Source organism: Bacteriovorax sp. Seq25_V, from assembly GCF_000447795.1.
In the GTDB taxonomy this organism is placed as follows: Bacteria; Bdellovibrionota; Bacteriovoracia; order Bacteriovoracales; family Bacteriovoracaceae; genus Halobacteriovorax_A.
Genome location: NZ_AUNI01000008.1, coordinates 57,672 through 104,154, shown reverse-complemented (window position 1 = coordinate 104,154; position 46,483 = coordinate 57,672). Strand labels below are relative to the sequence as shown.

At 36.1% G+C, this 46,483-nt stretch carries 40 protein-coding genes (1 of these 40 running past the window's edge); 19 read left to right on the top strand and 21 right to left on the bottom strand.

Features of this window, described 5'->3' with window-relative positions:
• Nucleotides 1-19 precede the first annotated feature (19 nt).
• Nucleotides 20-400 (bottom strand): response regulator, encoded by a 381-nt coding sequence (locus M900_RS01280; RefSeq protein WP_021272998.1) that lies wholly within the window; start codon nt 398-400, stop codon nt 20-22.
• Between the two features lie 436 nt (nt 401-836).
• Here M900_RS01280 and M900_RS01275 point away from each other — a divergent pair, with 436 nt between their 5' ends.
• From M900_RS01275 to M900_RS01265, 3 genes are all read left to right on the top strand, one after another.
• Nucleotides 837-1,805, top strand: a complete 969-nt coding sequence (locus tag M900_RS01275; RefSeq protein ID WP_021273013.1) for a ribonucleotide-diphosphate reductase subunit beta — start codon at nt 837-839, stop codon at nt 1,803-1,805.
• A 4-nt stretch (nt 1,806-1,809) separates the two neighbouring features.
• Complete coding sequence (locus M900_RS01270; protein ID WP_021272991.1) at nt 1,810-4,173, top strand: ribonucleoside-diphosphate reductase subunit alpha; 2,364 nt, start codon at nt 1,810-1,812, stop codon at nt 4,171-4,173.
• A 63-nt stretch (nt 4,174-4,236) separates the two neighbouring features.
• Entirely contained in the window at nt 4,237-4,887 is a 651-nt protein-coding gene (locus tag M900_RS01265; RefSeq protein ID WP_021272995.1) for a thiopurine S-methyltransferase Se/Te detoxification family, read from the top strand.
• On the opposite strand, the gene M900_RS01260 is transcribed toward M900_RS01265, so the two are convergent.
• Both M900_RS01260 and M900_RS01255 read right to left on the bottom strand, forming a co-directional pair.
• Nucleotides 4,856-5,392: a hypothetical protein gene (locus M900_RS01260; protein WP_021273009.1), complete on the bottom strand. Its 537-nt coding sequence runs from the start codon at nt 5,390-5,392 to the stop codon at nt 4,856-4,858. The genes M900_RS01265 and M900_RS01260 overlap by 32 nt on opposite strands.
• Nucleotides 5,393-5,594: 202 nt before the next feature.
• On the bottom strand, nt 5,595-6,323 hold the full coding sequence (locus tag M900_RS01255) for an ABC transporter substrate-binding protein (protein WP_021272973.1): 729 nt from the start codon (nt 6,321-6,323) through the stop codon (nt 5,595-5,597).
• 252 nt (nt 6,324-6,575) lie between these two features.
• Between M900_RS01255 and M900_RS01250 the strand changes: the two genes are divergently transcribed.
• Entirely contained in the window at nt 6,576-7,313 is a 738-nt protein-coding gene (locus M900_RS01250; RefSeq protein WP_034730710.1) for a hypothetical protein, read from the top strand.
• Nucleotides 7,314-7,349: 36 nt separating this feature from the next.
• On the opposite strand, the gene M900_RS01245 is transcribed toward M900_RS01250, so the two are convergent.
• Nucleotides 7,350-8,708: a S8 family serine peptidase gene (locus M900_RS01245; RefSeq protein ID WP_021272946.1), complete on the bottom strand. Its 1,359-nt coding sequence runs from the start codon at nt 8,706-8,708 to the stop codon at nt 7,350-7,352.
• Nucleotides 8,709-8,809: 101 nt separating this feature from the next.
• Between M900_RS01245 and M900_RS01240 the strand changes: the two genes are divergently transcribed.
• The 3 genes from M900_RS01240 to M900_RS01230 all read left to right on the top strand — a co-directional run bounded on the left by M900_RS01240 (nt 8,810) and on the right by M900_RS01230 (nt 11,284).
• Nucleotides 8,810-9,736 carry a D-glycerate dehydrogenase gene (locus M900_RS01240; RefSeq protein WP_021272958.1) on the top strand — a complete coding sequence of 309 codons (927 nt, stop codon included), beginning with the start codon at nt 8,810-8,812 and terminating at the stop codon, nt 9,734-9,736.
• Between the two features lie 121 nt (nt 9,737-9,857).
• Nucleotides 9,858-10,544 (top strand): response regulator transcription factor, encoded by a 687-nt coding sequence (locus M900_RS01235; protein ID WP_021272961.1) that lies wholly within the window; start codon nt 9,858-9,860, stop codon nt 10,542-10,544.
• Nucleotides 10,545-10,663: 119 nt separating this feature from the next.
• Complete coding sequence (locus tag M900_RS01230) at nt 10,664-11,284, top strand: response regulator (RefSeq protein ID WP_084703362.1); 621 nt, start codon at nt 10,664-10,666, stop codon at nt 11,282-11,284.
• Here the strand turns inward: M900_RS01230 and M900_RS01225 are convergent.
• The 5 genes from M900_RS01225 to M900_RS01205 form a co-directional block, all read right to left on the bottom strand.
• Nucleotides 11,249-12,688: a S8 family peptidase gene (locus tag M900_RS01225; RefSeq protein WP_021273035.1), complete on the bottom strand. Its 1,440-nt coding sequence runs from the start codon at nt 12,686-12,688 to the stop codon at nt 11,249-11,251. The two genes, M900_RS01230 and M900_RS01225, sit on opposite strands and share 36 nt — an antisense overlap.
• A gap of 178 nt (nt 12,689-12,866) precedes the next feature.
• Nucleotides 12,867-17,033, bottom strand: coding sequence for a hypothetical protein (locus M900_RS17870; protein ID WP_021273014.1), 4,167 nt, complete (start codon nt 17,031-17,033; stop codon nt 12,867-12,869).
• A 154-nt stretch (nt 17,034-17,187) separates the two neighbouring features.
• Entirely contained in the window at nt 17,188-18,531 is a 1,344-nt protein-coding gene (locus tag M900_RS01215; protein ID WP_021273015.1) for a KamA family radical SAM protein, read from the bottom strand.
• 33 nt (nt 18,532-18,564) lie between these two features.
• Nucleotides 18,565-20,136 (bottom strand): YiiX/YebB-like N1pC/P60 family cysteine hydrolase, encoded by a 1,572-nt coding sequence (locus tag M900_RS01210; RefSeq protein ID WP_021272970.1) that lies wholly within the window; start codon nt 20,134-20,136, stop codon nt 18,565-18,567.
• A gap of 12 nt (nt 20,137-20,148) precedes the next feature.
• Entirely contained in the window at nt 20,149-20,496 is a 348-nt protein-coding gene (locus M900_RS01205) for a hypothetical protein (RefSeq protein WP_198295923.1), read from the bottom strand.
• Between the two features lie 211 nt (nt 20,497-20,707).
• On the opposite strand from M900_RS01205, the gene M900_RS01200 reads away from it, so the two are divergent.
• Genes M900_RS01200 through M900_RS01180 form a run of 5 tightly spaced genes read left to right on the top strand, consistent with a single transcriptional unit; the run spans nt 20,708 to nt 26,067 of the window.
• Entirely contained in the window at nt 20,708-21,763 is a 1,056-nt protein-coding gene (locus M900_RS01200; protein ID WP_021272948.1) for a hypothetical protein, read from the top strand.
• An 18-nt stretch (nt 21,764-21,781) separates the two neighbouring features.
• The gene (locus tag M900_RS01195; RefSeq protein WP_021272992.1) at nt 21,782-22,498 is read left to right on the top strand and encodes a 1-acyl-sn-glycerol-3-phosphate acyltransferase; all 717 of its coding nucleotides are present in this window, start codon (nt 21,782-21,784) and stop codon (nt 22,496-22,498) included.
• A 7-nt stretch (nt 22,499-22,505) separates the two neighbouring features.
• Nucleotides 22,506-24,641, top strand: a complete 2,136-nt coding sequence (locus M900_RS01190; RefSeq protein ID WP_021272965.1) for a penicillin acylase family protein — start codon at nt 22,506-22,508, stop codon at nt 24,639-24,641.
• A 45-nt stretch (nt 24,642-24,686) separates the two neighbouring features.
• A complete protein-coding gene (locus M900_RS01185; protein ID WP_021272947.1) occupies nt 24,687-25,349 on the top strand; it encodes a FecR domain-containing protein in 663 nt (220 codons plus the stop codon).
• Nucleotides 25,318-26,067, top strand: coding sequence for a hypothetical protein (locus M900_RS01180; protein WP_034730703.1), 750 nt, complete (start codon nt 25,318-25,320; stop codon nt 26,065-26,067). Before M900_RS01185 ends, M900_RS01180 begins: the two co-directional genes overlap by 32 nt.
• 10 nt (nt 26,068-26,077) lie before the next feature.
• On the opposite strand, the gene M900_RS01175 is transcribed toward M900_RS01180, so the two are convergent.
• The 7 genes from M900_RS01175 to M900_RS01145 form a co-directional block, all read right to left on the bottom strand.
• Nucleotides 26,078-26,341 (bottom strand): hypothetical protein, encoded by a 264-nt coding sequence (locus tag M900_RS01175; RefSeq protein WP_021272955.1) that lies wholly within the window; start codon nt 26,339-26,341, stop codon nt 26,078-26,080.
• Between the two features lie 22 nt (nt 26,342-26,363).
• Nucleotides 26,364-26,972: a hypothetical protein gene (locus M900_RS01170; protein ID WP_198295921.1), complete on the bottom strand. Its 609-nt coding sequence runs from the start codon at nt 26,970-26,972 to the stop codon at nt 26,364-26,366.
• A gap of 154 nt (nt 26,973-27,126) precedes the next feature.
• Entirely contained in the window at nt 27,127-27,840 is a 714-nt protein-coding gene (locus tag M900_RS01165) for a hypothetical protein (RefSeq protein WP_021272949.1), read from the bottom strand.
• A gap of 13 nt (nt 27,841-27,853) precedes the next feature.
• Entirely contained in the window at nt 27,854-30,826 is a 2,973-nt protein-coding gene (locus tag M900_RS01160; protein ID WP_021272978.1) for a hypothetical protein, read from the bottom strand.
• A gap of 99 nt (nt 30,827-30,925) precedes the next feature.
• Complete coding sequence (locus tag M900_RS01155) at nt 30,926-32,407, bottom strand: YiiX/YebB-like N1pC/P60 family cysteine hydrolase (RefSeq protein ID WP_021272952.1); 1,482 nt, start codon at nt 32,405-32,407, stop codon at nt 30,926-30,928.
• Between the two features lie 98 nt (nt 32,408-32,505).
• A complete protein-coding gene (locus M900_RS01150; RefSeq protein ID WP_021272982.1) occupies nt 32,506-33,489 on the bottom strand; it encodes a hypothetical protein in 984 nt (327 codons plus the stop codon).
• A 44-nt stretch (nt 33,490-33,533) separates the two neighbouring features.
• On the bottom strand, nt 33,534-34,355 hold the full coding sequence (locus M900_RS01145) for a class I SAM-dependent methyltransferase (RefSeq protein WP_021272993.1): 822 nt from the start codon (nt 34,353-34,355) through the stop codon (nt 33,534-33,536).
• A gap of 63 nt (nt 34,356-34,418) precedes the next feature.
• Here M900_RS01145 and M900_RS01140 point away from each other — a divergent pair, with 63 nt between their 5' ends.
• Nucleotides 34,419-34,994, top strand: a complete 576-nt coding sequence (locus M900_RS01140) for a nucleoside triphosphate pyrophosphatase (RefSeq protein WP_021272956.1) — start codon at nt 34,419-34,421, stop codon at nt 34,992-34,994.
• On the opposite strand, the gene M900_RS01135 is transcribed toward M900_RS01140, so the two are convergent.
• Both M900_RS01135 and M900_RS01130 read right to left on the bottom strand, forming a co-directional pair.
• Complete coding sequence (locus tag M900_RS01135; protein WP_021272963.1) at nt 34,991-35,485, bottom strand: dihydrofolate reductase; 495 nt, start codon at nt 35,483-35,485, stop codon at nt 34,991-34,993. The two genes, M900_RS01140 and M900_RS01135, sit on opposite strands and share 4 nt — an antisense overlap.
• Complete coding sequence (locus M900_RS01130; protein WP_021273000.1) at nt 35,485-36,282, bottom strand: thymidylate synthase; 798 nt, start codon at nt 36,280-36,282, stop codon at nt 35,485-35,487. The genes M900_RS01135 and M900_RS01130 overlap by 1 nt, the downstream gene beginning before the upstream one ends.
• Before the next feature lie 131 nt (nt 36,283-36,413).
• Between M900_RS01130 and M900_RS01125 the strand changes: the two genes are divergently transcribed.
• Nucleotides 36,414-37,595 carry an exo-beta-N-acetylmuramidase NamZ domain-containing protein gene (locus M900_RS01125; RefSeq protein ID WP_021273005.1) on the top strand — a complete coding sequence of 394 codons (1,182 nt, stop codon included), beginning with the start codon at nt 36,414-36,416 and terminating at the stop codon, nt 37,593-37,595.
• 2 nt (nt 37,596-37,597) lie between these two features.
• Here the strand turns inward: M900_RS01125 and M900_RS01120 are convergent, their stop codons facing one another.
• On the bottom strand, nt 37,598-37,906 hold the full coding sequence (locus M900_RS01120) for a hypothetical protein (protein WP_021272966.1): 309 nt from the start codon (nt 37,904-37,906) through the stop codon (nt 37,598-37,600).
• 287 nt (nt 37,907-38,193) lie between these two features.
• Here M900_RS01120 and M900_RS01115 point away from each other — a divergent pair, with 287 nt between their 5' ends.
• Together M900_RS01115 and M900_RS01110 are read left to right on the top strand one after the other, a co-directional pair.
• On the top strand, nt 38,194-39,345 hold the full coding sequence (locus M900_RS01115) for a phosphatase PAP2 family protein (protein ID WP_021273016.1): 1,152 nt from the start codon (nt 38,194-38,196) through the stop codon (nt 39,343-39,345).
• The gene (locus tag M900_RS01110) at nt 39,342-40,856 is read left to right on the top strand and encodes a GH3 auxin-responsive promoter family protein (protein WP_021273029.1); all 1,515 of its coding nucleotides are present in this window, start codon (nt 39,342-39,344) and stop codon (nt 40,854-40,856) included. Before M900_RS01115 ends, M900_RS01110 begins: the two co-directional genes overlap by 4 nt.
• On the opposite strand, the gene M900_RS01105 is transcribed toward M900_RS01110, so the two are convergent.
• Together M900_RS01105 and M900_RS01100 are read right to left on the bottom strand one after the other, a co-directional pair.
• Nucleotides 40,825-41,436, bottom strand: coding sequence for a TIGR01621 family pseudouridine synthase (locus M900_RS01105; RefSeq protein WP_034730697.1), 612 nt, complete (start codon nt 41,434-41,436; stop codon nt 40,825-40,827). The genes M900_RS01110 and M900_RS01105 overlap by 32 nt on opposite strands.
• Nucleotides 41,437-41,469: 33 nt before the next feature.
• Nucleotides 41,470-42,957, bottom strand: a complete 1,488-nt coding sequence (locus tag M900_RS01100) for a sodium:alanine symporter family protein (protein ID WP_021272971.1) — start codon at nt 42,955-42,957, stop codon at nt 41,470-41,472.
• 200 nt (nt 42,958-43,157) lie between these two features.
• Here M900_RS01100 and M900_RS01095 point away from each other — a divergent pair, with 200 nt between their 5' ends.
• The 3 genes from M900_RS01095 to M900_RS01085 form a co-directional block, all read left to right on the top strand.
• Complete coding sequence (locus M900_RS01095; protein ID WP_021272994.1) at nt 43,158-43,370, top strand: hypothetical protein; 213 nt, start codon at nt 43,158-43,160, stop codon at nt 43,368-43,370.
• Nucleotides 43,371-43,502: 132 nt separating this feature from the next.
• Complete coding sequence (locus tag M900_RS01090) at nt 43,503-44,705, top strand: MFS transporter (protein WP_021272967.1); 1,203 nt, start codon at nt 43,503-43,505, stop codon at nt 44,703-44,705.
• Nucleotides 44,698-46,483, top strand: the 5' portion of a protein-coding gene (locus tag M900_RS01085; protein WP_021273019.1) for an RND family transporter. The gene runs 491 nt beyond the window's last position; 1,786 of the gene's 2,277 nt are visible here — the first part of the coding sequence; its start codon is at nt 44,698-44,700; the stop codon falls past the right edge of the window. Before M900_RS01090 ends, M900_RS01085 begins: the two co-directional genes overlap by 8 nt.

The window sequence follows — 46,483 nt, the reverse complement described above, 5'->3', positions numbered from 1 at the left end:
CCCATTTAACTGGAGCAGTTTACGCAGCTTTCTTATCTGCAATAAGCTCTTTTATTGTCTCTAAGAATATCGGCGACTTGATATCACTCTTAGCAAAGACGTATTGAAACCCAAGAGTCATAAACTTCATCCTTGCCATCTCATCAACTGCTTCGCCAGTAATCATGATAAAGTTTGATTTCTTAAATAGAAGCTTTTGGCTCGCTTTAATTATGAGCTCATCCCCTCGCAAATCAGGCATGATATAATCAACAACAACACAGCATGGTGAATCGTTCTCTACAGCAACAATACCCTCATGAGGATTGGTGTATACACAATAGTTAAGCCCTTGATCTTTTAAAATCATGTCAAAAACTTTCTTCATAAACTTGTCGTCATCAATTACTATTAAATCCATCAAAACTCCGATGTTCACTTTTCGGCTTATTTTTAAAAAATTTAATAATATTTTATTGTTACACGCTGCACGAATCACCTATATCTTGTATCGTCAAAAAACTGTCCCCCACTATATATTGTGTAACCATGGTGCGTCATGGCCTTTTAAAACTGATAAAAAATTAGATGTAAGAATTTTTGAGATGATAATTTTTATACTTGTTTTGAAGTAGAGCTGAGCAAACGCCCCTATTTATCGTACGTTGCAAATGGCCGACCTTTTCACCTATGGTTTTTCGCGGCCTGTAAAGCTTGGAATAATAACCGTTTTGACTGGTTGTATATTGCATTTGGGACATCCTAAGAATAACATTAAATTAACACAACACACACGCTAAATAATTAAATTTAAGTATACGTTTAGAGACGTTTTGCACAAGTTAAGGAGGATTCTCGTGGACCCAATTCTAGCTCCAAATGAAGATAGATTTGTTCTTTTTCCGATTAAGTACCACTCAGTATGGGAGATGTACAAAAATCACATGGCGGTTTTTTGGACTGCTGAAGAAATTGACCTAGTACCTGACCTTTCTGATTGGGAAAAGTTAAACAACGATGAAAGACATTTCATTAAGCATGTTCTTGCATTTTTTGCAGCAAGTGATGGAATCGTTAACGAGAACTTAGCTCAAAGATTTTACAACGATGTACAAATCCCAGAAGCAAGATGTTTCTATGGGTTTCAAATTGCGATGGAAAATATCCACAGTGAAACTTACTCTCTTTTAATTGATACATATGTAAAAGACGCTGCTGAAAAAGATAAGCTTTTTCATGCAGTAGAAAACTTTGAATGTGTTTCTAAAAAAGCGAAATGGGCACTGAACTGGATTTCTTCTAAAAACTCATTCGCAGAAAGACTTGTTGCTTTTGCAGCTATCGAAGGTATTTTCTTCTCTGGTTCATTTTGTTCAATCTTCTGGCTTAAGAAGCGTGGATTAATGTCTGGTCTTTGTACTTCGAACGAGTTTATCTCTCGCGACGAAGGTCTACATTGTGAATTCGCAGTACTTATGCACTCACTGCTTTCTGATGAAGAAAAAGCATCTAAAGAAGCTATTACAAGAATTATGACTGAGGCCGTTGAGATCGAAAAAGAGTTTATTACAGAAGCGCTTCCAGTGTCACTGATTGGAATGAATGCTGACCTGATGACTCAATATATCGAATACGTGTGTGACTTCTGGCTTGATAGACTAGGATGTGACAAAGTTTTCAACTCGACAAACCCATTTGATTGGATGGAGCTAATTTCTCTTGAAGGTAAGACAAACTTCTTTGAAAAACGTGTTTCTGAATACCAAAAGGCAGGAGTTAAATCAGAAAAATCACTTAACAACTTTACATTAGACGCGGAGTTTTAATTTTATGTACGTATTAACAAGAAGTGGCGAAAGAGAACCATTAAAATTTGATAAGATTACAGATAGAATTGAAGGACTAACTTTTGGTCTAGATTCAAACCACATCGACTCAACACTTATTACACAAAAAGTAATTGAGGGAATCTATGATGGAATTACAACTAAAGAGCTTGATCAACTTTCTGCTGAAACTGCTGCATACCTAGCGACGAAGCACCCAGACTACAATACGCTAGCGGGAAGAATTGCTGTATCAAACCTACATAAAGCAACTCGTGGATGCTTCTCTGAAAACATCAAAGAGATGTATAACTTTGTGAATCCAAAAACTGGTGAGCACGCTCCTCTAGTTTCTAAAGAACTTTACGATGTTGTTATGGCAAATGCAGAAAGACTTGATACTGCAATTGATGACAAGAGAGATTTCAACTATGACTACTTTGGATTTAAAACGCTAGAGAAGTCTTACCTACTTAGAATGAATGGAAATATCGTAGAAAGACCAGGTCAAATGCTTATGAGAGTATCTGTTGGTATTCACATGAATGACCTTGATTCTGCGATTGAAACATATGATCTTATGAGTGAGAAATATTTCACACATGCGACTCCTACTCTGTTTAACTCTGGAACGCCTAAGCCACAGTTATCATCATGTTTCCTATTAACAATGAAAGATGATTCTATTGATGGTATTTACGATACATTAAAGCAAACGGCTTTAATTTCTCAATCAGCTGGTGGGATTGGTCTTTCGATTCACAACATCAGAGCTAAAGGTTCTTTCATTAAGGGAACTAACGGAACAAGTAATGGTATCGTTCCAATGCTTAAAGTATTTAACGATACTGCAAGATATGTTGACCAAGGTGGTGGAAAGAGAAAAGGTTCATTTGCAATCTATCTTGAGCCATGGCACGCGGATGTTTTCGATTTCTTAGAAATGAAAAAGAACACAGGTAAAGACGAGCAAAGAGCAAGAGATCTTTTCTATGCTATGTGGACACCTGACTTATTTATGAAGAGAGTTGAAGAAGATGGACAGTGGTCACTATTTTGTCCACACGAGTGTCCAGGTCTTGCTGATACTTATGGTGCAAAATTTGAAGAGCTTTACACTCGCTATGAAACAGAAGGAAAAGCGAAGAAAACAATTAGAGCACAGGACCTATGGTTTGCAATTCTTGAATCACAAGTTGAAACAGGCTCTCCATATATGCTTTACAAAGATGCTGCGAACGAGAAATCAAACCAAAAGAATCTTGGTACAATTAAATCTTCAAACCTTTGTACTGAAATTCTTGAGTATACAGCACCAGATGAAGTTGCGGTTTGTAACCTTGCTTCAGTTGCTCTTAACAGATTTGTTAAAGAAGAAAATGGAGTTAGAACATACGATCACGCGGAACTATTTAGAATCGTTTACCGTATGACTAAGAACCTTAACAGAATTATCGATGTTAATTACTATCCAGTAATTGAAGCTCGTAACTCTAACATGAGACACCGTCCAATTGGTCTAGGTGTTCAAGGTCTTCAAGATACATTCTTTATGATGAGACTTCCTTTTGAAAGTGATGCAGCTCTTCAACTAAACAATGACATCTTTGAAACAATTTACTTCGCGGCCGTGACAGCTTCTAAAGATGCTGCAGCTGTTGAGGGTGCATACGAAACTTATGAAGGTTCTCCAATGAGCCAAGGCATTTTCCAGTTTGATATGTGGAACCACAAAGCTCACTCTGGAAGATGGAACTGGGAAGAGCTAAAAGCCGAAGTTAAAAAGTATGGAGTAAGAAACTCACTTCTTGTTGCTCCAATGCCAACAGCATCGACATCACAGATTCTTGGGAATAATGAGTGTTTTGAGCCGATCACTTCAAATATCTATGTAAGACGTGTTCTTTCTGGAGAATTTGCTGTTGTTAATAAGTTCCTAGTAAAAGATTTAATCGAAGCAGGAATTTGGGATGATTCATTAAGAAATGAAATTATCGCTAACAATGGTTCAATCCAATCAATTGCAAGGATTCCTGAAGAGCTAAAAGCTCTATACAAAACAGTTTGGGAAGTTAAGCAAAAGCATGTAATCGACATGTCAGCTGGTCGTGGACCTTATATTGACCAAGGTCAGTCACTGAACATCCACATGCAAGAGCCAAACTTTGGAAAACTTTCTTCAATGCACTTCTACGCATGGAAGAAAGGTCTTAAGACTGGTATGTACTACCTAAGAACAAGAGCTGCAGTTAACGCTGTTAAGTTTACTGTTCAAAATGATACTCCAGCAAAGACGACTGAGGAGAATGCAGCTGCAATGGTATGCTCTTTAGAGAATCCAGAAAACTGTGAGATGTGCGGATCTTAATTAGATTTGATATATTATAAATCGGGGAGACATTGTTCTCCCCTTTTTTTATTTGGAAATAGCATGGAAAAAGAGTTGTGGCTTGAGGCCTGGAAAGAAAAAAGAATTGGGTTTCATCAAAGTGCTTATAATAAGACTATGGTCGAGCATTTTGAAAATATCGATTTAAAAGGTAAAACTGTACTGATTCCACTTGCAGGAAAAAGTCTTGATATTATCTACTTCCTAGAACGCGGAGCTACTGTCATTGCCAATGAACTCTCCCCTATTGCTGCCAAAGAATTCTTTGAAGAAAATAAAATTAACTTTCAAATAGAAAAAAATACTCATCATGAAATTTACCGCGCAGGAGATCTTCACTACTACCTCGGCGACTTCTTTGAAATGACGAAGCATGAAATAGGACACATCGACTTTCTGTATGACCGCGCATGTATCGTGGCCCTACCGAGTGACTTAAGAGTGAAGTATTTTGAAAAGATTAATCTTCTTATAACAAGAGACACTCACCTACTCATTCTTACCTATAAGCACGACGGCCCTAAAGAATTTGGTCCTCCATTCTATGTACCTGAGAATGAAATCAAGGAAGCTTATAGTAAAATGGGACACTCTCTAAGCCTCAATGAGGGACAGGTCACAAAGGCCGATGGACGATTCGAAGAAGCTGGAATGAAGAAGCTCATTCAACTAAAGTGGCATTCGAATATCTAAAATATTCATCCTCAGTCGGTGAGTAATATAGTTGATAATCGACTTCACTATCGAATGCAAAATAATTTGTATAAAAGACAAGTTCATCTGTCTCTTGTATTCGATTTTTTAGTGATAAAGAATTCACATTATCAGTAGTAGCAGTAAAAAACTCCTTGAGATGAAAATACCTAAAATCACCAAAGCTTGATTGATATTTGCTTGTTTGCATTACAAACGTATCATCATGCTCTTTATCTAACAAACAATGTCCTAATTCATGATAGAGAATCAACTCTACTTCTTCCAGTGATTTAAATTCATAATCAGGATCAACAAAGATATATTTATTTCCGTAATTTTTACCCGTTATAATTTTGGCCCCAACCTTTACGAGATCATTACTAGACTCTCCAATAATAACACACACAGCAACAACTGTAGCTGGATTCTTAACATTTGAATGTATAGGAAATAAATTAAAAACTTTTAAGGTATCCGTTGGATCATGAAAGGCAATTTTCACCTCTCCAACTTTTCTATTATTCCCAAAAAAAAAGCATATCTTCTCTGAATTGGTTTACAATAGGATTAAATCGATCATCATGTTCAGGGAGATCCATACCTAGACCACAGGAAGTCACGACAAAAAGAAGTAAAAATAGATATAGACGCATATCTTATTTTGTTAAGTAATAATTCAAAAGTCAATGAGAAGCAGGTACTTATTAATCGAGAGAATCAAGAAACTTATAAAACTCATCTTCATAACGAGCTTGTTCTTTTACTTTCTTTAAGGCCGTTTCATGTTTTTCGATCAACTTTTCGTGCCCTTTAGAAAAAACTGTATACAGGCCTATTGGATCACCAACGACAGGTATAACTTTATAGTCATTTTGAAGCTTCATTTTTTTTAGATGATATTTTAATGACAAATGGTCAGGAGAAAAGAAAGCATCTACTCGCTTATTTTTCATCATTTCAAGACATCGTTGAGTAATAAGCTCTCCTGTCATTTTAAAAAGACTATTCTTTAGTGATTTAAACTGCTCAGGGAGATAACCATCCTCCCAAACACAAATTTTAATATCTTCAAAGTTATATCTATCACCTTTAAAATTCTTAGACACAATAATTGAAGGAACCATGTCATAAAGAGCAATACGAGGATAATCAAACGCATTTAAACGTTTTGGATTCTTGGCAAGAAAAATACCAATATCAAGTTCCTTCTTAGTGAGTTTTGTAATAAGGCGAGGCAAAGGTAATAATTTGATATCAACACTATCAGTAGCGACTTCGGCCATAACCTTATTAAAATAATCAATGATTGGTCCACCAACCTTCTTATGTTGATCACCATAGGTATGAGGAATCAGTTCAAAAAAACCGACCTTCAAAGGCCTTGCTTGTAAGGCCAAAGAAATAAGAATCAGGAGGGTTATTTTTATTGCCATACTAAATGATATGACAGACCAAAAAACACAGCAACCACAGGAAAACTAGTAGCAGTTTGCACCATATCATTTTTTTACTTGTAAGAATATTAAGGCCATATCAGACAATCTTCATAAGATTTAGCTACTTAGCCTAAGATTTCACAATTAAATAAAAAGTAAGAATTTGAAGAAAAAGACAGCACGAGAAAAAAATCTTTTATCTTGTTTTTAAACATTGTACTACCAGAACAATAACTAATGGGAGGAATTATGAATAAGGTTTTATTGCTTGCACTCTTGGTATTTTCAATGACTGTCGAAGCACAGGAAAGAAATAACAGAGGAAATAGAGGAAATAACTCGGGAAGTAGAAATTCATCAGTTTCACGCTGTAATTCAAGAGATGGAAGTTGTGACACAAGAGGAACAAGTCGTTACGACAGAACAAGCCCACGTTCAGGAACATATACTTCAGACAGAAACAGAGACAGAGATAGAAACAGAAACTCTGGTTCAACAAGATACAATGACTACAATAGGGACACACGTCCAAACTACGACACGGGAAGATCACGTGACGGGAGTTACGACACAAGAGGAACAAGTCGTTACGATAGAACAAGTCCAAGATACAATTCTTACAGACATGTGCCAAACAGAACATACACTCATCATACGACGAGATACTATAGCTCACGCGACTACCAAAGAAACTATAGAAATTATGTATATCAAAACAGATGGCTAAGAATAACTGTTGGTTATTCAAACGGTTATTACTATTACAATGATTACCCATTCTATGTATATAATGGTTATTCACACAGATATAGCTATTATGACAACTGTGACTATGAACTAGTTGATAGCTACACAAATAGAGTTGAAAGAACATTCTACTCTTACTCATGTGCAATGGGGTACGATATGTGCGCCGACGTTAGAGATGATCTTAATGATTATGAGTGGGACAACAGATACTTCTGTGCAGAAAAATACGACTACTAAAAAATAGAAGGGCACATTTTGTGCCCTTTTTAATTTCTATTTAAATTGTGATGGTAGAGGAAGAATCATTCCTGGAACCATAACTGGCTTCAAGACAGACTCTGATGTTGGAACATCATTGACTTCGTTTAGAGAGATCTTGATCGCTTCATCAACAGAAGATGATCTTGAAATATCTGCAGCTCTTACTGCACGTCCAAGATTTACAATACCGTTTGTAATAACTTTTCCTGTAAGGAAGTCTTTCTTATCAACTGTTCCCATGATGATTTTCTTAACCTCAAGTGGAGAAAGCTCTGGGTTTGTATCAAGAATTTTTCCTGCTACACCAGCAACAAATGGCGCTGCTTGAGATGTACCTGATACTTGAATGTACTCATTCCCTGGAGCTGCTGATCTAATTGCAACACCTGGAGCAGCAACGTCTACCATCGTTTTTCCATAGTTAGAAAATGGAGCGATTGCATTGTAATCAATTGTAGCTGCAACAGAAATAACATTATCAGCTTGTACGTTAGTTGGACTTGTTGGGTATGTATCGTTATCAAGACCATCATTACCAGCGGCAAATACAAATAGAGTATTTGGTGCGGCCTTTGGCATTCTGATTCCTTCTTTTACAAGAGCATTAATGAAGTACTTTGCAAACTTTTCAACATCTTCCGGTGCTGGTTCTTTTTTCAGTACTTGTTTATAAACAGTTTCAACAATCATCTTAGCCTGAGGATAACCAGTACCAAAAGACCCATTGGCAACACGTGCTTTATGTCCATCTACGTAATAACCGATTTCTTCCATCATCGTCATTTGTTGAACAGCTAAGAAATCAATCGCCTTGTAAACAAGTTTTTCTACGAAACCTTTATCTGCACCTTCAGCAATTTTTTGTCCTGGAAGTTTCACTTCTGTTGGAATAAGTTTCACAGCAAGGATTTTTGCATCATCAGACTTCATTGCAGAAATACCAGCAACGTGTGTTCCGTGCATGAAGTTACCATAGATAGAAATTCTTTTAATGAACTCCTCGTTTTTCACGATAGTTCTCATCCAAGTTAGTTCTTCTTCTGTAACAGTTCCTTTAATCGCTTTCGCTTGTACCGTGAAGAACTTACGAATATCGTCATTTAATGTGCCAAGGTATTTATAATCGATTACTTGATTGTTTGATTCAGCAAAGTTCCAACCATGGATATCATCTTGGTAACCATTGCGGTCTTCATCACGTCCGTTATCAGGAATTTCAAGATCATTAACCCATGCCTTTGGAGCAATAAGTTCATGTTTCATATCTGTACCAGAATCGATAATTGCAATAGTAGCAGCATTCGTTGCAAAACCACTAAGAAGAGATAGAGTAACTGCAAAACGCGCAGTCGTTCCAATAATATGTTTCATTAAGGCCTCCTTGCCAAATGATAAATAAAAGAATTAGACTTATATGATTTCAATAAAACCAAAATTTAGCAACCTGATTTTTTTAACAAGGTCAAACATCTATGGCCCACATATTCTGTACTAAAACAATTATTGATGCTTCTTTCAAGCTATTACTTGACTCTGGACACTCACTAGAGGTCTGGGACGACAAGAGAGATGGACCAATTAGCTATGATATTCTAGTAAAAAAAGCATCGCAAGCGGATGCTCTCATCACAATGTTAAGTGACAAGATTGATAAGAATCTTCTCGACCAATGCCCTAAGCTTAAAGTGATTTCCCAGTATGCAGTTGGGATTAATAATATTGATTTAAAAGAATGTGAAAATAGAGCAATAAAAGTTTTTAACACTCCGGATGTGCTAACCGATGCCTCTGCCGAACTTGGATTCGCTCTACTACTAGCGTGTGCTCGTAAAATAATTCCAGCATATGAAAATGCCAAGCAAGGAAAATGGAGAGGCTGGGAGCCAATGGGTTTTCTAGGAAAATCACTTAAGGGACTTAAGCTTGGAATCATTGGCCCAGGAAAGATTGGTCAAGAGTTTGCTCGCCTATGTGCCAAAGGGCTTGAGATGGAAGTTTCATATTTTGGCCCAAGCGAGAAGCCAGAGTTTGCAGCAAAGCGAGTTGACCTTACGACACTTTTAAAAGACTCAGATATTATCTCGATTCACTGTCCTCTCACTGATGACACCCGTGAACTGATTGGAGAAAACGAGCTTCGCCAAATGAAAGCTGACGCTATTCTAATCAATACGGCGCGCGGTGAAGTTATTAATCAGGATGCCCTAGTAAAAGTGCTAAAGGAAGGCCATTTACACTCTGTGGGCCTTGATGTGACATCTCCAGAGCCTCTTTCGCCAGAACATGAGTTGTTTCAATTATCTAACGTGTTGATTATGCCTCATATCGCTTCGGCCACAGTAAAAGCGAGAATAGATATGGCCAATTTAGTGTGTGAAAACATAAACAATTTCATTTGATAGAATATTATTACTTATCATATAAGTTATTGATTTTACTCAATTAACAAAAAAAGAGCTAGCGCAATAGAAAAAATGATTTATAATTTTTATTGAATATTGTTAAAGAATGGAGAAAAGCATGAGCATGCGACAATCAGTATTACTAGTAGATGACTGCCAAGATATCAGACTATTAGTTTCCAAGGTACTAGACCCTCAGTACGAAGTTGTAAGTGTTGGAACAGCGGAAGAAGGACTTGCCAAGGCATGGGAACTTAAACCAAATCTCATTATCCTAGATATCATGCTTGATGATCAAAGTGGATACGAACTTTGTAGTCAGATTAAATCAATTGAAGAGTTAAAGAATACACCAATTATTTTTATAAGTTCTAAAACAGGTGCAAACTCTAGAATCACTGGTTACAAGCTAGGAGCCGTACACTATCTGGAAAAACCTTTTGAAACAGAAGAGCTTAGAGCGATTATCCAAACAGTTCTCTCAAATTTAAAAACTGAATCTGTGCTTGAAGTAGTTGAGTACGAAGATATTTCTTTAAATATTCCATCACAAGAAGTTCTTATTCGTGGAGATAAAATTCACTTCACTTCGAGTGAGTTTAAAATTATTCACCTACTTCTTAAAAACTCTCAAAGAGTTCTTTCAAGAGAATCAATTCTTAATCATATCGCGCCGGATAACCACAAGGTCAATGATCGTATGATTGATACTTACATTAGTTCGATTAGAAGAAAAATTAAACCTTCCAACTATGCGATTAAATCTGTATATGGAGAAGGTTATAAAATTATTCAACTAGCCTAATTCAAATGACAACGGGCCTGCGTTCATAAATACAAAGGCCCATTCAAAATTAGTAAACGGCAATATTTCTTAACAAAATTCCTATAATTCATTAACTCTCATTCTATTATAATTTAAGTATGAAAACTCTAATCGTGATAATAGATGATTCAGTTGATATGGGACTACTTCTTAAGAAGTACCTACTCTACCGTGATGATTCAAAAGTACTCTATTTCCAAGACCCTGAAGTTGGACTAGATTTTATTAACAATGATGTCGATACCAAACTAACAAATTGTTGGGTCGTTGTCGACATGATGATGCCACTAAAAAATGGCCTCGAAGTAATCAAAGAACTTAAGGATCTCAACAAAAATATAAATATCTGTGTCCTCACTAATAACAAAGACGAGAGAACTATTGAAAAAGCATTTAAAATTGGCATTTGTGACTATCTCTTTAAAGATAAGACCATTGATGAAATCATAAATAAGCTCAATCAGCATATTGATAACGGGCTACAAGACTCGCCCGAATACATTGAGATTTATGAGGTTAGTGAAGTTATAAATCAATACAAGATAAAATCAAAAACATCGAAAAAACTAATCATAGAAACTAAAGAGGAATTGCCAACGAGTGCTCTTATTAATCTTAAAGAACCGCAAGGAGAGCATCGCCTCTACCGCGTAGAGAAATGCGACCTCACTGATAATGGAGCACTAATTACTTGCAGTGATTTTAAAGAAGTTTCTTAATCGAGTTGAAAAATTTATTGTTACAAATAGTAGTGCTAGAAATAATATAGTTCTCTTTGTCTGCCCCTTATCTTCATCTTGCATGTCGATCGTGCCACAAAGTCCTCCACCGCCAGAGCTACCAGAGCGTGTTAAATACGATGAAGAAGACTGATATCCATTTACAACGACTGGATCATCATAAGTAAATGAAGTGTCTCTAACTTCTGATACCGCATCTTGAACTGCAGCGTAGACATCTACCGCCCCTTGTGTACAGTTATAGTTTCTACAATTAACATAAGAGGCATTTCTCACGATAATATCTTTTGCCTGTTCACCTGTAAGATTGCTATTGGCCGAGAAAACACTAGCGATGGCCGCAGAAATAAAACCAGCAGACATCGAAGTCCCACTCATTGTTCTAAAGCTCCCCGATGCTGAAGGATATGTAAAACCACCGTTAACAGTAGAATAGATAATATCACCAGGAGCAGAGATATCAACGATCTCTCCATAGTTAGAATAACTTGATTCATAGAGTGAAGAAGTAATAGCACCCACTCTAAATACCCCACGACAATTTGCAGGAGTATATTCCATTGAATCAACAGATGCTGACTCATTTCCAGCGGAAACAACAACGACAGCGCCTCTTGAATTGGCGTAATCAATGGCCTCTTGCATATACTGACTACAGCTACTCTTACCTCCAAGACTCAAATTGACAACTCTTGCTGGGTTTTGATTTACAGCAACCCCAGAAACACTTCCACCAACGGCCCACCTAATTGCATCTGCAATATCCGATGTTTGACCACCACAAGGGCCAAGAACACGAGCAGGGATAATTCGAACACTCGAACTTGCTCCAGCAATGCCATATCCATTACCACTTACTGCACCAATAATTCCTGCGATATGGGTTCCATGCCATGAAGATGAACTTGACTCTCCACATGTTCCATCTGCGTAATCGCCTGGATCAGAAGGATCAGCGTCGCGTCCCCCTCCATCTCGAGAGTTTGTAGTATCCGAAATAAAGTCAGCTCCTTGTAAAACTACGGAATTGAGATCAGAATGAGCAGTTATTCCAGTATCAACAACCGCAACATTAATTACAGTTGATTCATAGCTCTTAGCTCGCATAAAAGAGTAATTGAGATAATTTGAAAGTGCCCACTGTTGACTAAAGAGCGGGTCATTAGAAGTTGTTGCGTGTCTTTTTAAAATAACATCTTCTTCAATATACTCAATTTCATTTCCATCTGATGATGTCATCGCCATCATTTCACGAGGATCGATTTCTGTCTTTGCAACAGTTCCGTCTTTATACTTAACAATAAATTTTGCATATACGGGAGAAATAGATAAAGAGAGAATAAAGAGGCATCCTAAGATCGACTTCTGGCTCACTACTAACATCGGTCATCCTTGACTTGGGTTTCACAACTTCCTGTTGTGATACTTTGATTAAAGCATTATCCATGCCAAAAATATAGGAGGACAAAAGCTACAGAACAATGTGATTTCAAGGATTTTAGAAAAAGTGGTGCCATCTTTTTTTCCAAGATGACACTTTTTTTATGGCAGAATGACCAAGTTATTCACTCTTCTTTTTTACAGTAAGAAAACGTGGAAAAGCAGAACGCTCATAACGGCGTGATAATTTATCAAATATTGAAATCCCTTCACGTTCATTTTCTTTAAGTATTCCACTCTCTGAAGGTTCATCCATTTTAGATATATTAATACCTTTAGCAGTGAGGTATCTCTTAACTTCTTCGGCCGTTAATTTTTCACCGTTCGCTCCAAGAAAAATTCCTTCAATATTTCCACCTTCAAGATCTGAGAAATCTAAAAGCTGATCCTCTAGCTTTTTATCTGTGCTATCGCCAATTAAACTATTGCCACCTTTAGCTCGAGACTTCAGACCATCACCACCTTCAAGTTTAATTGCACTACTGTCTTCTGCACCTTTATTTGGCCCTTTATTCACTTCGCTCTTGTCACCATTTCCACGTCTTAAAGAAGCGAGAGATGTTCCAGATGTCGAATTAATTTGAGAGTCTGAGAGTCCGAGACCTTGCTTAAGTGATGAGTTTAAATTTTCACTGATTTTATTAGCATCATCTTCTCGCTCTTTTTTAATTTTTAAAAGTTTCTCATATTCAGAACTCTTACCTTTCTTAGAAAGGTAATCTTTCATCCCATTAATTCTCTTTTCCCGAGCTGCTTGCCCCGAAATACTGTTCTTAAGGGCATTTGAAAATGATTGTACTTTTTGATCACTACTATTGAGACCTGTGGCAACAAGTTTTCTAAAGCCATCAGTATTAATATCGAGACGCTCAGAAGAGATGTTACTATGCATCGCAAATGTACCTAAGTGGCCAACGATACCTGCACTTGGGTTTTGCTCAATCTCTGTCACTTCACTACCAATGAGGTCCTGTGACATTCTTGTTGAGTTTTCGATATTGCGATCTGTGTTTACATAGACATTATGCATTTTAAGCGCATACATCGACGTATTAAATAAATCACTATACATTGCCATATTAAGATTGAATGCTTTCTCTGTTAGTCTCTCGTAGTATGGAATCAGACCTTGTGTCATATAGCGGATCAGCCTTGCTTTCTTTGGATACCAAAAGTGATACTTAAACACAAAGTCAGCAAACTGATCTGCCTCCGCATCTGAGTACTCGAAGAACTGTGACTTTATATACTCTTTCGCTTTTGCTTTGATTTGATCAATATGTTGATTTTCAAGAGTCCTTACTGTTTTATTCTTTAAGAAGTTGTCATTCTTAACAAGGGTTGAACCATGCGGAATAAATGGATCAATAATAAAGCTAGAACCTCCACCTTGATCAGTCACATAAACACTCTTGAGGCAAAGACCAACTGGAACCTTATCATTACACACACTATTATTTTCGATGTGATTTCTTATACACTTATAGTAATACTTCTTTCCGATTGGAATTCTTGCAACTTTCCATGTCTTTGATTTGTACTTTCTCTTCTCACAAATTACCGATGGACGAAGATTAAGAGATTGGAGAGAATCTTTAATTGCATTTTGCAGGGAGACATTTTGACCATCATATTTAAAATTGATCGTACCAACCGTACCAGAAGTATAGTAACCTGCACCTCCAGCAGTGTCGCTTCCTGTAATTAATTGGATAAGGAAAGCAAAAACAAGTTGCGCCCAAGTATACTTTTTAACTTTATCAAATCTCTCCGTACGAGTTTTCTGATAACTCCAGTTATAAGTTGAAATAAACTGAGTCGTGATAGACAAAGTCTGCGAAATAGAGAAGACGTTGTTACTTGCTGCATCGGCAAGCGCCTCAACCTTCATCATGGCCATATCACGTAGGAACTCAGTAAACAGGAGTCCTTCACCAAGACCGGCCTTATTCTCACCTCTTTCTGCCTCAAAAGTAACCTTACCATTAACAATAAATTTATCGGCCTTACTTATTTTCTCTTTTGTTTGCTTTAACTTATCTAGTTCATTTATTGCAAAATCATTGGCAATTAAAGAACCTGCGTTCTCGCCTTGAGGATCATTGTATTTAACATCAACCTTTCCCGTCGTTTCATCTTTTGTTGCAGAGTTAACATGGTCTTTGGAAAACTCTTCTTCCTTGTCGTTTAGTACCTTGCCGATATATTCTTTACTTTGAGCATCAACACAATTTCCATTGTTATCAACTGCACGACAAGAGGTATCCTCCATCATTACAAATTTATTGTATTTACCACGTCCACGACATTCTCGAATGTAATTAGCTTCAACATCTTTTTCAAGCCAAGCATCACCTTTAATAGGTCCCATAGTATCAACACAGCGACACATCATCTCAATACTTTTTTGTTTTAGCTTTCCATACATTTTGTATAAGAAAAGTTTAAACTTCACACTCTCAAATCTCGTAATTTTGAATAGATTGTATGTTTCAGGAGCAGGTGGTTCAAAAAGAGTAAAAAGACTATCGGCCTGATCTCCTTTTCCACTCATATAGTAATCAAGAATTACTGATTTCTCTTTCGCCCCTACAAATGAGTTTTTAAAGAGATAACCAAAAATTTTCTTTTCTGTTACGGTTAATGTTCTGTAGTATTTTGCAATTTCATCTTTTACAAGGCTTGCATACTCTGAATTGAATTTATCTTCTTTTATTCTATCGGCATCAAAATTTTGAATATCTTCTTCTTGCGCCTGAGTTTGGTAGTTCCAGTTATTAACGTCAAAATAATCTTCAACACCACCACCACTTGTAATAAAATCCATCCCCAAGAGTGTAATAACGACATTGAAATAATCATTACTTTGATTTGCAAGATAATCACCAAAAAGATTTACACGACATGAATTCATGTCGGACACTGTGATTTTTGAAAGCAATGGCGCATTAACATCATAGTCTTTATACAAGCTCGCATCTGATTGAACACGCCCAGGGGAATAGAATTCTACATTCTTCCCTTCTTCTGCGAGCTGAACCTTCAGCTGCATCAATTGACTATCAATATCTGAGACCATTCCTGAATATTCAGACTGAACACTACTTAGGCACTCTTGTCCACTTTGCAAAGATGATGCACCATTGGCAACGCCTACAATTGCATTCTTAGCACAATTCCTAGCATCATTATTCATCTTATTGAGGAGGCTTGCATAGCCACTATCACCAGTTGCCCCCAATTCAGTAACTTTCTTTTTAAGTTTGGCAGCTTCTTCTTTTACAGATGCCTGTTGTTTAATAATATTATTCAAACCAGATACTGTACTTTGAATACTCGCGGATACTTTTGAATAACAATTAACAGTTGTCTCGCTTCTAACATAAGTAAGGCATGATTTTAAATCACCTGTATATTTAGCAACGAGCTTAGATGATGTGGCCGAATCTGACGCCTGTATTGCTTTAGCTTTCAATTCCGCTAACAGTTTCTCATATTCGGCCATATCTTCAGCAGAGGATGCAGCGTAAGAATTGCTCACAAATAAATTTAAAAAGCTTTTAATTGGGTAAAAAAATGTGATTGGAATAATCGGTACACAAATACCATTTTCATTAGGATATAGGCCATCACAACATTCTACTCCTGAAGATACCTTACTTCCTTTATCAAGGCATGTCGTACATTGATAATTAGCTTCACACTTCTTCGTATCTTTATTACAACTACCAGAACAGCACTCTCCTGAGTTCGTACAACTGTCCCCGTAAGTCGTGCACAGGTTTATATCTGAGTAGCGAAGAAGCATACGACATGAACCATCTTCACATTGATTTAGTGTTGGGTCACAATGTCCTGCTTTAACTTTTGGTACACATTTAAAACTTCCATCCTGAGTTTCACGACAGAAGTTTCCATCACAACATTGGTCATTTCCTTCAGCGCAAGCATTCAGAGATTTACGACATTGTTTCCCTTCGAGAAAAATTGCTCTATTTAAAGTAGTTGCCTTTGCTCTTGCATTAAGAGAATTAAAACTACCGGCTTTTTTTATTTGCTCAGTAACCTCATTTGAAAGTGTTTTAGAACTTAGTTCGAGCTCTTCAAGGTATGAAAGAACTGTTTCAAGCGAGTCACCTTTATTAAATTTATCTTCTACTTCTTTTTTTACTTCAACGATAACCTTTTGCATTTCAATTTTTGCTTGCGAAGCACTTAGCTCATCCTGCGCAAGAAGTTGAGCATTAAAAATACATATTGAAAGTAAAATTTTTATTAGTAGTCTCATAGCAACCAACTTTTTTAAAAGATAATGTTATTTTATCTTTTATCGGTTAATTACCCAAGAACACTTAGTTTAAAGTGCTGATTTTACAGTATTTCAGGGTTATTTAAACGGAAAATGACTGCCACACGATGATGGCAGTCAAGATATTGAATTCTTATAGATTAGCTTTTTTGATGGCCTCATCAATCATGATCTTACGGTCATTCTCGCTAAGCCAACGCTTTTGCGCCTCAGGAGAGAGTTTATGAATCGGATCAAAGTATGTAAATACTTTGCCAGGTTTCACATATGGTGCAGTCCAGACAGAGATACCATTTTCTTTATCATAATATTCATATGAAGAAACGTTTCTCTTTCCTCCTCCACCAGGAAGATCACACACGAAAGTAGGTGTGTTGAATCCAGCAGTCGTACCGCGAACCGCTTTCTCTAGACGTATACCATCACTTAAAGTCGTTCTAAAGTGCTCACAACCAGGAACCATATCGTGCATATAAACATAGTAAGGTTGAATATTAATCAGACCTAGTTTACGTGTTAAAAGAACCATGTCGTCAACATGATTATTTACACCTTCTTGTAGAACGGCCTGATTTCTAACGATAATTCCTTCAGAGAAAAGTCGATCCATCGCCATTTGCGACCACTTTGTAATTTCAAGATGACTTGAAAAGTGTGTATGAATAACAACTTGTTTTCCAAATGCTCGACCAAGTTTGTGGACTTCACTAATTGCTCCAACCCATTCATCATCAGTTAGAATCTTTTGAGGGAAAATAGCAATACCTTTAGTCGCGTATCTAATTCTTTGAATATGTGGAATCTTTAGAAGGTTCTCACCTATATAGCGGATCTGTTTTGCATTAAGCATATAACTATCACCACCAGAGATAACGACGTCTTCAATTTTAGGATGCTGTCTAATATATTCAAAAACATCATCCCAATATTTTTGATTAGCACCGTAAGTTTCTTTTTCTACGGACTCAGTTGAACCACCGATAATTCTCGATCTTGTACAGTATGAACAATAAACTGGACAAATAGTGAGAGGCAGAAATAAAACCTTGTCAGGATAACGATGTGTAAGCATTGGAACAGGAGAATCCTCATCTTCGGAAAGTGAGTCTGCCATATGCATTGGATGATCAGGAATAAACTGTGAGCCTACAGGAAGAAATTGTTTTCTTAGAGGGCAGTTTAATGGATCATTCCAATCAATAAGCGAGAAGACATATGGAGTGATACGAATGTTCATGGGAGTAATATGTTGACCTGCAACCATGTCATCATAGAACTCTTTCGACATTCTATCCCCAAGTAGTTTTTTTACTTGATCGATTTTTCTAATTGAATTTTTAAGTTGCCACATGTGATCTGAAAATTCACCGCGTGTAACAGAAGCAAAACCAGGAATACTCTTCCAAAAGTCATCATTTCTAAAATTTCTATGTTCGAGATCCTTAATCTTTAAGTGATCTATTTCATCTTTACTCATATCAAAACTCCCTTATGTATTTTATTTTCTCATTTATTTTGAAAAATACAAGTGGAAGTCTGGTTTCACTAATTTGATTCTCTTGAATCTGCGCTCTTTACCATGATTATTTCGTAAATTTTCACGACGATCTTTTCTGTACTTTTCATATACTTTTAAATCCTGAGCTTTATACTCTTCTAAGATTGTAAAAAGTTCTTTAAATGAAAGTGGTTGTTTCGATTTTGCTTGTTCTTCTTCAAGTTTCTTGTATAAGGTTTCTCCAACTTTGTCTAAAACAACAAAGAGATTCATTTGCTTAACACCCATATTTGTAGGAAACTTTTCTTCAAGCTCCACACCAGACAGAGCTTTTACAACGGCTCTTGACCATCCAGTTTTTCTCATAAGCCAAGCAAAAGAATTTCCGACACTAGAAATAAATGACGATTTAAACTCATACTTATCTCTTTCCATCCATTCAAAAATCTTTGTCAAAATAGCATCCTTAAAACGCGTATCTTTTAATTTCTGCGGATTTCTCCATTCTGCTATGATATCAAAACGTGAATCAAATTGAATTTCACCTGGCCCGAAAGTATTGAATGTTTTGATATTTTTATCATTAACTTTGATACCAATACCATTTAAAAAATTTATGAGTCCTGGAGAGAATGTTGTCTTGTGTTCGGGTACATCATACGGAACACCATAGATTTTCTTCCCCGCGTTTAGGTATCCATGGTAAATAACTTCGGAGCAGAAAATCTCATCATCTGAGTGATAGTCCATTGTAAAATCATATGGAATATTCTTTTTCTTCTTGGCCTTGTAATCTTTGATGTGATTGTACATATACTTCCCTGCTTCATGAGCAAGGACTTCATCTTTATTTCTAAAAACTACGGTACGAGCATTCTTTTCATCAATGTGTATTTCAAAAGGAGCTACAACGTTTCCGATTTCAATATGGGCCTCTGAAGTATGCAGCTTATTTTTTTCATCTTTATAGACTAGTGTTAAATGTGAAAATTGAGTATCGTCATCACCAATTCGTGCAATTGCCGCAGATGAGTAAGCGTTCCCACGCGAAAGAATAACGTCTCCAGACTTTAAGTCTTCATGAGAATTGAAATTAAACTCAGGGTTTGATTGAAAGAATATACCATGTCCTTCAAGAGTAACAAACTCCTTCGGCATTGCTTCTTTATTTCTTGTATAAGAATATTCAACAAAGTAATCTTCCAAATATCGAAGCGCTCTTACTATATTCTTAACACTTGTTAAACAGCGTTTCGTTGTTTCATCACTAACTTTAAGGGCCTTCATCTTCTCTTTGATTTCCAGACGCAATTCAAATGAAGATTGCACAAAAGACTCAAACTGTGCATCAGTGAAGTTTTCCATTGCAATTTGCTTTGAATCGATATCATATAATTTTAAGTATAACTCATCGAGTTTTTGGTGACAGACTACTGGTGAATCAGTTCCCTCTTTTACAGCATCTTCAATTTCAGTAAATACTTTTACAAATTTAGAGTCACTAATTGATGCAGGATAACGATTGGTAAACGACGAACATGAATATACTGATGTCAGTAAAGTTAGGATGAATAACTTCTTCATTATAACCTCTTATTAGCAGCTTTTTTTAGTAATAGAGTAAAATTCTTGACGATTCATACGCTCAACGCGTTTGACTTCCATTATTATTTTATTCTTGTAAAGCTTCATTTTACTTTGATCATAAATAGCTGTGATCAGCTCCTCTAAAAGTGCAATGGATTCAATCATCATCTTGATTGTCTTTTTATGACCAAGGGCGCTATTCGATTGTGATGCCATATAAGTTACCTCTTTCATCGCAAGACAATAACTAGCAATATCTGTGTAACCAAGGGTTGCAGCTGTTCCATAGATACGATCTATCGCGTTACCATACTTAGCAAAGTAAGAAGGATCGATCTGTTCTATTTTTGGTTTCATCATATTAGCGATATAACCGGCTAACTCACGTTTAATGACTGTGACTTCAGAGCAAAAATCGTCAATCAATTCTTTATCTACAACCATAAATAACACTTCCTTAGGAAAAGTTTAGTAAAACAGTAAACTTATCGTAAGAAAGTAAAAAAAAGATTAACACTTGGTGAATTTTCATTAAAATATACTTATAAATCAATAATTTAGGAATTATATGAACTTTTCATTTAAAGCGATTTCTCTAGCTTTTTTATCAGCTACGCCCCTGTTCGCGGCCTCACTTCCAACTCCAAAGTTTGATACGTCTATCTACACCCTAAACGTTGAGTCAACTCAAGTAAGTTCACTTAAGGGTGGAATGAGATTAGGTGTATATGCAAAAGGTGAAATAGATGAAACCTCTTCTTACTACGGCAAGATGAATATTTTTTTCGAAGAAGGATCACATAGTTCATTAAACAATGACAGTTATAGCAAGGCTTCGACATTTGGAATAGAAGAGGCTTACTATCAATACAGGCCGATCTTCTGGCTTCGAGTTCGAGCAGGTATAACAAGACTCGATAATACTTATTCTCCACTCTTTATTTATTCACCTTCACTTGGACTTCAAGAAGTTGTTAAAGTAATCGACTTTGAAAATTTTGAGCTACAGTTTAACGGTAACCAAAAAGTAATCAGTAGTAATTCTACTGTCTATAGAACAGGAAGATTAACAGAGAAGTCAGCTAATTACTACCTAAGTGGAATAGAGCTTAATTACAACAATAAGTCACTTCTCTTTCACCTTAAGTACGACTACTACGTCATCAGAGACCTTAACTCTGCAATTGCAAACAAGGCGCGTTATATCGGCAACACAGTGAATGGTAATGAAGAGGCCTCGAAATTTAACTTTAAATATGAGGGTCATAATCTCAGCGCGGCAGTAGGATTTAAACAAGTCTTTTCAGGACTCACTTTCTACGGTCAGTACATGGAAAACTCTAATACTAATGACTCTGCTCTCTTAGCAGGGACTAAGTTAAAAATTAAAGAAGTTCATGAACTAAAATTTGAAAACTTCGATGTTGATGGTGACGTCATTGTTTCAACACTCGTTTCTCCATACTATGGAGCGACGAATAGACAAGGTCAACACTACGCCTATACAAAATATTTTGGGGCCGACAAGTTCGAACTAAATTACGTTTCTGCCAAGCCTAAGAAGGCCTCACTCTACCAAGATGATATCTATATTCTCATGGCAAGCTTCACACATAAGTTTTAATTAAAAGAAGAGGAATAAATGATTTTAAAATATATAAGACTCGCAATTACCGCCTTACTCATTGCAATCTTTGCGACTCTATGGGCGATTATTTGTATCTTCAGGCCTGCACACCCAGGAAACACCTTTGTTATCGCAAGAATTTTTGGTTACATCGGTAAATTCATTCTTGGCCTCAAAGTAGAAATTGAAGGAAAAGAGCGCCTTGAAAATACTAAGGGTTCAGTTATTATTTCTAATCACCAATCAAACTATGACATGTTCTATGTTGGAGTAATCTGTCCACGTAAGACAGTCTCTGTTGGTAAGAAGAGTCTTCTCTATATTCCATTCTTTGGCCTAATGTACTGGCTTTCAGGGAATATCCTTATTGACAGAGGCAATCGCAAAAAAGCATGGAACGTCATGGACAAGGTTGTCGAAACAATAAAGAAATACAATTGCAATATCTGGATCATGCCAGAAGGAACAAGATCAAAGGGTCGTGGTGTATTACCTTTTAAAAAAGGAGCCTTTGTCACCGCGATCAAAGGTAAGTTTGAAATACTCCCAATTGCTGTCTCTAGTTTTGACAAGTGGGTAGATCTAACTCGTTGGAACTCAGGGACGGTAAAACTAAGTGTCTTAGAACCAATCAATTCTGATGGCCATACGCTGGATAGCCTAAACGAGCTAAAGGATAAAGCGCACCAATTAATTTCTGATGAAGTACTAAGACTTGATCAATCATACTGAGAAATATATGAATCAAAAAACAAATAAAACAGAAGTTCTAAATGGTGTCACACGTGTTCTTGAGTTTGACACAAACGACCTTGGAGAGGTCTTTTACTGGCAGGGCCATTACCACGCTACTGATCGCTTTATTCAAATGGAACTTCTTCGCATCATTGCCAGTGGGCGTATCTGTGAACTTTTGAATGATGATGAAGATGGACTGGCCATCGATAAATTCATGCGAACATTAGGATTAGATCATTACTCCAAACTTGAAGTTCAAACTCTAGACCAAGATACAAGTAATTACTTACAATCTTATTGTGATGGAGTTAACTCCGTTATTTCCAAAAAAATTCCACTCGTACTCAAAGCTCTTGGTATTTCATATCGCCCTTGGGAGATAAAAGACTGTATCATGACGGTCAAGGCAATGAGCTATTTAGGATTGGCCCAAGGCCAACAAGATCTCGAAAAGTTCTTTATAGAGCTTCTTCAAAAAGGCGTACCTAAAGAAAAAGTCGAATCCCTTATGAATGGACAAGAAAAGATTTCATCAGAACTTGTGGCCATATTAAAAAAGACTAAGATTTATCAAAATATAATTCCGTCTGCGAAAGACCTCCTAAGATTGATTCCAAAAGTACAAGCATCAAATAATTGGGTGGTCAGTACAGAAGGTACAACTCTACACTCATGTGACCCTCACCTTGAATGCAACAGACTTCCAAGTGTATGGTATGAAATGCAATTAAAACTCAAAGACAGTTATCTCTTTGGCATTTCAATGCCAGGAATACCAGGGATAGTAATGGGAAGAAGTCAGGATTTAGCTTTCTCATTTACATATGGTTTTATGGACACTATTGACTACTTTATCGAAGAGATTAGAAGTGAGTCCTATAGAAACGAAGAAGAATTTATCGAGTTATTCAAAAGAAAAGAAATTATTAAAAGAAAAAAGCATCATGATGAAAAAATTAGAGTTCTTGAAACGAGAAATGGTGTCATTGAATATGATCCGTCTTCAGAAGTAATAAGTGACGGACTCCATTTATCAATGGCCTGGACATGTCAAAAAGACGGTGCCTCAAAAACGTTCAAGGCCCTAACAGATATATTCACGACAAACCATATTGACCAGTTAGCAGACTCTCTCGCTGAAGTTTGTATTAGTTGTAATTGGCTATTGAGTGACACTAAAGGAAACATTATTTATCAACAATCAGGTCTCGCTCCAAATCGTAAAGACCGTGGTCTCCTCCCCCTACTCGGATTTAGAAAAGAAAATCAATGGCAAGGATTTATACCAGGAAACCAACTAAGACGTGACAAGAACCCAGAAGAAGGATTTCTTGTTACGGCCAACAACAACCTCAACGACGAAAACTTCGCCTGTGTAATAAACGCTCCTATGGCAGATTATCGCATAGACTACATTAACAGAGAGCTTTCTAAGAAAACCTGGACAGAAGATTTCATGAAGAAACTCCAGGCATCAACCTACTCGATTCAGGCAGAGCACTTTTTGAAAAGATACAATAAAGAGTTCTCTAGCTCACACCTAAAAGACTTTGACTGTGATTATAATATCAATTCAGAAGCGGCCACAGACTTTGAAGTTTTTTATAAAAAGCTACTTGAAAACTTTATTAGTGATCACTTATTGAACCTTAAAGAGTGCCACTATACGCTAAGTGAAACTTGTATTGTTACTGATTTCTATGGTCTATTTGATAGGCTTTTTCTTTCAGAAATCTGCGAACCTGAGTACAATTTATGGTTTAATTCAAAATCAGCTGCACAGTATGTAATCGATGCTTTAAAAGTTAAAAAAGATTCACAGATTTGGGGAGAGGCCAACAAAATTGATATGAATTTTATCCTATTCGATGGAAAGTTACCTGCGTTTATCAGTCGAGATATACGTAATGTGCCAGTAAAGGGCAACCGTGCAACTGTTTCACAGGGTGCTGTCTACCGAACAAAAGGTCGGGCTTCTTCGTTTCTCCCTAGCTGGAAGATGGTGACAACGATGAATGAAAATTATGCATTCACTGTTCTTCCAGGCGGCTTGAATGACAATATTTTTTCTAAATTTTATAAATCTGATCTTCAAAACTGGCTCGATGGATCGTATCGAAAAACAGAATTTGTCTAAACATCAAAACAGAATTAGACTCAATATAAAAAACAGGAGAATCTTATGATTCGTTTAATAATTGCTCTTCTATTAAGCTCAACTCTACTGGCTGCAGATGGCGTGGTTCTCTTTGTCAAAGGTGAAGCTACCGCTATTCATAAAAACAAGGAAACCGTCCTTAAAAAAGGAAGCGAAGTTAAATCTGCAACTACGCTAACAACAAAGGAAAATTCTCTTGTCGTTATAAAATTTGAAGATGGAACAACAATTAAATTAAATTCGAACTCGGTCATCTCAATTGAGAGTTTACTGGACAACTTATCTCCAACAACAATAAGTCTTAAAAAAGGAAGTTCATTTTTTAACCTTGTTAAACGTAAAATAATTGATCACCCGACAAAACTTAAGGTCACAACGAGAACAGCTTCACTTGCTGTACGGGGAACGACATTCTTTGTCGCTGTAAATGAAATAGACGGCAATACAGATACCTGGATGTGTGTAAGAGAAGGTGTCGTTGATTCGACAAGCCTTTCAACCAGACAAACAAAAACTGTTAACGCAGGGGAAGGACTTAAAATTTCTTCTAATGCAGCACTCACGGCCCCAAGATTTCTACCATGGACTAAAGGCCTCAATTGGAAATTTGAGGGAGAAGAAGGTCTAGAGAATAAATTAGATATAAAGGACGCGTATGAAGATATTCTTACTAATGATTATGAGTAACCTCGCGATAGGAGCACACTTCCCAGAGGGAAATGAGAAACAAGATGGAAACCCATATTTTATTACAAGACTTTTTAAGACTATTGATGAAACACACTCAATAGTAACAACTGTTGATTTACGAAAAGAAGATAAAAGAAATGAAGGTAATGCCAACATTTCACTTCGAAGAAATGTTAGTAGATTTGTTCAATATGGTTTTGAGGCCGATCTCAATTACGGACATCGCCATGATAACGACTGGCAACAGAATACATCAACTGGAAACTGGTCATGGAAGAAGAGCAGTGAAAACATCGATTTTGGATCTTCACTATTTTTAAAGCTTAGAAGAGATATCTCAATTAAAGAAAAGCTTTTCACTGGGAGTGTTAACCTTAAAACACATAACAACTGGACAAAAACTTTACTCACTCTCAAGCCAGAGCTTATTTTAACTTATCATCACTTCGACGCTGGCGCTCACAAGTACAATATCTATTTTAAAAATAGTTACTACATACCTTTAAATTACAGTAGTAAGGATATTTACATATCATGGTATTATCTAGGCTGGATGTTCAATTATAGCAAGCAAGTGAAACCATTTGCATTTATTGCTTACAAAGATCAAACGTGGACAAAGTCGAAAGATTTTAAGCGCGCCCACCCCGATGAAAACTATGAACTTTCAAGTAAGTTCAGCTATCTAGGAGTTGGGTTTAATTACTATTTTTAAACTGCTCCAGTTAAATGGGGACAGCATCTCTCAAATAAATCGAGTTATAGTAATTTATAAAAATATCGACATGCTTCTGAAGCATGTCGACTCTCTTTGTCGTACACCAAGTTCTTCTTGCTAGTCTGTTAATATTTGCCCTAAACATGGCGCACGTATGATTCAATGTAAAAAGTGGATCGAATCTGAGCTTCTTTAGTTCACCTTGTCCAGCGATACAACCTCGTCCCCCTTTGTATCTCTTATATTCAGCTTCAGAAAAATACCTACTCACAAACTTTGGATATGCTTGGTGTTCATCTGATTGAATTATTGCATCTTGATTGACAACGTTTTTTGATTTTTTCAAATACTTTCTCTAATCCTCTTTCATGATCATTTTTTCGATATCCATATTTCTTTCGTGATTTATCAGCGAGTAGTCCAAATGCAGGAATGCTTGAAACCTTTGCTGCAAGTATATAGCGACGTTTCTTGTCGACTGCTATAGTAATCGAAAGCGGCTTCATTTTAGTATGCTCACTAGTGACCAAATCATCAAATTGCATCACTTGTACTTTAGATTTTTCTAACTTCTTAAGAAACTTCTTTTGGTTCTTTTTTGCCTTTTTAGAGAAGTAATCCATGCGACTTTGTACAGTTTTGTAGTTTACCTTGTATTTTCTCGCACATGATCTCATGGAGTTGTTCGTAGCCAGATCGAGAAATAGTCTTCGATTAATGCGTCTTTTCTTTTGATATTTTTCAAGAGCGAAAGTTGCACGAGAAAACTTTCCTCCGCAAGTTTTGCAGACAAAACGTTGGATTTTTCTCGAATCACTTCTCCGAAAAAAGAATCCATCTTTGGAAATAAGTTTGTTTTTAGTAGTTGAATGGCAGTCTAAATTTGGGCAGCGGTATATCATGACATGATTGATGCAAATCATGCCAAGATTCATGTTAGATAAGTTCCCGATATTTATGGCGGTATTTTGGGTTCAGTTCAAAAAATGACTTCTATAATAAATAAATGATCCCCATTTCTCTATAGCAGTTTATAGTATTTTAAAACTGCTCCCGTTAATCACAAGTAAGATTAGATTCAATCTCCATTAATCTAATCTTATCATTTTCAATTCTTTCTTCAAGAACACTTAGTTCCGGAAGAGCAGCACTTACTTCGGCCATCGTATTTAACTTTTCTTTCGTATCTTTTAATAGCGAATAAAGTTGAATCTCTTTATAACCAAAATACGCTGGTGAGATAACGGCAAGAGCGAGAGAAAGATTTTTAATCTTCGATGCCTTCTTTTTGTTTTCTGGATCATCAATAATTAATTTCTGAGCATGTTTCATAAATCCTGTTTTATAACCATGAGCGAGAAGTTTATTAACAACTCTTGAGCCCACAAAAGAAAATGCTAGGGAACCACCAATCATGCCAAGATTTACACCCATCTCACCATGAATTTCATTCTTGTTTTCATTAAGTAAATCCATTAATAGAAGAATATCGATTTCTTTAGCTGAAAAAATTGATTCAACTTCGGCCATTGATAAAATCTTATCTCCGCCTTTTTCTTGGTCTTTCCTTGAAATATCGGACCACTCGGCCCATTTAGAGGCTTCTTTAATTTTGTCACTAAGAAAGATTGCTTCCTCAAGCGTATCGCGGTCAGAGATACTCTTTTCAATCTTATCCTTTAATATCTTAACCGTTGTACACGAGCTTGCATGAGTAGCAGCTTGCGCAACAAAGAAAACTACTAGAAGTAAAATCGTAATTCTTTTCATATTCAACCCTTTTTTAGTCTCTAATTAATCCAGGAAAGCTACTGTCCTTATTCATCTCAAACTCAAGCTTAACTTCATCTGCTTGTTTGTATTCAAGAAGCTTTTCACCTAATTCAAATCCTTCCATTTGCGCAATAACTGTTTTAGCGTCCTGCCCTTCAAACTTTTCCCATAGCTTACTGAAGTTCTTCTCACCACGAATAACTTTTAAATAAGCATGCTCACCAACTTGAATTCCATCCGTAAGTACACCATGCTTATTAGCGTCAACTTCACCAATAAAATACCATTTTTCATCTACAAAACGACGACGTGACTCTTTTTCGCAAACAAGTGTTGAGAGTTCTTGGTTATGTACAACATTAATGAGCACACACCTCTTAACATAGGCCGGAAACTTTGCGCCAATTGAATTATAAGTCAAATTCACTCTGTTTAGGGAAGTAGCATGTCTATTCAACATCATTTGAATTTTTGCATTATCTTCATTTGTATAAACTTCGTGCGACTTACTTAACCCTGCCGAGAAAAAGAAAACGCTTGGCGGACCATCATAGAACATACTTGCAGAAAGACTCTCAGAAAGCCCAGAATGCTCCCCACGAGAATGTGCAGCTCTAAATCCTTTCGCCGCCATAAAAGCATGGCCTCTTGTAATAGTTCCATTATTTTCTTCTGCTTTGCTGTCAAACTCCGCCTTAGTTAGTCCAAGATCGCTGTACTCACCTACTTTTACAATATCTTCAATATGTTCAGCAGAAGAGATAGTCACAAAACGAGAAAGGTTTTTCTCACACTCTCCTCTTTTGAAGTAATCACTGATATCTGGTAAGGCGTATAGACATAGTTTTTCTGTAATTCTATTTGCTCTAGGTACTTTTTGTTCCTCAACCTGCATTAAAATTCTGAGATTTGAATAATTAATCCCGGCCTTTTTATTTCTAGGGGAGCTTAAAAAATCTTCAATAGTTTGAAAACTTCCAATATTGATTTTGCTATTAGCTAAGTGCTCTTTAAAAAGCTCAAGAGATGATTTAGACGTCCTCGCTTGTAACCCTCTTGAAAAAATGTTTTTTTCAGTAATATAGCTTTCACCAAGGATGTTTTCGGCCTCATCAAAATTGATAAAGTTTGAATAGGTCTTAGAAGATTCATTACTCGAAGTTCCAAAGAAATCAATTAAGAACGTTTGTTTCTCAAGTCCATTTAGGTTCTCAGTTGGAATAACTTCAACCTTTAAGTATGACTTTACTGCAAGATAAAGGGCATCTGAAACTTCAATTGGTAGATTAAATTTTGTGAAAAATGTTCCAGACTCTTCAATAGTATTCTCAAGAGTTGTTGCAGTTATGACTTTGAATCCAGATAAATCAATTTCTTTTGAGTCTTTAGTACTAGCTTCCTTACCAACAAGTAATTGGAGGTTAATTTTTAGCTTACCAAAGTTTAATGCCTTTGGGGAAGCAATATGCCCTTGACCATTTTCAAGTAAAACACGTGGATTGAATTTTATATAATAGCGTTTTTCAAAAAATAGCTGAGCAAAACGATTCACATAAAACTCGTTCTCATCGTTACTTAATTGTCCATATTTGATTTCATCGATAACTAGTGAGTTAGTTCCAGAGATTTCTGTAGTATCCGTCACTTGATTTCTTCTAAGATCTCTCACGACAGAATTCGACAGCCAAGGATTAATAGACATAGGAATTGAAACAGTTTCATTATTAACAGTAAAATTCAGGTTATAATCAATCCACTTAGAACCCTTAAACATTTCATAGTTTCTAACTACTGAAAAAGTAAAACATCCTTTCTCATCAGTAGAAGGAGAACCAACAACAATACGTAGATCTTTTTTATCTGCAGAGATCTTGAATTCTTTATTTACATAATTGTAATAATCACTTCCAGAGTTTCTATCATAGAAACAAGAAGACATCTCTACTTTCTTTGCTCTCTGATCACTCAACACTGTTGCATTTTCATCGACAACTGACTTTACAGAAAGCTCTCTCACATCAACATTCTTTGTAAGGTCGACTCCCTCTGTAGGAATTGAAATATATTCTGAAAGTTCATCGATTTTAACCAGTGGCTCACGTGATTTAAAGGTAATGTCACGAGATGAGATTGAATAGAACTGATCTTCAAATTTTTCATCTTTTGACTTTACAGTATATTGGATTTCAAAATGATCAATATCTGAAATACTTTTTGGTAACATTTTAAAGCTAACAACATCTTCAAGCTTTCCCGATTTCAAGAGTACATCCGAACTTACGGTGTCTACAAGAACTGCTTCACCATTTACAAAAGCTAGTAAGTGATATTTCGTATTGAAAACAGCATCACTTTTGATAGGAATGAACTTAGTAGTACCATCAAGAAGACTTTGACGATAAACAGGGCTATGAGCTAAACGAAATTTTAAACCTTTTGTTGTTTGGATATTTTCAACAATTGTATCAACAATCTCAATTCCTACATCTTCACATGAACTAGAATCAACAGCGATATTACTGTAACGCTTATCAATAAGAGACTTAGTACTTTGAGCATATGGATTTAGACTTAACTCAATAATTTTCTTGCCAAAATATAGATCAAGTCCTTCGATTTCTAAGTTATAGTCATAAATTTTTTCACACATTGAACTATCAAGACGAATAGCTGTAATAATGTTAAGACATCCACTATAGTCTGTTTTTAAAGATTGTTTTTCACCAGAAATGACCACTGAGAATTGTTGATCTTGAATAGGTCGTCCAACAGATGGGTCCTTAAGACATGCTTTAAAATTATAGATAGCACGGTTTTTTAATTCTTTAACAGACGATTCCTCACCATCATTAACAAGCATTACCGATGCATCAGAGATATTATCAACAATAAAGTTCGCCATCGAATCTGTAGAAGATTCTTCCTTTTGGCAGCTCAAGAAAAGACTCGAAAAAATGAATAGAACAATAAAACTTCTTATCATATAACCTCGTTAGTAGGTTATATTCTGCAAAATCTATTCCAATGACATTTGTGTTATTTCAATTAATTATCATGAATATTAGTGTCTATTATTTAGACACTAATCTTTTAAATCAACAGTTTTTAAAAGCTCTGCCTCACTACCACGTCGGGCCTTACCGAACTCTCCCTTCTCACCCTTTACATAAATAACAAGGTCTAACTCCTGATTGGACTTACCTTTTCTCTTAAAATAAGTCTCAACAATGTCAAATGCATACATTACAGGATGATTCATTACAAAGTTCATCTCCCAAGAGATTCCTTGTTTAAAAATACGAGGATCGCTCTGATAAGAATAGCTGATTAACTCTGTACAAACTAATCTATCATTGGTTTGTCCATTAAAATTGTAGTCATATGGCGCACCAAGCTTACTAAATGCAGCTTCTATAGCACGCGCCTTATCCAAAGTAGACAAGCGAGGTCTAAACAAAGCTAAATTATCCCAACCCATACTTTTTTTCTGATTAAAAAGAATTACTCCAGGCTTCAAGGACTCGATAGTCATAATTGGATCTTTTAGATACTCTCCATCTATAAACTTTTTCATGGCATCAGGGAATTTTAATTCAAGGTAAGATATATAATCATTACACTGAAGATCTTCAGAAATACACCTTTGGAAATAGAAGACGCGTGTTTTAATATCGTTATCGAAGTAGTTTTGAAACTTTGAAAACCTTCCAAGATACATCAAAGAGTGAGTCCAATTCCCCTTAAAAACAATATTTGATAATTTATTATAACGTTGGATAACACCGATATCGCCAGGTAATAATTCTTCATCAATTTGATTCAAAGTATTTGAAGAAATTTTATGCTCTCCAGGAAGAGCAATAAAGCTTGCGGCCTTTAGAAGAAAAACCTTGAGATGATATAAAATTGAATAACTTCCAACTTTGTAGTTTATATCTTTTGAGATCTCTCTAATTGATGACAAACTTTCAATGAGCTCAGAAAGCGATTGGGCAACAAGCTCTGCTTCAAAAGATTTAAGCTTATGAGTCTTTATCAACTTATCAACATCATTATACATATCAATTATTCGAAGATTATTTTTAAAGCGACTATCGTGATTTCTACTAGGATTTCTTACTTGGGAACCTTGTCTTAACACAGCTTTTACTAGTTTTTTAAATCTCTTGCTATCTTCACCTACAACTGCCACAAGAGCATTCCCACCACTCATTGACGTTTCAATAAAACGTGATAACCACTTAAAGTAAATAATTTTATTAAGAACGAAGCTTTTATTCTTTTTTGAATAAATATTACGATCGCGCCCGAGATCTTCATGATCAGGAACGGCCTGGTCAAGTTCTGTAATAAACCTCGACGTTATCTTTAAGATTTCATCTCGTTGATAGTCTTCGAAGTAGAATTTCTCAGAACTATTAGCTAGGTTTATAAAGTGATATATTGATTTATAATACGATACATAAGCATTATTAAGTTTATAGTCGAGTTCATGTACTCCACTCGCTAAGCTGATAAGTGAAACGAAAATAGCAATAAAGAATTTTATCTTTTTTGATAACATGTAAAAGACCCACATTATTTGAAGTTAATGTGAGTATTATATAAATTTTATCTAAGAATTCTCTTTTTGGAGTAATCTTTACAGGTGTGTATAGATTTTTAACAGTCTTCACTTACCGAATATACGTCTTTACAAACATTTTTATACTCTAAATATACATCTTCACCCTGCCCATCCCAGTCAAGTCGGTACTCGTCCAGGCAGCGATAGATACTTTTACAACTAGGCGACGACATCTCTTTTAAGTCTGTGATTGCCTCATCAACACTTTCATTCATACTAACTAAGAGATCCTCATTCTTATTAACTTCAACAACTTCGACGGCCGTCACATAAGAATAATATCCAGCAATCATCACTGCATAATATCTTCTAAAAACATCATAACCTTTCTTTACTGTAAGGAGGTCTCGATCTTCTTGCGATAGCTCAAGGAACATCTTTTCAAGTTCATCAAGATTTTTTGCCTTTAATAGTTCTTTCTCATTCCCTAATAAAAAATGTGGTATTTTCAAAGGCGGCATTCCAAAGGCAAGTGGAAGATAGGAAACAAGTTCGAGAGAGTTGCTTACAAATTTAGAATTGGCAAACCTCGCCCAAGTCGAAGAAGAATTACTATTAAGCTTTACTAAGGCCTCATCTGCCATCTTCTCTATGATCAGCTTTTTAAGTGCAAACTCCTTACTTTTAGGAATATATTTGATTTTTATCGAACTTAAAATCAACTCTTCAAATATTCCATCGAATAGAAAGCTATAAAACTTATCTGGCCTTGAAGAATTAATAAAAAACTGAGTAAGCTTCTTTGATTTGACTCTTGTCAAAAGAAACTCAGCAAGGGAGATATTAGAACTCTCAACTTTCTTATCAATATAAGCAACATAATGTTCAATACTGTCAAACTCAAGAACTTCATTACTAACGTTTATTTTTGCATAATAATCTTCATACTTAGTAATGCTAAAATCATTTCTTGAAAAGAAAGATTTAATACCTTGAGTACAAGAGTTCTTATAGACCTTTTCCTCTGAAGCAGGCATTCGATTCGAAAGTTCCAGGCCATCAGAAATTTTAATGGCCATCAGATTGAATAATAATGTACAAAAAATTATGACGCTTTTTCGCACTAAAAGGCCTTTGCTTTTGCCTGAATGAATGAGTAATAGAAGACCGCGTTGGGGTCATTTCTCACTGTCTTAAGTTCTTCAGTAGCTTTTTTGACAGTCTCTTCGTCGACATACTTATCCTTAACAAGTTGGTCGCTTGCGGAAAGTAGCAAGTCTGTCCAAAACTCAATGAACTCTTTTCTCTTTCCTGGCCTTCTGTTATCAAGATGCCATGTCTTTGTCGTCACCTTGATATCGCGGTAACCTTGTTGCATCAGAATATTGCCAAGCTTTGCACCGATGAAAGGATCTCCTTTCATATCATATTGATAATCATTAAAGGCCATCCAATATTTCCACACATTTGGTGAGTATGGTTCAAGAAAGAAACTTGAATTTAAAACCTCGGTTATATAAATAACAGAACCAGGTCTAAGAACTCTTCGAACTTCACTTAGAACCTTCCCAGGATCTGGGACGTGCTCAAGAATCCAACAAAGAAAAGCACCATCAAAAGATGCTGTTTCAAACTCCATATCTGTAGCATTCATATGGTGAAGTGTATAACGATCCTTGGCGTAGGCGCACTTGGCAAGAGATTGCTCTGCGGCCTCGAGTTGGTTTGTTGAAAGATCAATACAATCAATATTAATTTTAGGAAAACGTCTTAGAAGAATTTCCGTTTGGGCACCTACTCCAGAGCCAACCTCAATTAATTTTTTTACTTGTGATAAGTTAATGTCTTTATAAACCGTATGTTCTGTAAACTCGGCCTGCTTTCTAAGCCTATTTTGTTCAGTGGTATCAAAACCGTGTAAATATGGAAATTCAGTTTTAGACATAGGTATCTCCTTTCTTTATTTATCGCCAAAAATCAGGTAATAATTAAGATTCAAGGAGAAATTATGAAACTAATATTAGGAAGTTCATCAATATTTAGACAAAACCAACTAAAACAATTTGGTATTACCTTTGATTCTGTATCACCTGAGCTTGATGAAGATAAAATTAAAAACTCTGATCACTCACCGTATGAAATCTCAAGAGAGCTCAGTCTTGCTAAAGCTCAGGTCATTCTTCAACAATATCCAGATGCCATTATCATTGGCGCAGATCAAGTTCTAGACTTCGAAGGTCAAATATTTTCTAAGCCAAAAACTGAAGAGAAGGCCATCGAACAACTTTCTAAACTACAAGGAAAAACCCATAAGCTAATCACCAGCTATGCACTTGTATCCAAGGACAAGCAGATCGTAGAGAGCGTTGTAAGTTCCATGACAATGAAAGCTCTTACCCAGAAACAAATAACAAATTATGTAAAACGCGATCAACCCCTTCATAGTTGTGGCTCTTATAAATTAGAAACACTTGGGATTGCACTCTTTGATAAGATTGATTGCCCTGATCACTCAGCAATCATTGGCCTTCCACTCATTAGTCTATCAAAGGCCCTGACTGAGTTTGGAATTGAACTTCTCTAAACTTTTTCAAGATCAAGAAACCTCCATGCGAGGTTTTCTTCATCTTTTGCATGATTCACTTCTTCAAGAATTTTAAAGTCACTCATATCAAACTCAGGAAAGAAAGTATCGGCCTTGCCTTCCCAATCTACAATCGAAAGGTAAAAACGTTTAATTAGTGGTAAGAAGATCTTATAAATCTCTGCTCCGCCACAAATTACAGTCTCCTCAAGCTTGAGTTCTTCAATTAGTTTTAAACATTCTTCAACAGAGTGAACGATACGAACATTCTCATGCTCATAATGGTAAGACTTATTTGTTGTTAAAATAATATTAATGCGTTTTGGAAGAGGTCCTTTGAATGATTCAAATGTTTTTCTTCCTACAACAATGGCCTTACCCTTTGTTAGTCGAACAAAGTTCTTCATATCAGCAGGCAGGTGCCAAAGAAGCTTATTATCGAGTCCAAGCTCACGGTTTTTGCCGTAAGCTGCAATCATTGAAAGAAGCATTAAACTGCAACCTCGGCCTTGATATGTGGATGGGCCTCATAACCAACAAGTTCAAAATCTTCAAATTTAAAATCAAAGATTGATTTAACTTCCGGGTTAATCTTCATCTGTGGCAGAGGAAATGGTTTACGAGATAATTGAAGTTTCGCTTGATCAATGTGATTTGAGTAAAGATGTGCGTCTCCCATAGTGTGAACAAAGTCACCAAGACCAAGATCACAGACTTGGGCCAACATCATTGTAAATAAAGCATAAGAAGCAATATTAAATGGAACCCCCAAGAAAATATCAGCACTTCTTTGATAAAGTTGACAAGAAAGTTTCTTATCTCCACTAACATAGAATTGAACGAAAGCATGACATGGAGGAAGTGCCATATCATCGACATCAGCAGGGTTCCATGCTGTTAAAATGTGACGACGAGAATCCGGATTATTTTTTAATCCTTCCACGAGTTTTGCGACTTGATCAACCTCAGAACCATCTGGGCGTTTCCAATGTCTCCACTGGTAACCATACACAGGACCAAGATCACCATTTTCATCGGCCCACTCATCCCAGATACTAACTTTATTATCTTTAAGGTATTTAATATTTGTATCGCCATTAATAAACCACAGAAGTTCATGAATGATTGAACGAAGATGACACTTCTTAGTTGTCACAAGAGGAAATCCTTCTTCAAGGTTATATCTTGCTTGATACCCAAAAACTGAATAAGTTCCAGTCCCTGTACGATCTTCTTTTGTTTGACCGTTTTCTAAAACATGTTTCATTAAATCGTGGTATTGCTTCATGTAAATTCTCCGTGTGTGATAACTTAATTATAGCGAAATTGATTAAGAAATGGCCACCATCAAATCCCGTTGACGCAGATCAAACTTTGAATAATCTTTACTTCTAAAATTAAATACTTCAAAATATTTTAATGACAAAAATAGCTATAGAAAAACTAAAATCAGACAAGAATATACAATCATTATTTAAGGGCAATATTGCTCTCTTATGCCACTCTGCAAGCGTTGACCAAGAGCTTAATTCTTCTGTTCAAATTTTTAAAGAAATCTTTGGGAACAGATTTGTAAAACTCTTCGGCCCACAACATGGCTTTGTGAGTGATGTTCAAGATAATATGATTGAAACTGATCACTACACACATCCCTACTTCAAACTCCCGGTGTACTCACTTTATAGTGAGACGCGTGAACCAACAGATAAAATGCTTGAAGGTGTTGATACATTTGTTATTGATCTACAAGATGTAGGAACACGCGTTTATACCTATATTACAACCATGACATACATCCTCAAAAAATGTGGACCCAAAGGAATTAGAGTTATCATCCTTGATCGCCCAAACCCAGTGGGTGGAGAATTGATTGAAGGTAATGTTCTTGATAAGAACTACGAATCATTTGTGGGCTGCATGGAGATTCCTCAACGTCACGGTATGACAATGGGAGAAGTAGCAAACTTCGCTAAAAATAAGTTCCAGCTCGACATTGATCTTCACGTTGTCACAATGGATAACTGGAAGCGATCAATGTTTTGGAAAGACACTGGACTTCACTGGTTAAACCCATCTCCAAACCTTCCAACAGCGGATGGAGCAATCACATTTTGTGGGACTGTTCTTTATGAAGGAACGAATATTTCAGAAGGACGAGGAACAACGAGAAGTTTAGAAGTGATCGGACATCCAGCAATTGAACCTTATAGCTTCTACGAAGAGATTGCTCCTAAACTCGAAGAAATGGATTTTGAAGGGTTCAAGTTAAGACCTACTGTGTTTATGCCAACATTCCAAAAACACGCAGGAACGGCCTGTGGAGGAATTCATATCCACGTCACAAATCCATTGGAGTTTCGCTCTTGGCAACTAGGACAATTTCTTTGTCGTGAATTATATCACCACCTAAAAGATAAGTTCGAATGGTCTAAGAAGGCCTATGAATATGAATATGAAAAACTTCCAATTGACTTAATCAACGGAAGTGACTCCATTCGCCTTTGGGTTGAAAATAATCAAACGATGGATAAATTAAGAAACATAGAAATAAATGGAAGTGCTGACTTTTTAAAAATTAGAAAAGATAGTCTTCTTTATTAAATCTATGAATCAAGTCTCGCAAAGTTTGGTGAGATCATAACTGGCAGCAGTGAAATCTGCTGCCCTTCTTCACTTTGGTGATAAACCAATTGATAGTCTCCAATACTTTCAAATTCGACACCAACATGTAATTCAAACTCTGCTGCGTTTTCAAAAAGCATTAACTCACTACCATCTGTACTATAAATTGAAATTTTATTATCAAGCCCTTTATTTACGTAAAGAGACTCCCCATCGAAAAGACTTTCAGTATCAATGAGTGATCGATATTTTGTTAATTGTTCTAAACTTACTTGTAATTCTTTTTTCATGCTAATCTCCTTGAGCATTTTCTTAAATATATGATCGCTTATTTTTTCTTATTCTCAACAAAACAATGGTTAATATATATTTAAGCTTTTATCTGAGAATTATTGATCATTCGCTATATTAACTAGTTACAAAATCTAACTAAGTTTAAAGAAAAGAAAAAAAATCGTAACCTTCTTAATTTATTGAGATCTGTTAAGAAAAATTATTTGTTATTTTTACATGATGCATTGCGACATGAACAAATTCACTATAAATTAAATCAAAATAATTTAACGAGGAGAGACGCATGAAGAAATCTATAGGCCTATCACTAATGCTATTTGCAAGTGTTCTTGGCCCATTAAATTCGAATGCAACAGACGATTTCTTTTTTTCGAGCTCATCTAGTAACTATCTCGAACAGAAGTGCGAATGGAGACTAGAAGGATGTGTAACTGTTGACGAAAATTCAATTGATTTTAGATCTAGCAGCAAACGAATGTTAGATGATCTCTTCGCGTGTAAAAATACAATTGAAGGCTGTACAGAAGAACAAGTAGAAGCACAAGATGTTGTAACCGGAAAAAAACAAGTTCTCTCACTAAGTGACATTCGAGGGAGATATATTGAATCTTCAACTCTTAGAGACATGGTCGATCAGTCAAATGATAAAACAGGAAAGAAATATTTCATTCCACTTGGTCTTTCAAACTCTGAACTGCTTATGCTAGCAGCAACTACAAGCTTAGGTTTAGTAGCTTTTCATAATGATCAAGAAATCATGGATTATATCCAAGATACTAAAACAGAAAAAACACAAGAAATTGCTGATGTAGCAAACTTGTTTGGTAAAGAATTAATTCCACCAATTGCACTTGGCTCTTACTTTCTAGGGGTTGTATTTAAAGATGGGAAAATGAAGGATGTTGGACTTATCACTGTTACAGCTGGACTTGCAACACAACTTGTTACAGAAGGTTTCAAGAAGAGTTTTGACAGAAAGAGACCAAACCAAGAAGCCGGTCCATATAAATTTGGATATGAGGGAAATAACTCATTTTTCTCAGGGCATACATCGGGAGCATTTTCTCTCGCAACTGTTATCTCTGAAGTCTATAAAGAAGATCATGCATGGGTTCCATATGTTGCCTACGGAGTTGCATCAATGACGGCTTATGCTAGAATGCATGATAAGAAACACTGGGCAACAGATGTTCTTGCTGGAGCAGTGGTTGGTCACCTTGTGACAAAAATCGTGTACCGTATGCATAAGAATGATGACAGCAATGGTGGATTTATCATTATACCATCATATGATTTTGAGACTGGTACTTATATGATAAATTTTGCTTACTCTCCAAAGAGACCATCTTCTCCCCTTAAATGTGCAAAAATGCCTGATGGGAAAGAGAAAATCGCGGCTTGCATACAAGAGGCATGGGAAAGATCGAATAAATGAGTATCAAATCTTGGTATTTAAAATACATAAACAAGAAAAAGAATAAAAGAATAGAGGCCTTCACACAAAGGCCTCTTCAAGTTCAAGAAAAACTTTGTAAAGATATTTTCTCCTACTTCAAAGGAACTCTTTTTGAAAAAGAGTTTAGGCTCGACAAAATCAAGAGTCTCGAAGATTTAAAAAGATTTCCGGTTACGGACGCCACGATTTTAAAACCATTTATTGATGAAATTAAAAAGAATAATCGGCCAGGAATTATAACCCGAGACAAAATTAAATATATCGCCCAAACAGGTGGTTCAACGGGTGCACACAAGTATATTCCCTACCCAAAAAAGTTAATTAAATCATTTCAAAATTTTCAGCTAAAAACAGCGGCCCATAGTTGTGAGTATATTAATGACTTCAACATTCTAGATAAAGGCCTACTCGTGAATCCAGCAACTCTTGTCACTGAAGAAAATGATGGTGTGACAATTGGCATGGCCACAGGAATCATGACAAAATTGGCACCAAGCTTTTCACGCAAGGGAGTTTATCCGTCAATTGATATATTAAAAATAAGTGACACAAATGAGAAGATAAGTAGAATTAAAGAAGAAGTTCTTCATAAAGACATACATGGTTTTAGTTCTCCGCCATCATTTGCAATTCCCATTCTTGAAGCAATGCTTGGAGATAAGGAAAGAATCACAGATATTTGGAAGAACTTCAAAATTTATATCTGGTCAGGTTCTCCTCTTAGAAATTACCGTCAACGTATTAAAGAAATTATCGGAGATATTCCAACTTTCGAAGTCTACTCTGCAACGGAGTCTGCAGTTGCATTTCAATATAAGGAAGAAGGAAAGCTTTTAGTCGATCTGGACATGTCTGTTTTTCTCTTTCAAGAAGTAGGGAGTTCTCTAGACTCTCCAAAGCTTACAATTACTGAATTAGAAAAAGGAAAGCGCTATCGCATTCTTTTCACTACTTATGCCGGTCTCATTAATTACAACGTTGGTGATGCGATTGAGCTTCTAGAGCATAATCCTCCAATCATAAGAATACTTGGAAGAGAAAAAGAGGATGTCACAATTGGTGGTGCGGAAAGAATTAAACTAGAAGATATTCACAAAATTATTGATCTGGTTGCCAAGGAAGAGTCCTTACAGGTCTCTAATTTCTTTTTAAGTGCATATGAAAACGAATCACAGAAAAAAGGTTATCGATGGTACTTTGAATTTTCCCATAACGAAGTTGATGCAAACAGATTTCTTGATAAACTTGAAGCAACATTAGCGTCAAAAGCACTAAATTATTCCTACATGAGAAAAGGAAGTGCAAGACTTCTTCCTCCTAAGATCGAAATAGGAAAGCAAGGTTCACTTGATCGCTTTCTTAGTGAAAGAAAGGTTTTTGCCCAAGGGAAAATCCTACAAATCTATAATGACATTGATGCTGCGGCACCAATCTGGGATTTCCTTGAAACAAATGATCTTATAAATCAGAAGGCCAGTGCTTCCCAGTAGGTAGTACTTTAAATGAGAACTCCTCTCCGTTTAGTTCAAATGAAAGTTCAAAAGCATGAAGATATGTTCGGTCACTATCACTACCTCCATAGCGTTTATCACCCAGAATTGGGCTACCTAAGGACTTCATCGCGACTCGAAGCTGATGAGTTCTTCCCGTTTGAGGGTAAAGAATGAACATTCTCAGCCCATCTTGCTGGGCCTGTCTAGTCTCAAACTTTGTGATCGCAGGATTATATAAGGTTCTAGTTAGTTTATAACTACCATCACGACTTTTTTCCATATCACCTCTGATTAGACCCTGTTTTTTTGAAGGTCTCTTATCTGACATTGCGATATAGATTTTTTTCATCTCCTTACTTTCAAATTTCTTTGAAAGAACTGCGGCCATCTCAGAGTTTTTTGCAAAAATCAAAATCCCAGAAGTAACCTTGTCGAGACGATGGACACCAAAAATATCACCATTCGTTTGCTTACGCAGAAACTCATGTAGCCCATCCCCATGATAGCTAAGTTCGGCTGGCTTAGAGATCACTAGAAAGTCATGATTTTCAAAAATTATTTTAATTTGTTCTAGCATATAAAAAAGGCCCAATTTCTTGGGCCCACCTTTTTATTTATAAATTTTCATTGAACCTGATTTATATCTCTTAAAGTAATCATCAGTCTTATCTTTAACTAACTTACTTAAATATATCATACCAAGAATATTCGGGAATGCCATTGAAAGAAGCATAAGGTCTGCAAAATCAACAACGTTACCAATACTTAATACCGGCCCAAGAATAATGATGAATACATAACATAATCTATAGATTCGAATAGCATTGTGTCCAAGAGTTTTCCCAAAAAGGTACTCTGTTGCTCTCTCTCCATAGTATGACCACGAAATAACTGTTGAATAAGCAAATACGCAAATTGCTACTAAAAGAAGTTTTGGCATAAAAGAACCAAGTGTTCCAAATGCGTATGAAGTAATCTCAACTCCCTTACCTACTAGCTCTGGTTGTAAGTGAGCACCAGTAATTAGAATTGTAAGAGCAGTCATTGTACAAACGATATGCGTGTCAATAACTGGACCAAGCATAGCAACAACACCTTCTCTTACTGGCTCATCTGTTTTTGCAGCTGCATGAGCAATCGCTGCCGATCCAAGCCCCGCTTCATTTGAAAATGAAGCACGCTTTACACCTTGAATAAGTACACCAAGAAAACCACCATAAATAGCATCTGGAGAAAAGGCTTCTCTAAAGATTGAAACAAACATTTCTGGAACCATAGAAATATTTGAAAAAATAATTGCTAGACAACTAATAACGAAGAAACCACACATAAGTGGAACAAGCTTAGAAGTTACTTCACCGATTCTTTTGATACCACCAATGAGAACGACTCCAGCAAGGAAGGCAAGAGTAACTCCAACAACCCATGGATTCGCTCCAGGATATTGAGACTTGATAATTTCAAAAGTTTGGTTTGCTTGAAAAAGGTTCCCTCCTCCAAATGATGCAAGAATTGTAGCGAAAGAAAAGAAGATACCAAAAACTTTAGCTAGTTTTGAGAAACCTCTCTCCTTTAAACCTTCTGTCAGGTAAACCATTGGTCCACCAAGAATATTTCCATTAGAGTCTTTAATTCTATAAAATTGTGCGAATGTACAAGAGCTGAACTTCATCGACATTCCAAAGAAAGCGACAACCCATAGCCAAAACACTGCACCTGGACCACCGGCACCAATTGCAACAGCAACACCGGCAATATTACCAAGACCAACAGTAGCAGAGAGCGCAGAAGTAAGGGCCTGGAAATGAGAAATATCTCCCTCATGTTCAGGATCGTCATATTTTCCACGAACAACATCTATTCCGTGTTTAAAGAGTCTAATGTTTACAAAGCCATATCTAAACGTGAAGAAGATACCACCTGAAACCATAATGAATAAAATAAGTGGAAGCTTAATAAAGGGAACTTCCCAAAATAGAAATGGTGCATATGCTCCATTGATTGCTCCGAAGATATCGTTAACGATAACTTGGAAATTCTCTTGGGCCATAACATTCCCTGAGAAAAGTGCTGAAATTAACAAAATCCATTTAACCATAATACCAATCCTTTAGTAGTAGTTTGTCTCTTATATGTGTATTAAAATACCAAACCAAAATAGTTTAACGTAAAAAAATATGTGTTGTCATGTATTTGGCCAATTTTTTTTTAGACATGCCGAGTTATTAATTTAAGAAATGATGGTCAAACTTTCTTTCCTCGTTTAAAATAGCTAAAAGAATTTGAAGGAGAACTACCATGTCTAATGTTAAATCATTTGATGAAGCGATTCAGTTACTAAGAAACGCAGTAAAATACTCAACAATTGAAAACCAAAAACATATCGATCTATCTCTTGTTAATGCAGGTGAAAGACTAGAATACCAAAAAGCGCTTATGGTTGTTCAGTCTGCAGTAAGCAGAGGGGAATTTTCGCAAGCTGAAGTTAATGAGAAGTTAGGTATTATCTAATTTATCATCCCACTCTGAAGGCCGGAGTCGCCGGCCACTACTGTCTTTAATTCATCTCAAATTCCATAAATAATTATAGCTGTAAAGTGTTGCCGCTTGGCCTAGAGAGCAAAGCTGGGTCATAATTTAGCTATGAAAAATTATCAAATGAATTTCACCTTTTTAATGGTGGCCACAGTCATTTCAGCACTTGGCTCCTATGCATTTAACTTTGCATTCATGGCCTATATTTATGACATCTCTGGGCATAATAAATCTTTTATGGGCCTCACACAGTTATTCTTTGTGACAGGAATGCTACTTGGAAATATTACAGCAGGACCTGTTGGAGAGAGAAGTAATCGCAGAAATCTTCTAACGCTTTGTGAGGTCATTAGAATTCCCCTCTCTATAGTTTTCTTACTCACAAATAATATTTGGGCACTTCTGCTGACTCATGGACTCAAAACAATCTTTGCTGGGATTTCAACACCATGTAAAAGAGCATTTATTAATGACATAATCCCTGTCGAGAATGTGGCAAAGGCCAATAATATATTTAGCGCAAGTTATGCTCTCGTTCATATTCTAGGTCCGCTAATCGGAACTTGGGGTTACAGTTATTTCAAATCAATTGATAATCTCGTCTACTTTGATATATCTACATTTATCATTGCTCCAGCTTTATTTATGCTAATAAAAATTGATCATTTTAAAAAATTCGAGCACCACTCTTTCATCAAAGACATTCAAGATGGAATTTCCTATGTAAGAAAAAGATTTGATCTTAGAGGTCTTTATGAGCGCCATGCACTAGTTGGTATCTTTTCCGGTATCGTCATTCCACTCATTCTTCCATTTATGCACGATGTACTTGGTAAAGGAGAAAAGGAATATGGTGTCGCCATGTTAATCTTTGGACTAGGTGGGCTAACTGGAGCACTCTTAAACAAGAAAGTAATTTCTAAATTTGGACTTGGAAAAGTTCTGTACTTTACAAGCTTCATTGAGCCGATCTTTCTTCTAGTCTGGGCCCTTGGAATCAGTTATCACGTCTCACAAACTGTTTTCTATTTTTGGGGAGTATTATTTTTTATACGAGTCCCTTCTCAATTCAGCTATCTTTCACACTACGTTGCTAAAGGATACATATCGCGAACAAATGCCCTGCTCGACTTTATCTTTACACTTACAAATATTTCAGCTTCTGCAATTATCTCAATCCTTGGAGACAAAGTTAATACAAAAGAGCTCCTAGTCTCTTGCGCACTAATTTACGCAGTAATAAATATTTTTAGAATTTTTGCTATAAGTTCAAAAGAACTTCTCTCACCAAAAGCGGTAATGAATGAATAAACTAATAAACTTTATCTGCCTTAAACCAAAACTAACAGTTCTCATCTCGTTATTCTGTGTTCTCTTATCAATTCCTGGATTAATGAGTGCGAAGACGAATTTCAGTTATCGAGTATGGTTTCAAGAGGATGACCCTTTACTCCATCAGATCGATTTATTTGAAAAAGAATTTGGAAGCAGTGAATCTACAGTAATAGTTGTTACTAATGAAGACGGTATTTTTAACAAAGAGACACTCGAATATATAAGAACACTCACACTAAAGGCGGGCCTACTTCCCCACAGTGCCAAGGCCGAGTCTCTCACCTCTCATAACTGGGTTGACTCAACTGATGATGAAATCAACATTAGCCCAATGCTGGATATTGACGTAGAAGTTAATGCTCAGACGATTGCTCAATTGAAAGAAAGAGCTAATGACCAAGATATTATGATGAGGTTTATTGGGCCAACTAAGAAAGTTGCACTTATCTATGTTAAAGTTCGAGCCCTCCCTGGTGAAGAGATACATTCAAAGCAGACAGTTGGAGAATTGAATGGGCTACTTGAAAGTAACCCTCCTCCAAAAGGTATAACGATAAAACTTACTGGAAACTCTGTTATTACATCTGTTTTTAAAGACTCAGCAGTTGATGACTTGAAAGTCCTTTTTCCATTACTGCTAGCGATCATGATTTGCTTTATCTTCTTTCAGTTTAGAAGTATCAAGATTGTCGCACTCTCAATGTTTACGATTATATTGACTATTATTACGATGATGTCATTTTGTGGGTACCTAGAAATTCCTATTCATAATCTCACTGCAATTGCACCTGAATTTATCATGGCCATAGGTCTAGCCGACGCTATTCACATTGTATCTACCTTCTACCTCTTTAATAAGGCAGGTATCAAAAGTGATGTAACGATGTCAAAGGCGCTTAAAAAGAATTTTCTTCCAACAATAATCACAACATTAACAACAATGTTTGGTTTTTTTAGCTTCATGAGTGCTGACATAAAAAATATTAATGATCTTGGAGCGATTGCAGGAATAGGTACCGTTGTAGCTTGGTTTTACACATACCTCTTTTTAGCACCGATGATTATTCTATTTTTCAAGAACCAGAAAAACAGTAAATTGAAAGAAGTAAGCTTTCCAATTGATTATAAGAAGTTCGTGAATCACTTGATCACATACAAGCATGTGGTCTACTTCTCATTTGCAGTTTTTTCTATTTTTTCAGTTTATATGGCAACTCAACTTGATGTAAATTCAGATCCATTAAAATACTTCAGTGAAAAATATCATGTGGCCTCAGATCTTGAATATGTCGAAAATAATGTTGGAGGAATCTTCTCTTTAGAGATGACCGTTGACACAGGGGTTGAAAATGGCGTTAAAAATCATGAATTTTTAAAAAGAATTGATGCATTCTCTGAGAAGTTAAGATCAGAATTTCCAGACATTACAAAAACAGTATCAGTTGTCGACATTGTAAAACGAATGAACCAAGTGCTTCATGCCAACAAATTGGAATATCGAAAATTACCGGACACAAATGAAGAAATATCTCAATATCTCTTTCTTTATAATCTAAGTATACCAGAGGGTGAATCTTTAAATGACAAGCTTAACATTGAAGGAAGTAAGCTGCGTTTAAGTGCTTTAATGAAGAATCAAGATTCAAAATCAACAATGAAAATGATCAGAGAAATTAATGTTCTTGCGAAGGATTTTGATTTAAATCTTGCAGTAACTGGAAAAAGATACTTGTGGCAGTCAATCAATGAGAAAG

Bases quoted from the DNA above. Each gene is read 5' to 3' on its own strand.
- M900_RS01145 (WP_021272993.1), bottom strand. From the start codon at position 34,355: ATGTCTAAAACTGAATTTCCATATTTACACGGTTTTGATACCACTGAA.
- M900_RS01150 (WP_021272982.1), bottom strand. From the start codon at position 33,489: ATGGCCATTAAAATTTCTGATGGCCTGGAACTTTCGAATCGAATGCCT.
- M900_RS01225 (WP_021273035.1), bottom strand. From the start codon at position 12,688: ATGTTAGTAGTGAGCCAGAAGTCGATCTTAGGATGCCTCTTTATTCTC.
- M900_RS01185 (WP_021272947.1), top strand. From the start codon at position 24,687: ATGATTCGTTTAATAATTGCTCTTCTATTAAGCTCAACTCTACTGGCT.
- M900_RS01200 (WP_021272948.1), top strand. From the start codon at position 20,708: ATGAACTTTTCATTTAAAGCGATTTCTCTAGCTTTTTTATCAGCTACG.
- M900_RS01170 (WP_198295921.1), bottom strand. From the start codon at position 26,972: ATGATATACCGCTGCCCAAATTTAGACTGCCATTCAACTACTAAAAAC.
- M900_RS01190 (WP_021272965.1), top strand. From the start codon at position 22,506: ATGAATCAAAAAACAAATAAAACAGAAGTTCTAAATGGTGTCACACGT.
- M900_RS01135 (WP_021272963.1), bottom strand. From the start codon at position 35,485: ATGCTTCTTTCAATGATTGCAGCTTACGGCAAAAACCGTGAGCTTGGA.
- M900_RS01245 (WP_021272946.1), bottom strand. From the start codon at position 8,708: ATGAAACATATTATTGGAACGACTGCGCGTTTTGCAGTTACTCTATCT.
- M900_RS01250 (WP_034730710.1), top strand. From the start codon at position 6,576: ATGAATAAGGTTTTATTGCTTGCACTCTTGGTATTTTCAATGACTGTC.
- M900_RS01235 (WP_021272961.1), top strand. From the start codon at position 9,858: ATGAGCATGCGACAATCAGTATTACTAGTAGATGACTGCCAAGATATC.
- M900_RS01180 (WP_034730703.1), top strand. From the start codon at position 25,318: ATGAAGATATTCTTACTAATGATTATGAGTAACCTCGCGATAGGAGCA.
- M900_RS01195 (WP_021272992.1), top strand. From the start codon at position 21,782: ATGATTTTAAAATATATAAGACTCGCAATTACCGCCTTACTCATTGCA.
- M900_RS01160 (WP_021272978.1), bottom strand. From the start codon at position 30,826: ATGATAAGAAGTTTTATTGTTCTATTCATTTTTTCGAGTCTTTTCTTG.
- M900_RS01110 (WP_021273029.1), top strand. From the start codon at position 39,342: ATGAGTATCAAATCTTGGTATTTAAAATACATAAACAAGAAAAAGAAT.
- M900_RS01130 (WP_021273000.1), bottom strand. From the start codon at position 36,282: ATGAAGCAATACCACGATTTAATGAAACATGTTTTAGAAAACGGTCAA.
- M900_RS01100 (WP_021272971.1), bottom strand. From the start codon at position 42,957: ATGGTTAAATGGATTTTGTTAATTTCAGCACTTTTCTCAGGGAATGTT.
- M900_RS01210 (WP_021272970.1), bottom strand. From the start codon at position 20,136: ATGAAGAAGTTATTCATCCTAACTTTACTGACATCAGTATATTCATGT.
- M900_RS01095 (WP_021272994.1), top strand. From the start codon at position 43,158: ATGTCTAATGTTAAATCATTTGATGAAGCGATTCAGTTACTAAGAAAC.
- M900_RS01115 (WP_021273016.1), top strand. From the start codon at position 38,194: ATGAAGAAATCTATAGGCCTATCACTAATGCTATTTGCAAGTGTTCTT.
- M900_RS01240 (WP_021272958.1), top strand. From the start codon at position 8,810: ATGGCCCACATATTCTGTACTAAAACAATTATTGATGCTTCTTTCAAG.
- M900_RS01155 (WP_021272952.1), bottom strand. From the start codon at position 32,407: ATGTTATCAAAAAAGATAAAATTCTTTATTGCTATTTTCGTTTCACTT.
- M900_RS01230 (WP_084703362.1), top strand. From the start codon at position 10,664: ATGAAAACTCTAATCGTGATAATAGATGATTCAGTTGATATGGGACTA.
- M900_RS01255 (WP_021272973.1), bottom strand. From the start codon at position 6,323: ATGGCAATAAAAATAACCCTCCTGATTCTTATTTCTTTGGCCTTACAA.
- M900_RS01205 (WP_198295923.1), bottom strand. From the start codon at position 20,496: ATGAAACCAAAAATAGAACAGATCGATCCTTCTTACTTTGCTAAGTAT.
- M900_RS01140 (WP_021272956.1), top strand. From the start codon at position 34,419: ATGAAACTAATATTAGGAAGTTCATCAATATTTAGACAAAACCAACTA.
- M900_RS01215 (WP_021273015.1), bottom strand. From the start codon at position 18,531: ATGAGTAAAGATGAAATAGATCACTTAAAGATTAAGGATCTCGAACAT.
- M900_RS01165 (WP_021272949.1), bottom strand. From the start codon at position 27,840: ATGAAAAGAATTACGATTTTACTTCTAGTAGTTTTCTTTGTTGCGCAA.
- M900_RS01270 (WP_021272991.1), top strand. From the start codon at position 1,810: ATGTACGTATTAACAAGAAGTGGCGAAAGAGAACCATTAAAATTTGAT.
- M900_RS01120 (WP_021272966.1), bottom strand. From the start codon at position 37,906: ATGAAAAAAGAATTACAAGTAAGTTTAGAACAATTAACAAAATATCGA.
- M900_RS01280 (WP_021272998.1), bottom strand. From the start codon at position 400: ATGGATTTAATAGTAATTGATGACGACAAGTTTATGAAGAAAGTTTTT.
- M900_RS01265 (WP_021272995.1), top strand. From the start codon at position 4,237: ATGGAAAAAGAGTTGTGGCTTGAGGCCTGGAAAGAAAAAAGAATTGGG.
- M900_RS01105 (WP_034730697.1), bottom strand. From the start codon at position 41,436: ATGCTAGAACAAATTAAAATAATTTTTGAAAATCATGACTTTCTAGTG.
- M900_RS17870 (WP_021273014.1), bottom strand. From the start codon at position 17,033: ATGAGACTACTAATAAAAATTTTACTTTCAATATGTATTTTTAATGCT.
- M900_RS01090 (WP_021272967.1), top strand. From the start codon at position 43,503: ATGAAAAATTATCAAATGAATTTCACCTTTTTAATGGTGGCCACAGTC.
- M900_RS01125 (WP_021273005.1), top strand. From the start codon at position 36,414: ATGACAAAAATAGCTATAGAAAAACTAAAATCAGACAAGAATATACAA.